The organism is Paracoccaceae bacterium Fryx2 (assembly GCA_032334235.1).
Classification (GTDB): domain Bacteria; phylum Pseudomonadota; class Alphaproteobacteria; order Rhodobacterales; family Rhodobacteraceae; genus JAVSGI01.
Genome location: JAVSGI010000003.1, coordinates 1,232,888 through 1,288,287 on the forward strand (window position 1 = coordinate 1,232,888; position 55,400 = coordinate 1,288,287).

The window sequence follows — 55,400 nt, forward strand, 5'->3', positions numbered from 1 at the left end:
ACGCTTCATCCTGCCTGCACTGGGCCGTCTGGCGGTGCCGGAAATCACCCGCGCCGATGTGGCGAAGTTCCATCACGATTTGCGGCACATCCCCTATCAGGCAAACCGCTGCCTTGAGGTCGTGTCCAAGATGTTCGTTCTGGCCGAGATGTGGGGACTGCGACCCGACGGATCGAACCCGCGCAAGCACATCCGGAAGTACCTTGAAGAAAAGCGCGAACGGTTTCTCAGTGCTGCCGAACTGCGCCGGATCGGTGAAGTCCTGCGGGAGATGGAAAGTGAGCGCATCGAGTCGCCCTCCGCCATTCTTGCAGCGCGGCTGCTGATCCTGACTGGATGTCGACTTGGCGAAATCATGACGCTGAAATGGGACTACGTCGATTTTGACGAGTGTGCCCTTCGCCTGCCAGATTCCAAGACTGGCAAGAAAGTCGTGCATGTCGGCGCTCCGGCTGTCGAATACCTGCACTCTGCCCATCACATCGACGGCAACCCTTGGGTCATCACAGGCACCCTGCCCGGCAAGCCGCTCAGCGATTTGCAGCCCTTCTGGCAACGCGTTCGCGCCCGCGCAGGGGTCAAAGATGTCCGCATCCATGACCTGCGCCACACCTTTGCGTCGACAGCCGTCGCATCCGGCCAGGGACTTCCCATGATCGGCAAGTTGCTTGGCCATACGCAGGTGCAGACCACGGCGCGCTACGCCCACCTCGCAGCAGAGCCGGTACGTATGGCGGCGGACGCTGTGTCGCAGAACCTCCGGCAATCCTTGGGATAATTGCTCACGGGCACTCCCCTTTTCGATTGCGCCCTCATTAGCTCGAGGCTACGATAGAAATAGGCCCAATTATTGGGCGCGCATAGTAATAGTGCGCATCGACCGGGCCGGGAGAGCGTAGTGGAAAACGACAGGTCGGAACTTCGTTGGGGGGTCGAGCAGCGGCTCGAATTCATCGAGTTCCGTCTGTTCTGGGAGGGGCATGTGAACCGAAGCGATGTGATGGAGCAGTTCGGGCTGTCGGTGAACCAGGCTTCATCCGACCTGAACCGCTATATCGGCTTTGCACCGGACAACATGGTATATGACAGGAGTGCCCGGACTTATGTTCGCGGGCTAGGATTCAAACCCGTTTTCAACAAGCTCGATGCCGGCCGTTATTTGGCTCAGCTGCGTTTGTTGGCCGATGATATCCTCGATCGAGAGGATTGCTGGATTACCGAACTGCCCTGCTACGATTCCGCGCCAACCCCAGCCCGCGGGGTGAATCCTGCCACTCTGCGATCTGTCGTCGGTGCCATCCGCCGATCCGAGGCCATTGAGGTGAAGTACCAGTCCCTCTCTCGCCCTGAACCGACGTGGCGCTGGATCGCGCCTCACGCCATCGGATTCGATGGCTTTAGGGCACCTCTATAAATTGCCCCATCCCCCGCACTTCGGTATGGTGAGACAGTGAACTGGCATTGGGGATGCAACGATGGCGCAGATGGGTTTTTTCGATCTTTCGGACCGTTACGCGAGCCTCGATGCCAAAAGGGATCCGCTGGTCGAAATTGATGCCGTCGTGCCGTGGGAGGAGTTTCGTCCGGCTCTTGAGCGGGTCTGGCGCAAGCCTGTTGCGGATCGCAAGTCCCGCGCGGGGCGCAAGCCGATAGATGCGGTGCTGATGTTCAAGACGCTGGTTCTGAGCGCGCTTTACAACCTGTCGGATGATCAGATCGAATATCAGGTCCGCGACCGGCTTTCCTTTATGCGCTTCCTGGGGTTGGGCCTTGGTGACCGGGTGCCCGACGCCAAGACGGTGTGGCTGTATCGCGATGCGCTGGCGCAGGCCGGCAAGGTGGAGGAGTTGTTCGGGTTGTTTGACGGTCATTTGGCGCGGCGGGGCTACATTGCGCGCGGCGGTCAGATCCTGGACGCCTCCATCGTGCCGGTGCCGCGCAATCACAACACGCGCGATGAAAACGCAACGATCAAGAAGGGCGAGGTCCCCGAGGATTGGGCTGATAAGCCAGCGAAACGGGTGCAAAAGGATGTGGACGCACGTTGGACGAAAAAGCACGGCAAGAGCCACTACGGCTACAAGAACCATGTGAATGTGGACCGCACGCATAAGCTGGTCCGGCGCTACCACGTCACCGACGCCGCTGTGCATGACAGCCAGGCAGTGGATCATCTGCTGATGCAGGGCAACACCGGGTCTGGCGTGTGGGCGGATGCTGCTTATCGGTCCGAGGAGATGGAGGCCAAACTCCGCGCCTTAAAACTGAAAAGCCACATCCACCGCAAGGGCAATCGGGGCAAGCCGCTGACCGACCAGGCCAAGGGCAGCAACCGCACCAAATCCACCGTGCGGGTCCGGGTTGAGCACATCTTCGGCGCGCAGGCCAACGACATGGGCGGCACCCTGGTGCGCACCATCGGCTTGGTGCGGGCGAAGGCCAAAGTCGGCATGAAGAATCTCGCCTACAACATGCGCCGCCTCGGCCAACTGGGTCGCATCAACCCGCACCCAGCCTGAAAACGGTCGGCCAAGGACGCAGATCGCCCCGCGCATCGCTAAAAACGGCCCTGAACCGAAGGTCCGCGAGGCGAAATGGGCGGCAGATCATAAAAACCAAGGCAACAATCGGTCAGCTGAAGGTCGCTGCCGCGCTTCGGGCAGAACCTGCTATGCCGTTGCCGCGAAAACAGTCAAAAATCGAGGTGCCCTTTAGATGGCACACACGGGCATTCTGCAAGACCAACGAAGTCTTCAAGGACTTCCTTCTCTCGCGAATCCTCCAGACGCGTGGTGTGGAGGCCAGCGAAGTCACGGATGCCGCCGATGTGGACTGGCAACAGCACGTCATACTTGAGATCGGCCCCCATCCTGAACTCTCCGAAAACCAGAAGAAGGTGATCGCGCTGGATTATGGGATGCAAGGTGGTCAGGTGAAGATCAAGGTTCGGCGCGCCCTAATTTACTACGCGCTCAAACGGCTCGGGCTCGACACAGATCCAGCTGCGCGGCAACCAAAGGATCAGCAGGTTGTTCTACTCAACCCCGGCGTGATCGGCCCTCGCAATGAATAACGGATCAGAATTGCAAAAAGAGAACGCAAACCTCCTGCGTTTGGGTTTTAGTGGTGAAACGGGCGGGGCACATGCCTCACGCACAATCATGGTGGATGAACTCGGCAAATTGTTGGACGCGGTTCAGGATTCTCTCGCTAAACGTGATAAATATCGCTTGGCAATTATTGAGGAAAATACCCTTGGAAAGAGGTCTGCAAAAACGCGCACGCTGACATTCCGGCACCTTGCTGACCTCTACGGACTCGATCCGGACCTACTGGTATTTCGAGGCTTGAGGTTTTTCTGGGACCGGGATCCGGGCGGACGAGCGCTTCTAGCCCTTCAATGCGCCTTCGCACGGGACGCACTTTTGAGATCATCTACCCCCTTCATTTCTTCGAAGACAGAGGGCGTAACAGTGTCACGCGAGTCAATGGAAGCCCATATTGAAGCACTCTTTCCAAATCGATTCAGCGCGGCAACGCTCAAGTCAACAGCTCAAAACCTGAACTCATCTTGGACAAAAGCAGGGCACCTGTCCGGTCGTGCCGTGAAAATCCGCTGTCAGGCCAATCCAACACCCGGAAACGCGGCGTATGCTGTCTTCTTAGGGCACTTGGCAGGGCTCAGAGGGCTTTCGCTCTTTAGTAGCCCATTCGCAAAACTCCTAGACTGCGGCCCGGACCGATCCCTCGAATTGGCACAGCAGGCGGGTCAAAAAGGGTGGCTGAGTATCAACCATATTGGCGACGTGTTTGAAGTTTCATTTCCAAATCTACTGCCGCGGACCGACCGGGAGTGGTTGCAATGAGCCGAGCCAAACGCCTCGTGAAATCCTACGCTCAGTTCATCTCGATACCCTGGCGAGATGACGCAGCTGCGGCGCAGCGAGTGGTCTTTTGCGTCTATCATGAGACCGAGGAGCGGGCACTTAGAACCAAAATAGATGAGTTTGAATTGGCATCCAGACAAGCTGGACACGATTGGCACCTCCACGACCTGACAAACACATTCGCAGAGTGGTTGACGTCACAGCGATATGCGAAATCATACTTCGAAAAGCCAAGCCTGTTGGCGACAATATATCCAAGGTACTTGGAGCATCTGGCCCTGAATTTTGAGCGACGCATCTCCGAGATGGAGTCGCCCCACAATAGTGTTGTTGCTGTTTCCGGCGTTGGCAGTTTGTTTGGGTTTCTCAAAGTCAAAGACGTGGTGGATCGCCTGGCCCCAATGGTTTCGGGCAGACTCGTGATATTCTTCCCAGGCAGTTACGAAGACAATAACTACCGGCTTCTCGACGGCTATGATGGCTGGAACTACCTGGCCGTTCCGATAACCGCTGACAAAATCTTCTGAGAAAGAGACCCCGAATGCAACTTCGCTCGCTATACCGGCAAGACCCAACCGCCCGCAAACTCGTCAACGAAGGCGTCGCAAACGTGAATGATGGTACCTCGTCACTTGCGAGGGACGTACTGCGGTATGAGCTCGAGACTTTTGTATGTGACGGACAGTATGGCTCCGGCATGGCGCATATCCTTGACACCTATCTGAAAAATATTGACCAGGCGCAGCAGCCTGCTGTTTGGGTCAGCGGCTTCTTCGGGTCTGGTAAATCCCACATGGTGAAGATGCTTCGCGCACTTTGGTTAGACACCACTTTTGACGACGGTGCGACAGCGCGAGGCATAGCAGAACTGCCGCAAGACGTTCGCGATCACCTAAAGGAACTGACGGTTCAATCTCGTCGGTATGGTGGCCTTCACGCAGCCTCGGGAACGCTCGGTGCTGGCGCCAGCGGTAGCGTTCGCCTAGCCCTCCTTGGAATTGTGTTTAGATCGGTCGGGTTGCCAGAACAATATCCTCTCGCTCGGTTCGTAATGTGGTTGAGGAAGGAAGGAATAGAGGAAGAGGTTCGCGTTCACGTAGAAGCACATGGGTATGACTGGGATGAAGAACTGGCCAATTTCTACGTGGCGGAAGGACTCCATGCGGCTCTAATCGAAGCAAAACCGCAGCTTTTTGCCTCGTCCAATTCTATGGTTGATGCTCTTCAAAACACTTATCCGAATGTTCAGGACGTCTCCAATCAGGAAATGATTTCCGCTATTCGGACAGCCATTTCCCGCGAAAACAGACTCCCTCTTACCTTGATCGTGCTCGACGAAGTTCAACAGTTTATAGGCACCAGTGGCGATCGAGCTATCGAAGTCCAAGAAATGGTCGAAGCGGTCGTAAAAGACGAAAGCCTCGGCGGCAAGCTCACATTTGTCGGAACCGGTCAAACGGCGGTCACCGGAACGCCCACCCTTGCAAAGCTTCAGGGTCGCTTCACTATCCGCATCGAACTTTCCGATACAGACGTAGATGCAGTGGTGAGGCAAGTTATACTCGCCAAGAACGCAGAGTCCAAACCCAATATCGAAGCCATGATGCAAGAAAATATTGGTGAGATATCACGGCATTTGAGTGGAACCAACATCGGCCACCGGCTCTGTTGCACAAATCCCGTGAGGGATTCATCTTGTGAATCCAGCGTGGTAGCTGGACGGCATGAGCAGACCCATACCCCCCGCCTACAAGACCAGGAACTGGCCCGCCTATAACGAAGCGCTGAAGCGCCGCGGCTCGCTGACGATCTGGTTTGATACCGCCATGATCTGGGAGGCTGCGCCGACAGGTAAGCGCGGCCGACAGCCTGACTATAGCGATGCCGCGATCCAGACCTGCCTGACCATCAAGGTGTTGTTTGGCATGGCGCTCAGACAGACGACTGGCTTCGTCGAAAGCCTGCTGGGGCTCATCGATTTGGATTGGGCTGTGCCCAATTTCAGCACGCTGAGCCGTCGCCAGAAGACCCTGAAGGTCAACATCCCCCACCGCGGCTCGCAAGGCCCGCTGCATCTTCTGATCGATAGCACCGGGATCAAGGTTGAAGGCGAAGGTGAATGGAATGCGCGCAAGCACGGCGGCACCAAACGTCGGGTCTGGCGCAAGATTCACATCGGGATAGACGAGAAAACACTGGAAATCCGCGCAGCCGAGTTCACCACCAGCGATGTCGGTGACGCGCCGATGCTGCCCGAACTGCTCGACCAGATCCCGCCCGATCAGGAGATCGCCAGCGTCACCGCTGATGGCGCCTTCGACACACGCAAGTGTCACGACGCCATCGCCGCCCGCGGTGCGGCCGCCATCATTCCGCCCCGCAAGAACGCCAAGCCATGGAAGCCCGACACCCCCGGGGCAATCGCCCGCAACGAAGCCCTACGCGCGTCGAAACGCTTCGGCCGAACCATCTGGCGACGATGGAGCGGTTATCACCGCCGAAGCCGCGTCGAGACGAAGATGCACTGCGTCAAATTGCTGGGTCAGCGCCTCATGGCGCGGGACTTTGACCGTCAGGTCGCCGAGTTTCAGGTCCGTGTAGCCGTGCTGAACGGCTTCACGGCGCTCGGTATACCCGTCACTGAAGCCGTGGGATGAGTCTGTCCAGGGAAAGGGGAGATCTGTCTGTCACCCGATTTGTGCAACAGAGCCTCGGCCACCGGCAAAACGACGTCGCTTTCTTCACACAGGACTACCCTATCCTTCCAGTTCGTCGGCGTTTCTGGGAAGCCGCCAATCGAGTTTTGGATGCGTCGGGTACCGATAGTCAGCTTCGCAACCAGCTTAGCCTGATTCATAAGGCGATAAGAGAAAGTGCCGGTCAAAATATTGGGTTCGCGGTCCCGGCAGATTTCCTCTTTTTTGACGGTGCAGATAAACTTTTGCAGGCCAGAATCCTGCCGCGAAAGCTGCACGAAAAGACGATGTCTTGGATACATGGAAGTGAAGAGCAAAAATTAACCGCTCGCGCCTGTGGTATCGTCTTTCTCATCAACAAAATCGGAAACAGCAACTCTGAAATCGGCATCAAGGCGACGATTGACACAATTGCGGATCTGTTAGTCGATGACCTATCAACAGGATCATCGGCGCTTCGTAGCAAGCTACCTAAGCTTCTCGACGCATGCGATCTCATTATGCGCGTTGGCGATGAGTATCGAATACAGACAGAAGAAAGCTCGGCTTGGAACGACGAGTTCCTCAGTCAGAAAGCTACGCTGGCGAACCAATCGCATCGTATCGAAGCAGAACGGGATGACCTTATTCGAAAGAAATTTGGTGCGCTTGTCGGGCGTGTATCGCTGTTTCACGGCCTCTCCAAAGTGACCCGTGATGTTAGCGCAATTTTCGATCCGACGCTTCCGACTGATGCAATTAAGCGGATTTACGTATGGATCCGTGACGGCTGGGCAACTTGTTGCGCGACAACCATCTTGGCCGGTGCCGACAACCACCTTGGCCGGTGGGGCTGAACGGAAGACGGGCATGCCCGTCTGGAGGGCAGCCCCACCGGCCTGATTGATTTCGGGGAAGGTGCTGGTCGCTGCGGGTTGGTAAGCCGGGTTCCTCTGCCGTCAAACGGAGGATCCGGGTTGGCCTACAAACCCATCAACGACCAGCAATTGAGATTATACATGTCCGACCTCCGATATCACAGTCAGCGCACGTCGGCCGCCCGCGCCGGGTTCAGCGAGCGCACGGCCCGACGGTTCGATGCCAACCCGACGCTGCCCTCGAACCGCAAGATCGTTCACGGGCGCACGGTGGCCGATCCCCTCGAGGGTTATTGGGAGGGCGACATCCTTCCCTTGCTGGAGAGGGACAGCGCCTTGCAGGCCGTCACCCTGCTGCGCCACCTTCAGGGCCTGCACCCGCTGGCCTTCCCCGATGACCGGATCCGGCGCACCCTGGAACGGCGGGTGCGGCAGTGGCGGGCGCTGAACGGACCCGAGCGCGACATCATCTTCCGCCAGACGCCGGAGCCGGGCCGCATGGCCCAGTCCGACTTCACTCATGCCGAGGAGCTGGAGGTGACGATCGCGGGCCAGCTATTCCCGCATCTGCTCTACCACTTCGTCATGGTCTACAGCCGGTGGGAGCATGTCGGGGTGGTCCTGGGCGGGGAGAGCTTCACGGCCTTGGCCGAGAACCTGCAGCAGGCGCTCTGGTCGCTCGGCGGGGCACCACAGGAGCATCGCACCGACAGCCTCTCGGCCGCTTTCCGCAACCTGACGGCTGACCAGCGCCAGGATATCACCACGCGCTACAATGCCTTCGTCGGCCATTACGGCATGGAGGCCAGTCGCAACAACCGCGGGGAAGCTCATGAGAACGGCGCGGTGGAATCCCAGAACCGGCACCTGAAGAAGGCCATCGAACAGGCGCTGATCCTGCGCGGCAGCCGCGACTTCGCCAGCATTGAGGACTACCGCCGCTTCATCGACATTCTGGTGGCACGGCGCAACCGGCAGCGGGCGATCGCGGTTCAGGCGGAACAGGCGCATCTGAAGCCCCTGCCGTCCCGGCGCACCACCGACTTTACAGAGACCGTGGTTCCGGTCACCCGCACCAGCGGCTTTCTGGTCAAGAGCATCTTCTACAGCGCCCCGTCGCAGCTGATCGGGCAGCGCTTGCGGGTCCACCTTTACGACGATCGCCTTGAGGCCTTTCTCGGCAGCACCCTGGTCGTCAGCCATACAAGGGCGCGTGGTCGCGGCGACGGCCATCGCGTGCATGTCATCAACTACCATCACGTCATCCACGCGCTGCGGCGCAAACCGCAAGCCCTGTGGAGTTCGATCTACCGCGACAGCCTGTTCCCGCGAACCGAATACGCTGCAGCCTGGCAGGTGCTGCAGCGTGATCTGCCCCGCCGCGACGCCTGCCGCCGCATGGTCGACCTGCTGTTCATCGCCCACGACCGGGCCTGCGAGGCGGAACTGGCACATCTGCTGGCAGCAGAATTGGACGCGGGCCGGGTGCCCGATCCCGGACCTCTGGCATCCTGCCTGAACCCGCGGCAAACGGCGCTGCCGAGAGATGTTGCCGTCGCCCATCCCTCGCTCGACAGCTTCGATGCCCTTCTGGGAGCCTGCGCATGACCTCCCGCGAGATCGACATCCACACGCTGCCAGGCATGCTGACCGCGCTGCGCCTGCCCAGCTTCCACAAGCTTTGGGCCGACATCGCCACCCGTGCCGACACCGAAGGCTGGCCCGCTGCCCGCTTTCTGGCTGTCCTCGCGGAATACGAACTGGCCGAGCGCGACATGCGCCGCATTCAGCGCCACATGAACGAGGCACAGCTACCGGCTGGCAAGACGCTGGCGACCTTCGACTTCAAGGCGCTGCCAACCCTGCCGCGCGCCCGGATCGAGGCCTTGGCGGCCGGCGACTGGCTGGAGGGTGGCGGCAATCTGATCGCCATCGGCAATTCCGGCACGGGCAAAACGCACATTCTCTGCGCGATAGGCCATGCCCTGATCGAGCGGGGACACCGCGTGTTCTATACCCGCACCAGCGATCTGGTGCAGCGACTTCAGGCCGCCCGCCGCGATCTGGTGCTCGAAGCCGCGCTCGCCAAGCTCGACAAGTTCGACCTGATCATCCTCGACGACATCACCTACGCCCACAAGGATCAGGCCGAGACAGGCGTGCTCTTCGAGCTGATCGCCCGGCGCTACGAATGCCGCAGCATCGCCATCGCCGCCAACCAGCCCTTCAGCGGCTGGGACCAGATCTTCCCGGACAAGGCGATGACCGTCGCCGCCATCGACCGGCTGGTTCATCACGCAGCGATCCTGGAGATGAATGCCGAAAGCTTCCGCCAGCGCGCGGCCGCCTCCAACAAAGAGGCGCTGAGCAGACCGCCAACGACAACCATCGCCGACAACAAGGACAAAGGAGAAGGCTGAGCGAAAAACAATTCCAGATACGCCAACCCAGCGGCCTAAAACCGGCCAACGTGGTTGACGGTCACGGACATGCTGGTTGACGCGCTACAGCAACTGACGAAAATTCCGTTCGCGCAGACGCTCGTCAAGCTGGCAATCAATCCCCTACAGTATTTGTCTTTATTCCCCGACGCTCTGCTGATGATCTGCGAAACAATATCCTCGAGTTTAAGGCAGCTAGTGCCACTCTCGATAAGCGTGGCGCTCCCGATACCCCTGAAGGTAAGGAGGCACGCGGTGCGATGGAGACTATTCGTCAGGTTGCTGATGCAAAAATCAACGAGTTGATCTTGGAAGCCATGTCCGGCGCGCGCGTATTTCAGGGAGGGGGCAACGAACTGACCGGGAATAGCCTACAGGTCACCGTTACTGATGGGGCTGAGAACTCGCTCACTAGGCTTTACCCGCAGTTTGCGGTCGCGGACAACATAGGCTGGTCGAAAGTATATGATAATGCTCACAAGGGAGCGCCGGACGCTTTGAAAGCGATCGGCCATGAAGGGGAACCCGAAAAGAACGCAGTTTGCAAAGCCGTTTTATCTTTCATCGCCGGTGGAAAGAAAGGAACGGACATCCGTGATCATTTTGAGGGTCCGCCGTTTGGCTGGTCGCGCGATGCGGTCGATGGCGCACTTCTAGCACTTCTTGTGTCCGGATTGATCCGAGCAGAGGACGAACAGCACCGCGCTTGTGATGCGAAGACGTTGGAACGCAAATCGATTGGTAAGTCGACATTCATTGTCGAGGCCACGACCATCTCGACTCCGCAGCGCATTCAAATTCGAAAGGTTCTTCAGAAGGTCGGACTTGCCGCAAAACAAGGTGAGGAGCTTTCGTCGATTCCGCGGTTTGTTCAAAATATCACGGATCTGGCCAGACGCGCGGGGGGTGAGGCTCCAAAGCCGAAGGCCCCCGACCTGTCATTGGTCGATGATATTAGACGAGCCTCCGGCAACGAACAGCTCTTGTCCATGTACAACAGCAGGGACGAACTCACATCCTTTATTGATGCCTGGACCCTACAGGCAAAAGAAATCGACGCTCGCTGGCAGAGCTGGGAGACCCTGCGACGCCTTGCGGAAAGGGTCAACGGCCTGACTGACGCTGAAGTGTTGAAGACGCAGGTCCAAGCAATCGAGGATCAGCGTCAATTACTGGCCGACCCAGATCCAATGAAGCCGCTCGTCGCGAGTTTCACGCAGATGCTTCGTGACGAACTCAATCGGCTCGTAGAGGCTTACAAACAGCAGCATGAGGCCGGAATGGCCAAGCTAAAGGCTGACGATAGCTGGCAGAAGCTTCAGCCCGATCAGCGGAACCGCCTTCTCGCCGAACAGAAACTGACCAACAGTGACATGCCGGAAGTGAAGGTCGGCAGCGCCACGGACGTCCTTCAGACGCTGCAGACTCTGACTTTGTCGGCGTTCGAAGACCGCGTGAAGTCACTCTCATCCCGCTTCAATGAGGTTCAGACCCAAGCGGCCGAGATGATGGAGCCAACGGCCAAGACCATCCAACTGCCCAGCCGCACTCTAAAGTCTGAGGCCGACCTCGAAGCCTGGCTCGCGGAAACTCGCAAAGACCTTGCGGCAGCGCTCGCTCACGGCCCCGTGATTATTCGATAGGACACCTCTATGCAGCCGCTTGAAAAGACCCTTAGAAACCAACTTGAGCGCACGGTAAAAGCGGCGCGGACAGTGGCTGAAGACGCTGCGAGAGCGGCGCTGCAACAACTGGGCGTTGGCGAAGCAACCGCTTTCCCTCATATGTCGGATGAAGAAAGCGACCTGAGGCGACGTTTGCGTATTCACGGACGACAGCTTGGCGACAAGCGCCATTCCGAAAAGAAAACGCAGGAGCTTGACCGGCTGATAGAGGAAGTCGGCTATGAGCATTGGCACCGCATGCTCTTCGCCCGCTTTCTGGCCGAGAACAACCTTCTCATGTACCCCGACCCCAGCGGGCCGGTCCCGGTGTCCCTCGAGGAATGCGGAGACCTTGCGGCCGATGAAGGCGCGGCCAACGGATGGGAACTGGCGGCCCAATACGCGGCAAGGATGCTGCCGCAGATCTTCCGGCTGGACTCCCCTGTGTTCCAGCTGTCCTTGCCGCCGGAATATCAGCAGCGGCTGGAAAAGCATGTCGAAAGCCTGCCCATCGAAGTCTTCACGGCGTCGGACTCGCTCGGCTGGGTGTACCAGTTCTGGCAGGCGGACAACAAAGAGCGGATCAACAAATCCGAGGTAAAGATCGGCGCGCGGGAACTGCCCGCCGTCACGCAGCTGTTTACCGAACCCTATATGGGGCACCTCTATAAATTGCCCCATCCCCCGCACTTCGGTATGGTGAGACAGTGAACTGGCATTGGGGATGCAACGATGGCGCAGATGGGTTTTTTCGATCTTTCGGACCGTTACGCGAGCCTCGATGCCAAAAGGGATCCGCTGGTCGAAATTGATGCCGTCGTGCCGTGGGAGGAGTTTCGTCCGGCTCTTGAGCGGGTCTGGCGCAAGCCTGTTGCGGATCGCAAGTCCCGCGCGGGGCGCAAGCCGATAGATGCGGTGCTGATGTTCAAGACGCTGGTTCTGAGCGCGCTTTACAACCTGTCGGATGATCAGATCGAATATCAGGTCCGCGACCGGCTTTCCTTTATGCGCTTCCTGGGGTTGGGCCTTGGTGACCGGGTGCCCGACGCCAAGACGGTGTGGCTGTATCGCGATGCGCTGGCGCAGGCCGGCAAGGTGGAGGAGTTGTTCGGGTTGTTTGACGGTCATTTGGCGCGGCGGGGCTACATTGCGCGCGGCGGTCAGATCCTGGACGCCTCCATCGTGCCGGTGCCGCGCAATCACAACACGCGCGATGAAAACGCAACGATCAAGAAGGGCGAGGTCCCCGAGGATTGGGCTGATAAGCCAGCGAAACGGGTGCAAAAGGATGTGGATGCGGATTTCGCGGAGAATGGGCGCTGATTTCGCGCGATCGTGGGCACGCGTTTCGCGCCATTCTGGGCAGTCATTTCACGGGATCGTGGGCAGGCTGGCCGACGCTTTCATGGAGTCAGGCTTGAACGATTTGGTCAAGCTTTTTTGTGACGGCGGAGCGCCTGCGCAGGCTTTCACCTGAGAGGGTGAGGCGGTGTGCGTTGTGAACGAGGCGGTCGAGGATGGCATCTGCGAGCGTTGGGTCGCCGATGGCTTCGTGCCACTGGTCAACGGGGAGTTGGCTTGTGACGATGGTGGAAGCGCGGCCGTGGCGGTCTTCGAGGATTTCCAGCAGGTCACGGCGCTCCGGGGCGGTGAGGACGGCGAGGCCCCAATCGTCAATGATCAGCACATCCATGCGGGCGATGGTTTTGAGGATGCGTTCATGGCGGCCATCGCCACGGGCCAGAGCAAGGGCCTCGAACATGCGCGGCGCACGTTGATAGAGGACGGGCCGCCCATCCCGGCACGCCTTGTGGCCAAGGGCGCAGGCGATCCAGCTTTTGCCCAAACCGGTCGGCCCGGTTATCAGCAGGTTCTCGTGCCGGGCGATCCAGCCGCCATCGGCAAGATGCGCCATGACACTGCGGTCAAGACCACGTGGGCTGCGCAGGTCCAGATCCTCGACGCTGGCATCTTGGCGCAGAGCCGCAAACTTGAGCCGGGAGGCCAGTTTCTTGGTGTCGCGCTCTGCAGCCTCGCGGTCGACCAGCAGGCCGAGACGCTCTTCGAACGAGAGGGCGTCGAAGGCGGTTGACCTGCGTTGTTCTTCGAGCGCCGATGCAATGCCGGTCAGGCCGAGCGCCAACAGTCGGTCGTGGGTGGGATGGGTCAGCATTTTAGTCCTTTCTCAATGGTAATAGCTGCCGCCACGAATGTTGGCGTGCTGGAGGGGGGCGACCTCTTCGGAGCCTTCCAGGAAGGCGCGATCGAGGCCGGTCTTGAGGATCGAACGAATGGAGGTGACGGTGCGGGCCCGGATGGTCACACCCCGCTGGCAGGCCGCATCAACGCGCTCCGGCCCATAGGTTTTGACCAAGGCCAGCACACCCAGGCAGGTGCGGAACCCCTGTTCAGGATGGGGGCGGTCAGCCATCACCATCTCGCAAAAGGCGGCGACGGCGGGGCCGGTCTTGGTTGCCTGCGCCAGCATTCTGGCCGGGGTCCATTCGGCAAAGCGACGATGGGCCGATGGCATATGGTCGGCCACGGTGACATGGCTGCGCCGCCCCGGGGTGCGCACGTGGCTCGCAACCCTCTGACCACGATGGAATATCTCGACCGTCTGGCCGCTTGTGCGAACATCGACCTCTTGTTTGATCAGCGCGAAGGGCACGGAATACCATGAGCTGTCGACCTCAACGTGATAGTCGGGTGCCACGCGGGCGCGCTTCCAGCGGGCGAAGACATAAGGTTCGGGCGGTAGGGGCTGAAGATTGGGCCGATCCAAAGTGGCAAACAGATCGGCGCGGCTGGCGCCATAGCCGCGCATCACGCGCATGTTCAACTCGTCCAGCAGCCGCCGGATCGCCACGTTCAACTCGGCCAATGAGAAGAACCGGTGGTTCCGCAGCCGCGCCAGAATCCAGCGTTGTGCCACTTGGACAGCCACTTCCACCTTCGCCTTGTCCCGGGGTTTGCGCGGCCGGGCGGGCAGAACGGCGGTGCCATAATGCGCCGCCATCTCGGCATAGGTCCGGTTCAGCCCCGGATCAAACCGGTCTGCCTTGATCACGGCGGACTTCAGATTGTCCGGAACCACCGCCTTTGGCACGCCGCCCAGAAAGGCGAACATCCGGATATGCGCGAGGATCCAATCTTCCAACCCCTCCGATGCCACCGCCTCGGCATAGGTGTGATTCGATGCCCCCATTGCCGCCACGAACAGCTTCATGGCCCGCGCTTCGCCGGTCGTGGGGTCGATCACGTCGATGGTGTCGCCGGCAAAGTCGACGAACACCTTCTCGCCGCCCACATGTGTCTGGCGCATCGTCGGGCGCACCCGACCCTTCCAAGCCTCGTAATGCGTGCAAAACCAAGTATAGGCAAAACCCCCGGGGTGCGCGGCACGGTATTCTTCCCAGAGCAGCATCCGCGTCACCCCAGGGCGGCGCAACTCGCGGTCAATCTCCGCCCAGTCGGGCACAAGCCGCTCCGCGTCCGGCACCGTGGGCGGGGCTGGAAACAAAAGAAGTTCAAGGCTGTCGTCATCGATCCCCTCCGGCAAGGGCCACGTGAGCCCGGCATGACGCGCCCGTTGGGTGTAGCTTCCGACGCTCCCCTTGCTCAGACCGAGGGAAGCGGCAATGGACCGCTCGCTCAGGCCTTGCCCAAGCTTCAATCGCAAAACATCTCGTATCCGGCGCATGTTCAATCGTCCTGTCGGCATCAAGCCACCCCTTCATTCCTGAAGGCGCAACTATCCTCAATTTGCCGACCAGACCTGCCCGCGATCCCGCGAAATCAGTGCCCAGCTTCACGCGAAATGACTGCCCATGATCCCGTGAAATCGATGCCCACCATCAAGCGAAACACGCATGTGGACGCACGTTGGACGAAAAAGCACGGCAAGAGCCACTACGGCTACAAGAACCATGTGAATGTGGACCGCACGCATAAGCTGGTCCGGCGCTACCACGTCACCGACGCCGCTGTGCATGACAGCCAGGCAGTGGATCATCTGCTGATGCAGGGCAACACCGGGTCTGGCGTGTGGGCGGATGCTGCTTATCGGTCCGAGGAGATGGAGGCCAAACTCCGCGCCTTAAAACTGAAAAGCCACATCCACCGCAAGGGCAATCGGGGCAAGCCGCTGACCGACCAGGCCAAGGGCAGCAACCGCACCAAATCCACCGTGCGGGTCCGGGTTGAGCACATCTTCGGCGCGCAGGCCAACGACATGGGCGGCACCCTGGTGCGCACCATCGGCTTGGTGCGGGCGAAGGCCAAAGTCGGCATGAAGAATCTCGCCTACAACATGCGCCGCCTCGGCCAACTGGGTCGCATCAACCCGCACCCAGCCTGAAAACGGTCGGCCAAGGACGCAGATCGCCCCGCGCATCGCTAAAAACGGCCCTGAACCGAAGGTCCGCGAGGCGAAATGGGCGGCAGATCATAAAAACCAAGGCAACAATCGGTCAGCTGAAGGTCGCTGCCGCGCTTCGGGCAGAACCTGCTATGCCGTTGCCGCGAAAACAGTCAAAAATCGAGGTGCCCTATGGTCAGCTTCCTGCTGGACAACGCGTTGGGGGCATGGTGGGCCGCCCGCCGGTTGACAGAGCAAGACCTGAAAACCGCGACCAGCGAAGACGAACTGCGCCGCAAGGCGTCTATCCCCGGTGTGCCGCTCGATTACCTGCGCTTTGTCCAGGACGATTACGGCACCTGGGCCCCGGCGGCCGGAACCTTTGATGGGTGGCCGGAACAGCTGAAAGACCTCACCACGCTCGACCCCTGTTGCGGATCGGGGCACTTCCTTGTGTCGATCTTCCTGATGCTGGTGCCGATGCGGATGGAGCGCGATGGCCTGAGCGCACAGGACGCAGTGGACGCCGTGCTGCGCCAGAACATCCATGGGCTGGAGATCGATCAGCGCTGTGTGGAGCTGGCAGCATTTGCGCTGGCGCTGACGGCATGGAAATACCCCGGTGCGGGCGGCTACCGTGCGTTGCCGGAATTAAACCTCGCATGCTCCGGTCTGTCTGTGAGCGTGGCCAAGGAGGAGTGGAAGCAGCTTGGCCTTGGCAAGCGCAACCTGACCATCGCACTGGATTGGATGCATGACACGTTTCGTGACGCGCCGGTGCTTGGTAGCTTGTTGAACCCTGCAAAATCGGCTGCAGCCAAGATTGTTGACTGGGAAGAACTTTCGGGCTCGCTTGATCAAGCATTAAGGCAGGAGCAGACACCAGAACAGCTAGAAATAGCCGTCGTCGCACAGGGCTTATCAAAGGCGGCTCTACAGCTCGCCGCTAAATACACATGGGTCGTTACCAATGTTCCTTATTTAGGGCGCGGCAAGCAGACTCAAAAACTCATGGACTATTGCGATCAAAAGTATCCCGATGCGAAGAATGATCTCGCCACAGTATTCCTCGACAGGTGTATAGGGCACCTCGATTTTTGACTGTTTTCGCGGCAACGGCATAGCAGGTTCTGCCCGAAGCGCGGCAGCGACCTTCAGCTGACCGATTGTTGCCTTGGTTTTTATGATCTGCCGCCCATTTCGCCTCGCGGACCTTCGGTTCAGGGCCGTTTTTAGCGATGCGCGGGGCGATCTGCGTCCTTGGCCGACCGTTTTCAGGCTGGGTGCGGGTTGATGCGACCCAGTTGGCCGAGGCGGCGCATGTTGTAGGCGAGATTCTTCATGCCGACTTTGGCCTTCGCCCGCACCAAGCCGATGGTGCGCACCAGGGTGCCGCCCATGTCGTTGGCCTGCGCGCCGAAGATGTGCTCAACCCGGACCCGCACGGTGGATTTGGTGCGGTTGCTGCCCTTGGCCTGGTCGGTCAGCGGCTTGCCCCGATTGCCCTTGCGGTGGATGTGGCTTTTCAGTTTTAAGGCGCGGAGTTTGGCCTCCATCTCCTCGGACCGATAAGCAGCATCCGCCCACACGCCAGACCCGGTGTTGCCCTGCATCAGCAGATGATCCACTGCCTGGCTGTCATGCACAGCGGCGTCGGTGACGTGGTAGCGCCGGACCAGCTTATGCGTGCGGTCCACATTCACATGGTTCTTGTAGCCGTAGTGGCTCTTGCCGTGCTTTTTCGTCCAACGTGCGTCCACATCCTTTTGCACCCGTTTCGCTGGCTTATCAGCCCAATCCTCGGGGACCTCGCCCTTCTTGATCGTTGCGTTTTCATCGCGCGTGTTGTGATTGCGCGGCACCGGCACGATGGAGGCGTCCAGGATCTGACCGCCGCGCGCAATGTAGCCCCGCCGCGCCAAATGACCGTCAAACAACCCGAACAACTCCTCCACCTTGCCGGCCTGCGCCAGCGCATCGCGATACAGCCACACCGTCTTGGCGTCGGGCACCCGGTCACCAAGGCCCAACCCCAGGAAGCGCATAAAGGAAAGCCGGTCGCGGACCTGATATTCGATCTGATCATCCGACAGGTTGTAAAGCGCGCTCAGAACCAGCGTCTTGAACATCAGCACCGCATCTATCGGCTTGCGCCCCGCGCGGGACTTGCGATCCGCAACAGGCTTGCGCCAGACCCGCTCAAGAGCCGGACGAAACTCCTCCCACGGCACGACGGCATCAATTTCGACCAGCGGATCCCTTTTGGCATCGAGGCTCGCGTAACGGTCCGAAAGATCGAAAAAACCCATCTGCGCCATCGTTGCATCCCCAATGCCAGTTCACTGTCTCACCATACCGAAGTGCGGGGGATGGGGCAATTTATAGAGGTGCCCTATAGAGTATTCGGCAAGTGGCGGAAATGTAAGCGTAGTGATGCCACAAAACTGGCTTTTTCTTCCTAGGTATCGTGTATTTCGAGAAAAGAAACTGAGGGCAGAACAATGGAATCTTTTGGCCCGCCTTGGTGCCGGAGCCTTTGAAACAATTAGCGGTGAGGTTGTAAAAGCAATCTTATTAACTCTCAGTCATAATAATTACAATCGACGAGATAATTTTGGAGAAGTTCCTGTGGACAACGTTATCCACGGGGTTGACGTTTCACTGCCAAAGACGGTTGCGAACAAGGCTATCGCTTTGATGGAAAGTGAAGTTCGCTCTGTTTCCCAAAATAATCAACTATTGAATCCAGATGCTCGAGTAACGCTGGAAGATACAGACGATTTACCTCTATTGGCAGATCGCAGCTCAAGTATCGAGGGTTTGTCTACGGGCGACAACCCACGGTTTATTCAAAACTTCTGGGAAACCCCAAAGCGAAATGAGGATTGGGAGCACTTCATTCAGAACGCAAAAAAGACGGATTACTATACTGGTCGATCTGACCTTCTGAGATGGTCGAAAGGGAAACTCAAAGAGTACCCTAGCGCACACAATTTTCCTTCTGAAATTATGAATGGCAAGCCAATACTTGGTCAACTTGGGCTTCGCGTAACGCAGATGTCAGACCTTCCAGCTACAATATACTCAGGTGAAATATTTGGGAAGAGTGCGGCCGCAGTCGTCCCCCATGATCCAGCTGAACTAGCCGCCTTGTGGTGCTTCGTTTCTGACAACAACTATAGGGCACCTCTATTAATGCACAATTCCAGAAGGCGCATCGCATTAAATCAATGGGTTACGCCATAGGAAAGCCGAGAATGTCGTATTAATAGAGGTGCCCTATAGGAATGAAGTTCGTCGCATCGACCAAAAGGTGTATGTGTCTTGCGGAACCATGGTAAAAGTTCCCTTTGATCGCGAACACTGGACTAGAGTCGCTGAAGATCGATATCCTGATGGCCTTCCGAAGCCCCATACAAACGATACCAACCAATGGATTTTCCACGGACATCCGTGCGGTGCAACGATCTGGGACGAGGACAACAAATGGACTGCAGAAGGCCCGCTCCGCACTGACGAGACAGTACTCCAAGTCGCGGTCGCCCGCCTGCTCGGCTATCGCTGGCCAGCGGAACTCGATCCGGACATGGAATTGGCAGATGAGCAACGCGCCTGGTTGACGCATTGCGACGCCCTGCTGCCCCATGCGGATGACGACGGCATTGTCTGCATCCCGCCAATCCGTGGCGAAGCCAAAGCCGAAGACCGTTTGCTGAACCTGCTCGCCGCCGCCTACGGCGACGCCTGGACGACAAGCACGCTGCCTCAGCTGCTGGCAAGCGCCGACCACGCGGGCAAATCGCTCGACACTTGGTTGCGCGACAAGTTCTTCACGCAGCATTGCAAGCTGTTCCAACATCGCCCCTTTATCTGGCACGTATGGGACGGCCTGAAAGACGGTTTTGCCGCGCTGGTCAATTACCACAAACTGGACCGCAAGACGCTCGAGACGCTGATCTACACCTATCTCGGCGACTGGATGAAAACCCAACGCGACGACATCGCGCGCGGGGCAGACGGCGCACAGGAAAAGCTCGCCGCCGCTGAAGCGCTGAAAAAAAAGCTGGAGCTGATCCTGGAGGGCGAGTCGCCGCATGACATCTTTGTTCGATGGAAGCCGCTGGAGGAGCAGCCCATCGGCTGGGAGCCCGATCTGAACGACGGTGTGCGCCTGAACATCCGTCCCTTCATGACGGTCGGCGATGTGTCCAAACGAGATGCGGGCGTCCTGCGCGACAAGCCAAACGTCCAATGGACCAAGGACCGTGGCAAGGATGTCTCCCTTGCCCCGTGGTTCGATACGTTCGATGGGGATCGCATCAACGATCATCACTTGAGCCTGGCCGAGAAAAAAGCCGCGCGGGAGGCTGCCAAGTGAAGGTGATCGACCGGCTGCAGAACGCTGTCCGTGGTGCGGCAGCCCATAATCCGGAGGTGCAGGTCAAACCCGCCTGCATCCTCTGGCCTGATCCGGACCGGCACTGGGAAGCGGTTGTCCCGCAACTTCAGGACGCCCTGCCGGAAATGGTGGTGCTTGGCGATTACGCCCCGGAACGGCGCACGGGCCCCGCCATCTGGTTGCGCTGTGCCATCGCGGGGACCCTGGACAACATCGACTTTCCGGTTGGCAGTATTCCGATCCTGTACCTGCCAGGTGTCGCGCGAACCGACCTGCGCGCTGTCAACGAGTGCCCCGACGTCCTCAAACCCCTCGCCGAACTGCAATATCGCGGCACGATATGGTCACAGGTCAGCGCCAAGGACTGGACTGTCCTCGCCTTTCTGAAATCCGCGCAGGGAGGCCTTGGCCTAGAGGTGACTGCCGACGGCGATACCCGCACCGCAATGATCACCGCGCTGAATGAAGTTCTGGAGCAGGATGTGTCCGCGCTTGAGGGAAAGAGGCTTGACCGGGATTTCTTCAATGGCTTGTTGACCAGTGGGGACCTGACGCGCGATGTGCTGACGTGGATCGATCAAGGCGACGCCTACGCCGAGCGCATCGGTCCGGCCGCCTGGGGGGCGTTCAGCAACATCTGCACGTCCCAACTAGGCATCGACCCCAAAACCGCTGGCGTTCTGACAGGTGCTGAAAAGCTTGCGGGCCGGCAAGGACCGTGGGGCGCTGTCTGGGAGCGGTTCTGCGAAGCCCCACAGCGATATCCAAACATCCCCGATACGCTTCGTAAATGCAAAATGCCGTCCTTTGATCTATTGAGCGACATTTCAACAAAGGGCTCGTGGCCGCAATGGAACGATTCCGAAGAAGATGCCCTGCGTCAAAACCTCTTGGCACTCGGGACATCGACCGATGCGCAAGCGCGAACGTCCTTGAAAGAGCTGGAAAAAGCAAATTCGGCTAGGCGAACTCTGGTCTGGGCTGAAATGGGGCAAGCACCGCTTGCCAAGTCGCTCAAGCATCTTGCTGTTCTGGCTGAAATCACAAGGCAATCCCTAGCTGGCGGGACGCTGGATGACGTTGAAAGCAGCTACACCAAAGAAGGCTGGAAGGCAGACGATGCGGTACTGTCCGCTTTGCAGGAGGCCAGTACGGACACCAACGCTGCGTCAGTGATTGCCGCGCTACGATCGATCTACTTGCCTTGGGCAGAAGCGTCCGCTCGCCATGTTCAAAAGCTGGTTGAAGTTCACGGCTATCCAGGTGGGTCAATTGCGTCAAAGCCTAAGACCAGCAAGACGAACTCCGAATGCATACTGTTCGTTGATGGATTGCGGTTTGACCTAGGGAAACGGCTATCAACCAAACTAGAAAACGCCGGACTGGAAGTGATTGAGACCTCAGCGTGGTCAGCTTTGCCAAGCGTTACCTCGACGGCGAAACCTGCAGTGTCACCGGTGTTTCATGAGATCGTAGGACAGGACCAAAGCGAAGAATTTGCCCCCTCAGTCGCCGCATCTGGGCAGTCTCTCAGGGGCGGTTATCATTTCAAGAAACTGATAACAGATGCGGGATATCAAATACTGCATCGAAGTGAAGTTGGCGATCCGTCTGGAACAGCATGGACGGAATTGGGTGACATTGACCACGAAGGCCACGAACGCGGTTGGAAACTAGCTCGCCACCTCGACGCATTGCTTGCGGAGGTGAAAAACCGCATCGTCCAGCTCCTAGAAGGCGGGTGGAAGAGCGTACGAATTGTCACCGACCACGGATGGCTCATAATGCCAGGAGGTTTACCCAAAACCGAATTGCAAACGGCATTGTCAGTAAACAAATGGGGTCGTTGCGCGGCAATAAAGCCAGGAGCGCAGACAGATATACCCCTGTTCCCTTGGTTTTGGAATCCCTCCCATCACTTTGCCCTAGCCAACGGAATTTCCTGTTTCCGCTTTGGGCAGGAATATACTCACGGAGGATTGAGCCTCCAGGAATGCCTAACCCTACACCTGCAAGTGAAGCCCTCATCGAGCGTTCCGGCGACAACTGTGGAAATCTCAGATATCGTTTGGAAGGGTCTGCGGTGCACAGCTGTACTCGCTGTTCCCAATGAGATTCTAAGGCTTGATATTCGGCGACAGCCGGCTGATCCGGGCAGCACCGTCGTCGTGAAGCCAAAGCCCTTCTCAGCCTCCGGGTCAGCATCCGTCGTAGTCGACAACGAGGACCTAGAAGGGACCGGGGCGACACTGGTCATTATCAACGAATTTGGTGCAACTGTTGGGCAGGTAACGATAAGTATTGGCGGAGAAGGTACATGATCGAACTCGACGGCATTGACCGAAAGGCGGCAGCCAGCCTCGACGGGTACCTCGTTCGAAAAGACTTGGTCCGAACCTTCAGCCGACAGTACCCAGTTCCGACTTATGTGGTGGAGTTTTTGCTGGGCAGATACTGCGCCAGCATTGATCCAGTAGAGATCGAAGAAGGCTTGGAAATTGTCGAGCGGCAGTTGAAATCTCGAACGGTTCGCGCGGGTGAAGAGGAACTCTTTAAGGCTCGGGCCCGTGAAGAAGGCAATGTGAAGATCATTGATATCATAACTGCGAGGCTAGATGCCAAAACAGATTCTTATGTTGCCTCCCTACCAAGCTTGAGGCTGACAGATGTCCGGATCAATCCTGAGCAAATTCAGGAACATGAGCGAATGTTGACAGGAGGGTTTTACGCTGAGATCACACTGAACTACGACGCATCGATCGCTCAAGAAAGTAAGGGACGTCCCTTCGGGGTTTCGGCGTTGCGGGAAATTCAGCTATCTAAGCGTGACGTTCTTGGCGATCTAGCGCGAGCGCGTCAGGCATTTAGTGCATCGGAGTGGAAAGACTTCTTGTTGCGTTCAATCGGGATCGAACCGGTCGATCTTACAATTCGACAGAAAGACGCAATTATGTTGCGCATGGTTCCATTCGTTGAACGTAATTATAATTTGGTTGAATTAGGCCCTAGAGGCACTGGCAAGAGCCATCTGTTCCAGCAGGTCTCACCATATTCACATCTTATTTCTGGTGGAAAAGCCACCGTTGCAAAGATGTTTGTAAACAATTCCAATGGACAACGTGGTCTTGTTTGCCAATACGATGTCGTTTGTTTTGATGAAGTCTCAGGGATTTCATTCGATCAAAAAGACGGCGTTAATATTATGAAGGGTTATATGGAGTCTGGCGAATTCAGCAGAGGCAAAGAAAGCATTCGCGCCGACGGAAGCATAGTGCTGGTCGGGAACTTCGAGGTTGATGTCGAGCATCAACAGCGAGTCGGCCACCTCTTTGGTCCGATGCCGCCGGAGATGAAAGACGACACGGCCTTCATGGATCGAATTCATGCCTTTCTACCCGGCTGGGACGTGCCCAAGATCAACAAGGCCCTACTGACTTCTCATTTCGGACTGGTGAGCGACTTCCTGTCTGAATGCTGGAGCCAGCTCCGAGACGAAAGTCGCGTTAATTTACTTCAGGGAAAGGTCTATTTTGGCGGGGCCCTATCGGGGCGGGATACCAATGCCGTCAACAAAACGGCGAGTGGACTCCTGAAACTTCTTTACCCGACCGCTGATCATGTAAGGGACGAGGATATTGAATGGGCGGTTCGAATTGGACTTGAGGCGCGCCGCCGCGTGAAAGAACAGCAGAAGCGCATTGGTGCAGCCGAATTCCGAAATACCCATTTCAGTTATACAATGGGTGACGGCGGTGTGGAAAAATTCGTCTCAACGCCTGAGTTGCATAATGACAATAGTATTGCTGGTGATCCGCTTGAGCCCGGCCAAGTTTGGACAATTGGACCTGGCGGCGAAGGAGAACATCCAGGGCTGTTCCGAATAGAAGTCAATGAGGGCCCAGGCTCTGGAGTGCGAATTCTGAACAAGCCAGTCCCTGCTGCTTTCAAGGAGAGCATAGGTTATGCTGAACAAAACCTCTATGCGAGAGCGGCTCAGCTAGTTGGAGACAAAGACCCACGTCACCACGAGTTCTCGGTTCAGCTAAGGGCATTTGACTCGGCAAAATCTGGGTCAAAAACTGGCGTTGCTGCTCTTGTGGCTCTATGCACGGCGCTGTTGAAAAAAACCATTCGTGGCGGGCTCGTGATAATCGGTGAGGTTAACCTTGGCGGTTCTATAGAGGTACTACACAACCCTGTGGCGATGGTGGAGATTGCAGTTGAAAAGGGTGCAACCGCAATCCTCATGCCGGTAGCTTGTAGACGTCAACTTATTGACCTGTCCGATGACATGGCGATTAAGGTCGACATTCAGTTCTATTCTGACGCTCGTGATGCGCTTCTTAAGGCCATTTCTGACTCGCCATGACTACATAGCTCAAACGAAAAGTGTATCCGATTGAAAGACCGTGTTTATCTTGGAGTAATTTCTTGACCAAGCCTCGCTCGATCAACATCTTCCTCCTCGACGGCGATCCGAACGGTATCCGGGTTGCCCAGATCATGATGTCGACAATCCAAGCCATCGCCTTCCGCCGCAACAAATTGGGGGAGGTGCGCAAAACATTTCCTGAGGTCGAGCGACCAGGAGTCTATATTCTCATCGGCGAGGATGAAAGCGAGCCTGACCGGCAAATCGCATATATTGGCGAGTCAGAAGCGATAGGCGATAGGCTGTCCACACACAACTCAAACAAGGCAGGACGCGACAGCAAGGAGTTTTGGACCGATACTGTTGTTCTCATCAGCAAGGACGAAAACCTGACCAAGAGCCATGCGCGTTACGTTGAAGCCTGCCTGATGTGCGTGTTTCGCTTGATGGTGGGCATCGATTTCACGGGATCATGGGCAGTCATTTCGCGTGAAGCTGGGCACTGATTTCGCGGGATCGCGGGCAGGTCTGGTCGGCAAATTGAGGATAGTTGCGCCTTCAGGAATGAAGGGGTGGCTTGATGCCGACAGGACGATTGAACATGCGCCGGATACGAGATGTTTTGCGATTGAAGCTTGGGCAAGGCCTGAGCGAGCGGTCCATTGCCGCTTCCCTCGGTCTGAGCAAGGGGAGCGTCGGAAGCTACACCCAACGGGCGCGTCATGCCGGGCTCACGTGGCCCTTGCCGGAGGGGATCGATGACGACAGCCTTGAACTTCTTTTGTTTCCAGCCCCGCCCACGGTGCCGGACGCGGAGCGGCTTGTGCCCGACTGGGCGGAGATTGACCGCGAGTTGCGCCGCCCTGGGGTGACGCGGATGCTGCTCTGGGAAGAATACCGTGCCGCGCACCCCGGGGGTTTTGCCTATACTTGGTTTTGCACGCATTACGAGGCTTGGAAGGGTCGGGTGCGCCCGACGATGCGCCAGACACATGTGGGCGGCGAGAAGGTGTTCGTTGACTTTGCCGGCGACACCATCGACGTGATCGACCCCACGACCGGCGAAGCGCGGGCCATGAAGCTGTTCGTGGCGGCAATGGGGGCATCGAATCACACCTATGCCGAGGCGGTGGCATCGGAGGGGTTGGAAGATTGGATCCTCGCGCATATCCGGATGTTCGCCTTTCTGGGCGGCGTGCCAAAGGCGGTGGTTCCGGACAATCTGAAGTCCGCCGTGATCAAGGCAGACCGGTTTGATCCGGGGCTGAACCGGACCTATGCCGAGATGGCGGCGCATTATGGCACCGCCGTTCTGCCCGCCCGGCCGCGCAAACCCCGGGACAAGGCGAAGGTGGAAGTGGCTGTCCAAGTGGCACAACGCTGGATTCTGGCGCGGCTGCGGAACCACCGGTTCTTCTCATTGGCCGAGTTGAACGTGGCGATCCGGCGGCTGCTGGACGAGTTGAACATGCGCGTGATGCGCGGCTATGGCGCCAGCCGCGCCGATCTGTTTGCCACTTTGGATCGGCCCAATCTTCAGCCCCTACCGCCCGAACCTTATGTCTTCGCCCGCTGGAAGCGCGCCCGCGTGGCACCCGACTATCACGTTGAGGTCGACAGCTCATGGTATTCCGTGCCCTTCGCGCTGATCAAACAAGAGGTCGATGTTCGCACAAGCGGCCAGACGGTCGAGATATTCCATCGTGGTCAGAGGGTTGCGAGCCACGTGCGCACCCCGGGGCGGCGCAGCCATGTCACCGTGGCCGACCATATGCCATCGGCCCATCGTCGCTTTGCCGAATGGACCCCGGCCAGAATGCTGGCGCAGGCAACCAAGACCGGCCCCGCCGTCGCCGCCTTTTGCGAGATGGTGATGGCTGACCGCCCCCATCCTGAACAGGGGTTCCGCACCTGCCTGGGTGTGCTGGCCTTGGTCAAAACCTATGGGCCGGAGCGCGTTGATGCGGCCTGCCAGCGGGGTGTGACCATCCGGGCCCGCACCGTCACCTCCATTCGTTCGATCCTCAAGACCGGCCTCGATCGCGCCTTCCTGGAAGGCTCCGAAGAGGTCGCCCCCCTCCAGCACGCCAACATTCGTGGCGGCAGCTATTACCATTGAGAAAGGACTAAAATGCTGACCCATCCCACCCACGACCGACTGTTGGCGCTCGGCCTGACCGGCATTGCATCGGCGCTCGAAGAACAACGCAGGTCAACCGCCTTCGACGCCCTCTCGTTCGAAGAGCGTCTCGGCCTGCTGGTCGACCGCGAGGCTGCAGAGCGCGACACCAAGAAACTGGCCTCCCGGCTCAAGTTTGCGGCTCTGCGCCAAGATGCCAGCGTCGAGGATCTGGACCTGCGCAGCCCACGTGGTCTTGACCGCAGTGTCATGGCGCATCTTGCCGATGGCGGCTGGATCGCCCGGCACGAGAACCTGCTGATAACCGGGCCGACCGGTTTGGGCAAAAGCTGGATCGCCTGCGCCCTTGGCCACAAGGCGTGCCGGGATGGGCGGCCCGTCCTCTATCAACGTGCGCCGCGCATGTTCGAGGCCCTTGCTCTGGCCCGTGGCGATGGCCGCCATGAACGCATCCTCAAAACCATCGCCCGCATGGATGTGCTGATCATTGACGATTGGGGCCTCGCCGTCCTCACCGCCCCGGAGCGCCGTGACCTGCTGGAAATCCTCGAAGACCGCCACGGCCGCGCTTCCACCATCGTCACAAGCCAACTCCCCGTTGACCAGTGGCACGAAGCCATCGGCGACCCAACGCTCGCAGATGCCATCCTCGACCGCCTCGTTCACAACGCACACCGCCTCACCCTCTCAGGTGAAAGCCTGCGCAGGCGCTCCGCCGTCACAAAAAAGCTTGACCAAATCGTTCAAGCCTGACTCCATGAAAGCGTCGGCCAGCCTGCCCACGATCCCGTGAAATGACTGCCCAGAATGGCGCGAAACGCGTGCCCACGATCGCGCGAAATCAGCGCCCATTCTCCGCGAAATCCGCACCTGATGCGTAGCACGGGGAACAACCCACGCTGGTCGCTTCCAAACAGCAACATGCCCTCCGGAAATGCTGGCAAGCTGCCCCTGCCTGATCGCGCAGCAATGGACGAGTTTGTTGATCAAACCAAGACGCTGGTCGGCGCGCTAGGTTGGGACCTATTTCGCGAAATGCGAGGGCGAGTGACGGAACCGGCGCAGGCAGTTCGAGACATTCCGGAGGCTCCTTCTGTCGACAGCCCGCGCTTCCAATTTCGCGGCGAGGGGTTTTCCGCCGAAATGGAACTCGGGCCGTCCGGCGAGTTCATGGTCAAGCATGGATCCAAAGCACGTCTAAGGACGACGACGACGATCCCAAAGGGCACGACTACATTGCGCGATACGCTGATCGACAAAGGGGTACTTCGACAGGATGGTAACTTCTTGTTATTTACCAGCGACTACAGCTTCTCTTCCGCCTCGGCCGCAGCCGCAACAGTAATTGGAGCAAGCGCTAACGGTCGTATTCTTTGGAAAACGGCTGACGGTAGAAACTACGGAGATTGGGAAGCGGGCCAAGGTGAGTCGCTCAATAGGACTGATGGTGCGGATGCACAGGGGGAAGCAGCGCTTCCTCAATAGTCGGTCTCGACGTAAACGCCCGAGCAGTCGTAGGCGACCGCCGCTGCGGTCGCGCCGTTGTTCATGTAGTTGCGCGGGCTCAGCAGCTGGGTCGCGGCGGGCATGTCGGTGGTGATGGTGAATTCAACTGCCGCGCCGCTGACTTCCTCTACCACCCTCACGCCAATGTCCGAGCCGTTCGGGGCGGCGGCAATGTAGAGCGTCAGCACGTTGGTGAGGCTATTCACCGGGAAACTGGCACCGAGATCGGTCAGCGTCGGCGCGCCGCTGGCATCGTTGGTCACCAATTGCCAATTGGAATGGGTGCCGCGCTGGAAGCCGATGCCAATGCAGTTCACCACGGTCGCTAGCGTCAATGTTGTCGCCAGTGCCGCGACAGACCCGTAAAGCCCGAAGAAGGCCATGCCGGTGGCCTGCAGCGTCGTCATCGACAGCCGGTTGACGTAGCTCCAGCCCCCAAGCCCATCGGCATTGCCACGCCAGCAGACCCAGCCAGCCGAGCGTTCCTCGGCCACCGCATCCGCCGTGGCGGCGCTGGTCACCCGCCAGCGGCGCATGCTGGTCGAGAGGTTGGTGGTCGCGAGCGTTGGCGTGGCCACGGTGCCGACGGCGGTGCGCGGCATGCCATTGGTATTCACGGTAGCGCCGGATGATGGCGCCCATGTCGCAATCCGGTTCACCCCAAAGTGGGGTTGCAGCGGAAAGAACCGGCCCGAGGGGCGCTGCACATCGAGCCATCCAGCCCCGGCGCGGTCGCGGGCATAGACGGCCAGTTTCCCTGCTGGCGGCGGATCGGGGGCTGTAGCAAGGGCGGGCATCACCAGCGGTTCGGGCAGTTCGACCCGGCCTGAAGTGCGGTCCACCACGATGGCATCAAAGAACGTCGATCCGTTCGGGCTGACCTTGAAGCTGAAATCATCGCTGCCCAACAGGCCGATCAGCGCCCTGGCAGAGAAGCCGGTCTTGAAGGCGAAGGCCGCATCGTTTCCGGCTGCCGCCTTGTTGACGGTGGCCTCGATCCCGGCTCCGGCGTTGTTGAACAAGAGCGCCGGGGTGTTGACCGACAACCGATTGTAGCCGTCCGCCGTCGCGCCCCCGAGGCCCAGAAGCTGAGCCGTCAGGTTGGCCTGGGGCATGCCGACCTGCGTCACCGCATTAGCGAAGGTGACCGTCGGCGTGTTCACAACCGTGGTGCCTCCAGCGCCTGCGGTGGCCGAGCCGATGTTGACGACCGTTGTCGATCCGGACGCGCCGCCGGTGCCGAAGTTCACGGTCTTGGTTACGCCGGTGGTCGTGGCCCCGATGCCCATTCCGTAGGTGGCGGTTGTCGTCGCCGTGCCGATGCTGGCCGAGGCCGCCGAGACGGTGACGGTGCCCGAGGCCGTCAGCATGCCGGAAAAGGTCTTGTTGCCGCTGAAGGTCTGTGTGCCTGCGAGGATCGCCAACTCGCTGGAGGTGTTGGGCAGGCTGAAGGTCCGGGTTGTGCCGGTGGTGATCCCCGACAGCGAAAACAACGCCTTCTTCGTCGGATCGGCGTCGTTGACGAGGCTGAAGATCGCGTCCGAGATATCCTGCGGCACGCCGACCGGATCCCAGGCGGTGCCATTCCAGACCACGAAAGCCTGTTCCGCCGCGATCCAGACCAGCCAGCCTTGCCGCGGCACTAGCCGCATCCAGACGCCATCGACCCAGAAGGCGACGTTCAGATCCCACCCCGCCCAGAGCCCCGTCGCGCCGGAGGCCACAAGGTGGCGGTCGCCATCGGCAGGGCTGGCGGGCGGCGTGGTGCGCGTGCGGTCGAGGACCGACAGCTGAACCATGGCGTCGAGCAGGCGTAGGGCCTCGTTGTGGGTGAGATGTTTTTGGGCCTGCGATGCCAAGATGTAGGGTAGCAGGAGGTGTGTGGTTATATCGGACATGACTGCTTTCAGAACGTGAGGGTGACAGATCGCCCAGCGCCCCGGCCGATGAGGGCCGAAAGCTGGAAGATGCGGAGTGACAGGGTTTGGCCCGGGCCGAGGGGAGCGCCCCAATCGGCGGTCTGCTGGGCAGCGGTGTAAAGGACGCTGGTCGTGGTGGTCGTCAGCGTGCGTTTGATTGTCCCACCATCGCGGATTTCGACCTCATAGGTCTCGCTGTCTTCCGCCAAGGGCACATCGCCCATGCCCCAATTGTCAGCCGCCAACGACCGAGACCGGCGTGTCCAGCGGATCGTCAAATCGCCCGGGCTGCGCGCTGTCCGCCACGGCTGCTCAACATGGGCGACCGAGAATGGCCGCAGCCCAGCGCCATTTGGAGTGAAGGCTGTGGCGACAAAGGTCTCATCGCTGACCGGCCGCGCCGCGGGGCCGATGCGCCAGTTCCATGGCAGACCGAGGTCGGCCTCGGCGATCGGCAGCGAGGTGAGGGCAGAATCCAGCACCACCACCCTTGCCCCTGCCGGGGTGGGATTGCCCATCGCGGCTTCTGTTCCCCGCTGCCCGCGAAGGAGGCGGGTCAGGCGATAGCGGCCGGGCGCGATCAGTTCGGCGGCACCCCCCTGCACGATCTCCCAGATGCCCGGCGCGGATTCCACAGCCAGCGCATTGGCGCCGCCGAACAGGGTCAGATCGGTGACGCTCTCCAGCGTGCCGGACGCCAGATCGACAACCAGCGCGTTGCCGAGATCGAAGCGCGAGGTCGGGCCCGGATAGAAGTCCGACACCAGCATGCCGATCCGCGCGCGGCTGCCAAAGGTGGTCAGCAGGTTGAACCCATCGGTTGAGGGGCTGCGGAACACCGCCATCTCGCCCGGCCAGGGAACCGCATGGGCCGCGACCATCGGCCGGTGCGCGGGCTGGTCCTCGAAAAGCTGCGGCAGGTCGAGGAGAACGACGTCCGGCGCGCCGAATACTACCGACCGGGTGAGCGATGCCGGGCGCGGATCGCCGGGTGGCAGGTCATAGGCGGCGCGATCCTGGCGGACGGCCTCGATGCCCCGGCCATCGGAATCGGCGATGGACACCAGCCGCAACTCGATCTCGCGGCCGTCATGCATAAGCCGGATGACGTCGGCGGGGTCAAGCGCCAGCCGCGACGGCGGCAGACGGAAGGTGGCGCTCTCGCGACCGATCCAGGCCTCCATCAGCGCGCGGCGGCAGCGGCGTTCGGCCTCCTCGGGCGGAATTGCCAACGGGAAGCTTTCCGATGCTATGCGGGTGGTGTCGACGGTGATGCGGCGGGCTTCGACGAGGGCCGCGTCATAATCCTCGTCTGCGCGGGCGACCTGCCACTTCAGCGCCTGCGGCAGTTCGGTTTCCTGCGCGCGGACGAGTTCCAGCGCCTCGCCTTCGCGCGATGCCACGAGGTCGTCATGGGTCAGCGTGATGCTGGACGCCCGGCCGCGCATGACGAAGCGGATCATGCCTTCGGTCTCGATGGCATCGAACCCGAAATGCCGGGCCAGCGTGCTGATCGAGGATCGCGGGGCTTCCAGAGCTGTGATGGCATAGCCCTCGACCGCGCCCCAAAGGCCGGACACGTCGATCAGGGTTTCTGGCATTCCCGCGCGCAGGCAGAGGTGACGCACCAATGCCGCCAGCGACACCGCCCCCAGCCGTCCGGTCAGCCAGTGGCCCAGCCGCCAGTTCGGTCCATCGGTCCAGACGTCCGTCAGTTCGGGGAAAAAGGGGTATGGCCGCGCATCCCAAGTCCAGGCGGCACATTCCGGCACATGCACCATGCGGCCGCCATAGATGGTGGAGATCGGGTTATTGGCCGGGTCGCCCCAATGCAGGTAGCTCGCCTCGAGATAGGCGCGCTGAATCGCATCATCGCGCCAGCCGCGCGAAAAGTATGGCGTGAAACTCTCCGACGATTTCGGGTCGAAGAAGACGTTGGGCTGGTTGGTGCCCCGGTCGATGGCGGGGCAGCCGAGTTCGGTGAAGCGGATGGGTTTCGATTGCGGCACCCATGCCGTTGCCGTACCGCTCTCCACGGTGCCAGGCCGGTTGAAATGCGGGTTCGTCCACCATGCGTGCAAGTCCTTGGGTCGAAACACCCACGGCTTGGCTGCAGCACCATCGGTAATCGCTGTCCGGATCTGCGCAGAGCGGTCGGCGGCGCTGGCATAGTACCAGTCGAAGCCTTCGCCACCCGCGATATTGGATTGCAGATAGGCACGGGCGTAGATCGCGGGCCAGCCTTCGAGAGCGTCGGCATGATCGAAGCCATCGCGCCAGTCGGACAGTGGCAGGTAATTATCGATGCCGACGAAGTCGATATTGGCATCCGACCAGAGCGGGTCGAGGTGAAAATACACGTCGCCGCTGCCATCCTGCGGATGATGGCCGAAGTATTCCGACCAGTCGGCGGCATAGCCGATCTTCGTGCCCGCGCCGAGGATGCTGCGGACGTCGGCCGTGAGCGTCTTGAAGGCGGTGACCGCCGGATAAGTGCTGGCCCCCGAGCGGATGGTGGTGAGCCCCGGCATCTCGGTGCCGATCAGGAAGGCATCGACCCCGCCCGCCGCAGCACAGAGGTGCGCGTAGTGCAGCACCATGCGGCGCAAGCCCCAGTCGCTGGGCGAGCCGGTAAAGCTGACGGTCTCGCCCGACACGCTGAAATTGCCCTGCGTCGCCGCGCCGAACAGTGCCGACACTTGCGTCGCCGCCGTACCGGTCTTGTCCACCGAGCCGACAAAGCCCGCAGCCGGGGAACAGGTGATCCGTCCCCGCCAGGGGAATGACGGCTGGCCCGGCGTGGCGGCGTTGGCACTGTAGGGGTTCGGCAGGGTGTTGCCGGGCGGGACGTCCATCAGCAGGAAGGGATATAGCGTGACGCGGAGCCCGCGCGCCTTCATCTCCTGGATCGCCTGCACCACCGCGAAATCCGCAGGCGTTCCGCCATAGACCGGGCGGTCCTCGGCATCGCGGCTGACCAGATGCGCGCTGGCCCGACTGACCCCGTTCACCGACCAGTTGGCGGGCGTGGTGGCTTTGGATGCAACCTCGACACCCGGCTTCACCTTGCAGGAGCCCGCGCGCAGATCATTGCCGAACCAGGCCACGACGAGGCTGACGCTTTCGACCGCCGGGGCCATGGCTTGCAGCCGGTCCAGCGCCACAACGATGTCGGGCTGATCGGGCAGCGCGTTGAGGTTTTCTGCGACCGTCGCGCCACCGCTGCCCTTGCGGATAGCCTCGGTCGCATAGGTGAACTCTCCCGAGGCCGGGATCAGGGTAACCGCGCGGGTCAGACCCTCGGCGGTGTCGGGGTCGGCCAGCGGACGGAACACCTCGAACGACAGCTGCGGCAGGCGGTTGCCGAATGTGGCCAGCGCCAGATCCTCGAACAGGACATAGGCCGTGCCGCGATAGGCGGGCGTGTTCGCGGCCCCCATCTTGGCCGCAATGAACCCGTCTGCCGCCTGTGCCTCGTTGCCGGGATACCAGCGCCAGGTCACGCCCGTCATGTCCATCGCCTTGCCGTCGGCCCAGACGCGGCCGATGCCGGTGATCGGACCCTCGCAGAGCGCCACGGTGAAGCTCGCATAGTAGAGGTATTCCGTCGTCTTGACCTTACCGCCGCCACCACCCTTGCCGCCGCCCTGCGTGGTGGTCTTGGTCTCCTCGCGGAAATCGGTGGCCCAGATGATGTTGCCGCCGATCCGCATCCGGCCGTAGAGGCGCGGGATCACAGCCCCTTCGGTGGCTGAGGTGATGCGAAGCGTGTCGAGCCGCGCGCCCTCGATGCGTTGTGCCGGGGCCAGCGAAGACACGATCCAGCTGTCGACCACTGAGCCGATGGTCGAACCGATGAAGCCGCCGATGGCCGCCCCAGAAAATCCGAGGATCGCGCCACCAAAGGCCCCGCCGATAGCAGTGCCGACAGCGCCGAGGACAAGCGTGGCCATGTAATACTCTCAGCGTTGGGGAAAGAGGAAGGCGAAGGCGATGCGCCGCCGCCAGGTGGGGGTGAGTGGTTCCTCGATCACGCCGAGCCGCTCATAGGCGTGGAGGAAGGTGTCTGGTCCGGTCAGGATGCCCACATGCTTGGCGATGGCGCGGGGCATCATGCGGAACAGGATCAGCGCGCTTGGCGGGGCGTCGTTGGGCGCGATTTCCGGCATCATGCGGCGCGCGCCCTCGGCCAACACTTCGCGCGGGCCGCTCTCGCCCCAGTCCCGGCTGTAAGGCGGGATCGGGAACGGCTCGGGCCCCACCACCTCGCGCCAGACGCCACGGGCCAGCCCGAGGCAGTCGCAGCCGACGCACTTGAGGCTGGCCTGGTCGTGGTACGGCGTGCCGAGCCAGGACCGCGCGATGGCGATGACCCTATCGGGATCGGCCGCTGTCACAGCACCGCCCCTTCGTGGCCGCCATCCTTGGTGGCATAGCGCAAGACGGCGTCCTGACCGGGAATATTAGGAAAGCCCCGAAAGTTGGCGACATTGGCGAACTTCGTGCCGCAGGTCGCGATCCGCTTGTCGCACCCGGCGCGGATGGTGAATGTGTCGGTCGCGGCGATGGCGCGCACCGGGGCTTCCAGCAGGGTCAGCACCGCCACGCCGTCGACGAGATCATGCGCCAGCACCTCTGCACGCCGCCCGGCATTGGCGCCGCTGGTCCAGTCGAGGGTGCCGAAGGTGAACCAGCCAGAGGTGAAACTGGCAAGGCCAGAGGCGGTGAAGGCACGGTCGCGCAGCAGGTCGATGATAATGCCGGTTCCCTTGAGCGCCAGAGCATCGAGATTGACCCCGCACCGCGCATCGCCAAGGGCGGCATCGCACGTTGCCTGAAACGTCCGCCCGACCGTCTGGCCCAGCAAATGAGCCAGGGATCGTACCTCGGCGACGAACGCCAGCCGTCCCCGCCGGATCTGGCCGATGGCCCCGCGCCGCATCAGCAGGCGCTGGGAGGTCGCGGCCCAGTTCACCCGCCAGACCTCGACGGCCGCGTTGTCCCAGCGTCCGTCGAGAATGTCGGTCTCGGTGATCCGGTCAGACGACAGCACGCCTTGGGCGTCCTGCGCATCGACGGAAAGGTCCGATCCCGAGCGCACCTCGGAGGCGGCAAAGCCACTCTCCGGCTCGAAATCGGTGCCGTCGAAAGTCAGGGCCCGATCATGATCAGTAAAGCCAAGCGTCACCCCATCGGCGCGCACGATCCGCCAGCACCAGGCCAGCGTCGTCGTGCCTTCGTCGAGATGGGCCTGAAGCGCGGGCGGGAGCGCCTTCATGGCCTGTCTCCCTTCGACGCAGCCGCACAGAGGGCGGCTATGAGCACGCCCATCGCCCCGCCCACAATCATGCCCGCCAGAAACTCAAGCATCGCCGCGGAACCCGCGTTCGATGCGGTCGCGCAGACCGATGAGGCCAAGACCGAGCGTGATCAGGGTCATCGGCGAAGGATCACCCGCCCCGGCAAGGATCGCGACCAGTCGGGCCAGTTCAGCAAGCTGGCCTTGGTCGGGCAGGAACAGCGCACCGCTGCCGGTCAGCACGGCGAGCAGTCCCGCCCACCAGGTGAGCGAGGTTGGTTGATAATAGCGCATGGGTCAGACCCTCCGGGTGAAGTTGGAAAAGAAGGTTGCGAGGCGTGCGAGCCAGCCGGTCGGCGGCGCGGAGGCAGGTTGCGATGTCGGTGCAGCGACGATTGCGGTGACCACCGGCAGGTTTGCCGGGCGCAGCAATGCCAGCGCTTCGGCAGTGGTCAGTCGCCGGACCGGCCGCGAGAAATCCACCCGCCCGTTGCGGTCGACCGCCCAGACCAGGATGGTGCCGGTCGCATAGCGGCCATCACGGAACAGATCGCGCTCGGCTTCTCGGCGCGACCGGATCGCGGCGGGCCGAAGCCAGCCCATGAACCCCTGTGCTGCGGCGGCGCGATTGCCCGCGTTCAGATGGCGGGTCAGCGAGGCCTTGGCGATGCCGCCGGTATTGTAGTGAAACGACACCAGCGCATCGAACTCGTGCGGCTCCAGCGGCACCTTCACTGCGCGCAGCACCTCCGCCTCGTAGGCCACGATGTCGGTGCCGAAGAGCCGGAACGCCTCGCGGATCCCCGCATCCAGATCCGCAGGCATGCCGCGCGGCATCCGTACGGGATCGGGCGGCCCCGCCGCAGCGGTGTGGCCGATGCCGAAGGTCCAGATGTTTTTGACATCGAGATAGGGTCCGGGCACGAGTCCTTCGTGCCGGACGAGGGCCAGAAGCCCCCGGTCAGTCATGTGCATGGGATTAGCCAATAAGTGAGAGGAGCAGAATCAAGGCGGCGAGGAGGAGGCCGATGCGCAAGCGATGGCTGAAGATCAGCGCCGGATCCGCTGCGTCGCAGCGGAGGGAGCGCGCAAGGCGGAGAAGTTCATCCATCGCTGTCGTCCCCCTTGCCGCTGCGCAACCGGGCGAGGACGACCTCGATGAAGGCGGGCCCAAAGACACCTACGAGATAGGCGGCCGACCCAGCAGCACCCCCGGCCGGGATGGCCTCAGGTGGCAAGCCGAGCCAGCGAGTGACAATTGCCATGGAAAGGCTGCCCATCCCGGCTGCGATCAGCCCACCCAGAAGAATGTGCCGCACTGCATCGCGGAGGCGCATTCGTGTGGTCAGGGCATTGGTCGCACCACCCAGCGCGCCCCAGGCCGCCAGAATGACGGCGGTGGAGGTCGCCAGATCGCGCAGGGCGGCGGCGACAAAGCCGGTTTCTTCGTTCATCGCCGGATCTCCATGAGTGGGATGGATGTGATCGACCCCAACCGCTCGAGGTCGAGGGTGACGTCGAGCATGTCGGTGTCGAAGCGAACGGGGACGTCGAATTCGCAGCCCGTCGTGATTGCGACGCCCGCGCCCGGGGCGGTGGTGAAGGTGACGCTGCCGGTGGTGGAGTCGACGCTCCAGCCCGACATCTGCTCGACCCCGTTCAGGGCGACGCGGACGGTCCCCGCGACTGGCTTGGCGATGGCGCGGGTCCAGCTTTGGGCACCGGAAGTGTAGCGCTTCAGCAGGGCGAAGATCGTGACGGCACCATTGCCAGTGCCGATGGGCTGGTCGCTGGGGGCGACGGCCTGCGACGGCAGGCAGGATTTGTAATCGGCCCAATCCTTGTAGCGAAACCCGTGCAGGCGACCGTTGCGGGCCTCGAAGAAGGCGACCACTGCGGCCAGATCGTCGGCGCGGCGGATGCCGTAGGCGACATCATAGCGGCGGCGGGAATTGGCCCAGCTGGCATTGCGCTCTTCATCCCCAGAGGCCAACTCGACCACTTGCGTGCGCCGTTCCGGTCCGCCACGCGCCCCGCGGCTGATGTTGTCGGGGAACCTGACCTCATGGAATGCCATCACATGCCCCTCCGGCCCAGCGACACGGCACGGGCAATGTCGGCCGCCACCTGCGCGCGCGATTGCCGGAAACTCTCGGCATCGCGCGCCATGATGGTGACATTGACGGCGCGCGCGCTGGGCTGGCCATAACCAGCCGCTTCCCGGCGCGAGAGGACGCGTTCACCCCGTTGCAGGATCGCGGGAACCTCGTCTGGTTTGATCCCAGCCCAGCCGCCCGCGTGCATGCGCGGGGCACCGGCGAAGGCCAGCGCTGGAACCATGCGGCCCGGGCCTGACGCTCCGACGACACCGCCCGCATGCAGGATGTTGGCGAACAGCCCGCCCGCGCCGCCGAGGGCTCCGGACAGCGCATTGGCGATCGGGCCGAGGATAAAGCGCCGCGCTGCCAGCTTGGCCAGATCGGCGATAATCGATGTCACCAGATCGCGGAAGTCGAGCTTGCCGGTCTTGACGAAGTCGCCCACCGCGTTCTCGGCCGAGGTGAAGGCACCGACCAATGCGCTGCCGATATCACCGCCGATGTCGCGCGCCTTGGCGGCATAGTCAGCAAGCGCGGCGGTCACTGCGCGCCAGCCAGTGACGGCCTGGTCGGCTCCCTCAGCGGCGGCAGTCCCGGCGTCGCGCGCGGCAGCACCGGCGCTTCCAGCAGCGTCGGCGGTGTCGTCAAGTTCGGTGTTCAGCGCATCGGCCGACGTGGCAGCGCCTGCCAGCGCGGCTTCAGCCTCCGTCCCGGTACCAGTCACGGCATCGCGCAAGGCCTGCCAACTGGCCAGCGGACGGCCTGCGGCATCGGCCAGCATACCTGCCGCCTCACGATAGCCATCGGCCCGGCCACGCGCTTCGTCTGCCATCGCGCCAAGTCCGAGGTCGGGCGGCTCGAGGTAGGTGCTCGACAGGGCCGCCGAGAAGGCATCCGCTGCCGCAGCACCAGCTGCGGTTGCGGCACCCTCGAACGGGTTTCCAATCCGGCCCAATTGGACTGAATCCAGCGTGCCGATCCGGACGCCACCTTCGCCGACGGCCCAGTCCGGCAGCAGGGCCAGCGCGGCGTTCAAGCCATTGATGAAGTTGTTGATCCGGGTGACTACGCCGTTCAGCATGGCCTCAACACCAGAGATCAGCCCGTTTGCGGCCTGAAAGGCGAAGTCGCCAATGGCGCCGGGCAGACTGCCCCAGATTGCGACGGCCGCATCATAAGCCCCTTGGAAGATGGCGGCGGTCCGGTCTCCAAAGCTGACCACGCCCCCGATGGTGCCTTCGAGCGCCGAGATCCCGGCCGCCTTCAGCCCCTCCCAACCAGCGGCCATGTTGGCGAAGGCGGCGTCGAGCGCCAGGCCGATGCGCGACCAGACTTCCTTGGCGAGATCGCCCAGCAGGCGAAACGCTTCGCCCACGCCGCCGACCCGAGCGACCAGTTGGGAGAACTGATAGACCAACTCGCCCGCACCCACGATCAAGGCCCCGATGCCGGTGCGGATCAGCGCCCCGCGCAGGAAGACCAGTGCTGTGGCCAGCCCGCGCACGGACAAGGCAGCCGACGCCATGCCCGCCACCCAGCGGCCCGCCATGATGCCAGCGAAAGTCGCGGCATAGGTGGTCAGCCGCCCGAGGTTGTCGAACAGCGACGTGATCGCACGCCCGATGGGCCCGGTGCCGCGCGCCATGTCGGCCAGTGAGTTCGCCACCGTCTCCAGCGCCGGTGCGACGGCGACGGTGAGGCGGTTGGTCAGGCCGATCCAGATCAGGCTCAGGCGCGCGATGGCGTCACCCGAGCGTTCGATCTGGGCGGAGTCACTTGCGCTGACCGCCACCCCGAAGTCGCGCACATCCTGTGCCGCTTCGCGCAGGGTCGCAGAGTCGATGCGCAAGAAGGCAAGCGCTGCGCGGTCGCCAAAAAGATCAGAGGCGACCGCCGCGCGTTCGGCTTCGGGGACAAACTGGTTCAGCGCCTCCTGAATGGCCACAATGCGCTGATCCAATGGCATCGCCTGCAACTCTGCGGCCGTCAGGTTCAGGCGCTGCAACGCGCCCACGGCCGCGCCCGAACCGGTGGCTGCTTCTGACAGCCGCGTGGTCAGCTTCTTCGTGGCCTGCTCGATCTCGCCTATCGACACACCGGCCAGTTCCCCGGCCCATGTCAGCGTTTGCACGCTCTCGACCGTCGTCTGCATCGATTGTGCGAGCTTCGCCTGCGCATCGACGTTCGAGAGTCCCGAGCGGATCATCGCCACGCCAGCCGCCGCCGCAGCGACGGTCACCGCCGCAAGCGCAATCCCGGCCTTGCGGGCAAAACTGCCAAGCCGGGCATTCGCCAGCTCCATCTCGGAGGACAGACGGCCAAAGCCGCGCGCACCGGCGTCGCCGATACCTTCCAGCTCAGCGCGCACCTGACGGCCGCCCTCGGCCACCAAACGAACACTGACCCTTTTCTCAGCCATGGTCGTCTCCGATCTGTTCGTTCAGTTTGCGCACCATCACCGCCTCGATCTCGGGCAGCAGTTCGGCGGCGATCAGGGCATCAATGCCCAGCGCTGCTGCGAGGCAGAGCGCCGCGCCCATGTCCCAGCCGAGCACCGCGCCGGGGATCACCCGCAATTGCCCGCCGAGGCGGCCGACCAGGTCCCAGATCTGCCAGCCCTCCTGCGTCTTTGGTCGGTTCAGTCGTTCGGGGCAGTCCGGGCAGCGCCCCGTGCAGGCCGCGCAGTAGCGGTCGCCCCCGCCGAAGGACCATTCGGCAAGGGCGCGGAGACGTTTTTTTCCGCGTCCAGGATCAGACCCTTTGCGACGTATTGGGTCTGGAACGCCTCGAAGACCGGCCAGATTTCCAGCAGCGCGTCGATGCCCTCGGGGGTGACGGGCACAACATTGCCAGCGTCATCGCCCACGCCCTCCCAATCCAGAACCGCACGCCGGGCCACCGCCTTGGCCATGGTCAGCGCCAGTTCCTCTTGGGTGGCCGTGGCCGGCAGAGCTTCGATGGCAGGATCGGCGCGGGCCGAGACCATCAGGGCGGTAGTCAGCGGTGCGACCTGCAGGCGCAGGCCGGGGGCCAGGGTCAGCCACGCGGGCGCGGCGGTCAGGTTCAGTCTGATCATGTTCAGTATCCCAATACGGTGTTGATGAGGACGGCGGTGCACATACGGGCGGGGCTGACGGCTTTGGCCGCCTGCCAGTCGAAGGTGGCCTGGATGCCTTGCGGGCCGGGGATCTCGATCCGGGGGCGCGGCAGATAAACGGCATGGGCGGTGAAGGTGAAACTTGCGTTAGCGCCAAGGCTCCAGGCGAAGACCAACTCGCAAGGGCTGCCGTCGATGGCTTGCGTGATCAGCGTGCTGTCGGCGAAGCGCACCTCCACCCGGCCGGTCAGCGCGGCCATACCCGGATCGGCCCCTTCGATCCGCCCGTCCGAGCGGATGGTCTCGATCCGGTCGAGGTTGTTGGAATAGGTCACCTCAGCCGAGACGACGTTGCCGAGCGGCGTGCCGTTCCGCGTGATCGCCCCGTTGAAATGGCCGAACCGTTGCAAGGCCAGCGATGTGAGCGTGCCAGCAGCTGTGGTCGCTGCGACGGTTTCCCCCTGTGCCACCAGCCGCGCTGTCGCCGTCAGCAAGCCCGAGCGCGCCATCTGCCACGAAAGCTGATCGACGACGCAGCCGGTGTACATCGCAAAGCGCGGCACCTCGGGCATGGCCGCCTCGATGGCGAGGCTCGGCAGCGTCCAGTTGCCCGATTGGAAGGTGTGGGTTTTGGGCGTGGTGCCGGTGGTGGCAGGCTGACCGAAGGCGGCCTTCAGCCAGAGGCCGAGGTTCTCGACATCGATCGGTACGACAACATCGCCGTCAGCGGTGACCGCATCCTTGATCGGCGCCAGCGGGTCGCGCCCCTGGCCCAGTAATTCCGAGGCGATCAGCGGCTGCTCGGACCCAAGCGTGGTGCTGGCAAAGGGCACCGTGCGAAATCCCGTGGCGGGCGCGGTGCCATAGACGGTTTCGAACGCAAGCGCCATTTGCGCCCGCGCCCCATGGGCTCGTGCCATCGTGTTCTCCTGTGGTGAATGGGGTCAGGCCAGCGGATCGGCCGTGGAATAGTGCAGGATGACCGGAATCACCGCCGCCTTCAGGTTGGCGGCGCCCTCGACCGGCAGATCAACCGGGCGCGGCGCTTCCGCCTCGACCCAGTCGCAGAGCCCGCCCAGCGTGCGGTCGGCAGCGATCGCCACGCCGATGCTGGCGCAGAGCGTGTCGAAGGCCGCGTCGCGGGCGGCACCCTGAACGACGGCCTCGATCTCGGCCCGTTGCTGGTAGTGGTAACGCAGCGGCGACAGCGTGACCTCCGGCTCTCCAGGCTCGCCATCCCGCAGGATCAGAAGGCCCGCAGTGGGTACGCGCTCGGGCAGCACACCGCCACGCAGGGCCGTGGCCGGCAGCGCCGAAAGCCGCGCGTGCAACGCGGTGAGGATGGTTTCGCGGGGAGTGGGCATATGCTATTCCGGCGAACTTATGAAGCTCAAAGAGGCAGCAGCAGTTAGCTGGGCGGCTGCCAAGCAAGACTGGCACAAAACAAACACAAAGCGGCTGATCATGACTCCATCAACTCCACTTCCGATTGTTGACACTTTCACCAAGCCGTACAAGGCGTGGAGAACTAGGGCTCCCACGGCTGAGGAAGTCGTTGAAAATCAAAGTGCTGCCCAAATCAAGGAAGAGCTCATTGCCTGTGTTTCTAACGCGCATTCAGCTGCCGACTATATGCTCAAAGTCCAAGTCGACAATGCTCTTGGCAATTATGTCGAAACCGCCTTGCAGACCAGTGGCGAATACAGATGTTGGCAAAAAGCGATGCCTTCGAAGACCCCAAATGCGATCTCAAAATATCAGAAGGATCTCACGGGTAGCAATCTAGCTGAGGTGTCGAACGAGATAGGTCAGCATGGCTCTTTTCTTGCACATGGCCAATCTATGTTTCACGGTGGATTATGGACAGGCGGGTCGGTTGTAGTAACTTCGCGTCCGCTTTCGACTTCGCTTTGCCCCCAAGTGGCCTTGAGGAACGCAGAATTCAATGCCAAGGCTTATGATGCTGGTCGACTGGACTTGCTCGTTCTGCGAGTGGCTGGGCTGGAAGTCAAAGCTTTTGTGTTCAAACGAAATGGCACAAAACTTGGCCATGAAAGCGAGATATTGCTTTCATCAGGTGTGACCTTGAAATTGATAGCCGAAACGCTCGTTCGTTCTGACTATCCAGCCACAAAATCCAATCACCCCCCGAAGGCGATCTCAGTTTATGTCTTGGACGTCGACGTTTCGTGATTGGCCGGAAAGATAGCGACCTTCGTCTGAAAACGCTGGCTTAGAAGTTTGCAACCGTTCCAGTCAATCCTCCACCCAGTTCGCCACGATCAGCCCCGGCACACCGTCTGCCGCCCGCTCCGCATCTCGCGCCAGATCCAGCCGCTTCGGCAGCTTGACCTGCGGCACCAACAGGAAGATCGGCGCAGTCACCAAGCCCCTGCCGGTCTTTGACTTTGGAGCCACGGCCCGACCCTTGGTGTTCAGCCGCCCCTCGGCCACCAACAAGCTCGGCCCTCTCCGGCGGTAGATGAACCGCAGCCGCAAGCCGGATCGGCGTTCCCATTCGCCGGGGGTGATCCGGCCGCCGCGCGTGGATTTTCCTGCCGCTGGCGTGGGGATCGCCAGCCAGAACCCGTTCTTCGAGCGGATCAGCGGGCCGGTGTCATGCGCGCCGATGATCACCGGCGCATTCGACCAGACCAGCGCCGCCGCGTTTAGGCTTTCGCCGGACTTCGGGAAGCTGGCGGAGCGGATCGAGTTGGCGAGGCGTGTGCCCAGCCCCGCGCCAGTGATCTGGCCACGCCAAGCGGATTTCAGGCCGGTCCCAGCCTCGCGCATCGCGGCGGTGACGGCGCGTTCACCAGCCGCGACCTCGGCCGCCATCAGGGCGACGATGTCAGGATCGATGGTGAGCTTCAGTTTCACGCTGGGCTCAGATCAACGGTCCAGACCAGCCGCTCGCGGTCGCGGACCGGCTCGCCTTGTATAATGAAGGCGTCCCAGCCAATCTCGATCCGGTCGCCGGGGCGCGGATTCGGCACCTCGGCCACGCGCAGGTCGATCCGGGTGGTTTCGGACCAGAGCCGGGCATCGCCAAAGTTTGTCACCTCGTCTGGACGCCGAACAACGGCGCGCACCAGAACTGGCGTGCCGCCATCGGATGTGTAGATCGCCGCCGCGCCGATGTTCGGATCGGCGAAGAGCACCGCGAGCGCATTTTCAAAGGCGAGCGACATCTTTTCCCTTTCTTATGGAAGTTTCATGCACTATATTTCCCCCAGACAGGAGGATGCAATGACCCACCCCCGCAATCTTGCTCCCGCTCCAGATCGCAATGCCGTCCTCACCAAGGCCATGCTTCGTGCCGCCGAGCGGCTGGGCCTTTCCGGACGTCAGCTTGCAGAAATCGTTGGCGTGTCTGAAGCAACCGTGTCGCGACTCAAGCGCGGCGAGGCCACGCTCGAGGCCGGGTCGAAACCTTTTGAACTCGCGGCACTTCTCGTTCGCGCGTTCCGCTCGCTCGACGCCATCACGGGCGGCGACGAAGCGGTTGCCCGGGTGTGGATGGCGGCGGCCAACTCGGCCCTTGCCGCACCACCACTTGAACGGATGGCGACTGTGCAGGGACTTGTCGATGTCACGACCTATCTTGACGCCCGCCGCGCTCCGGTCTGAAGCGCGGCCCTTCCGGGGTCAGGCGTGGCGGTTTGTCGAGGCCCAGCATCGGGTCTCGACCCTGAAGCTCGTCGACAGCCTCGCCGAACAGGCGGCGCTGGAGGACATTCTGGAAGAGACAAAGCCGCCGGTGCCGGATGCGTGTCGGCACCTCGACTACCTGCTTTCCACGCCCTTCCGCTATCGTCCTTATCCCAGCGGCTCACGGTTTCGTCGCGCCGGTTTGACGCCCGGCGTCTGGTACGGCGCCGAACAGCCCGAGACAGCGGCGGCCGAGATGGTGTTCTATCGGTTCCTGTTTTACGCCGAGAGCCCCGCGACGCCGTTCCCCGACGATGCGGCGGACTACACCGCCTTTTGCGCCGATCTGGCGACGCCGGTTTCTCTGGACCTGACAACCGGTACGCTTGCCGCCGAGCATGCCCTCTGGGCCCATCTGACCGACTATGCCCCCTGCCAACTGCTTGCCGAGGCCGCCCGCGAGATCGGGGCCGAGGTCATAAGGTACGCCTCGGTCCGCGACCCCGAAGGCGGCGCAAACCTTGCCGTGCTGACCTGTCCGGCATTTGCAGCACCTCAGCCGGTGGACCGCCAGACCTGGCGCATCCGCATCGGCCAGAGCGGCGCGCAGGCAATCCGTGAGCACCCCAACCTCGGCCTTGAGTTCGGGCGCGACAGCTTCGGCACTGATCCGCGCCTGGCCGGCATGAACTGGGACCGCCCGCGCGCCAAGTAACTCACGCTGGTTACGTCCGCCGCGCGGACCGCAGAACCTGCGGGCGGGTGCAGATCGGCAGCGGATTGCTTTCGATCTCCAACCGCACCCATTCGTCGCGATCCCGGTCGGGGATCATCCGGGCGTAGAGCGGCTGGCCCAGCGTGTTGACCGTCTCGAACGTGTCGGCGGGGGCGTGGTAAATCTCGAACAGCCCGTCGACGGCTTCGGGGTAGAACACTGCCTTGTCCGTCGCCACGCCAAAGCCCGCCCCGCCCCGATAGCGGCGGAAGGTGATGCCGCCGAAGCTGACCTCGTCGGCGATACGCGACCGCAGATCAGCGGCAGCGGCCGTGTTGAGATAGGTTTCGCGCACCTCCTTGTGGGCCACAAGATCGGCGAAGAAGGCCGAGCCGCACTCGGCGCGGAGCGCGATGGCACCCGTGGCAAGGCCACCCATCACATCCTCAACACTTTCGATCAGCGCCTGGCAGCGCTTGCGCAAGGCACCCGAGGCCGGGGTGGCGTTGTCGAGGTCGAAGTCCACTTCCGCCGCCGGGGCGATGCCGAACTCGGTGAAGTAGTTGATCACAGTGGCCCCATCACGCGGGTCCTTTACCAGCCCTTGGATGCCGTTGAAGAGGTGATACTCAAACGTGGTCTCGGCGTCGTTGCGCAGCCGGCCGAGTTTGCGGGCGACTTCCGCCTGCACCTGCTGGGTGGCGCTTTCGGAACCGAAGTCGCGCACCTGCTGGATTTCCGAGGCCCAGATCACGTCCTGCTTCTTGAACTGGCGGCAGACAAAGGCGCGCACATCGCGGCGTTCGGGGCTCTGCTGGTCATAAGCCGAGCCGCGTTCCGAGAATGGGATCAGCGATAGCGTGCCGTCCCGGCTCTCGATGACAACGGTGCGCGAGCGGACGCCGCGTGGCCCGAACAGGTTTGAGCCCGACAGGGTAGCGGGCTTGTAGGGGATGTTTTCCAGCGCACGCGTGAGTTCGATGATCGAGAAGGCATCGCCTTCGAAGATGTCCATGGTGGCCATGGGGTGCCTCCTGATTTTTGGGGGTTAGCGGACGAGGATGCCGAGCGTCAGCAGGGCGGCATGGGCAGCGGCGATCTGCGGTGTTGTCGGCGTGCCGGGAATGCTGATCTCATACTGGTTGACGATGGCGGGGCCGCGGATCAGCACGACGGCATTCTTGTCACCGCCGGTGGCATCGACACTGTCCCACAGGATGGCAGCGGCCGTCTGTGTGCCGTTCGAGGCCGCAGGATCGTGGGCCGCGTATTTGCCCGAGGCGGTGATCTTGCCCAGAATGGTGCCGGGCTGGAGGTCGCCCGAGGCGAGGATGACCGTGCTGCGGCAATAGTCGCGGAGCGCTTCCCAGACGAGGAAGCCGCCCGCATGGCGGGTTTCGGTGAGGGTTGGCATGGGTCTATCCTTTCAGACGGAAGGTACGGGCGATGACGTCGCCCCAAGGGCGCGCGCCTGACGGGCGGCCGGGTTGCGGATGGGCGGCGGAGATGTCGGGTTCCGTCTCGGCGCGGTGGGTCAGGAGGGCGGCGCGCACCTCGTCGAGACGGGCGTCGCGCTCAAGGAACCGGCCCGCCATCTGCGGCTGCCGGGCGAGACGGCAGAGATCGACGACAGCGCGGGCATGGGCGAGGACGTCGGCACGGAGGCGGACGGCATCGACTGCACTGTTGGAAATGCCAGCAGTGCCATCCGCATCGGCCGGCGGATTGGGATCGGCTGAAGGGACGGGATCGGCGTTGAAAGTCTCGGGGGCTCCGAGAGTTTCGGGTTCGGGCGCCACTTCAACTGCAGTCGCATCGACACCATCACCGCTTGCGTCGGCGTCACAAGCGTCTGCCTCTTTAACGACCTCTGAATGCAGCTCGCCGGTCTCGGCCCCTGCATCCACCAGCACCGGCGGTGCATTGCGGAAACGCCCAACATCGAACCGCGCAGCGATGCGGACCGGCTCAGCGATGCGATCGGCAAAGCCGAGATCCAGCGCATCCTTGGCATCGAGCCAGGTTTCCGCCGCCATCAAGGGGGCGATTTCCTCCTGCGACCGTCCGGACTTGGCCGCATATCCCTGCAGCAGGCTGCCCTTGATCTTGTCCAGCGCCTCGGCCATCGCGCGCATGTCGATGGCAGTGCCCATGACCACCCCGGCTGGATCGTGGATCATCAGGAAGGCGTTTTCCGGCATGACGATCTCGTCGCCCGCCATCGCGATGTAGGAGGCAGCCGAGGCGGCAATGCCGTCGATCCAGACCGTGACCGTGCCAGTGTGGCGCTTGATCGCGTTGTAGATCGCGACAGCATCAAAGACCGACCCGCCCGGGCTGTTCAGCCGCAAGGCCAGCGGCGTGGCATCTGGCAGTGCGCCCAGTTCTGCCAGAAGCCCCTTGGCCGAGACGCCGTAGGCCCCGATCTCGTCATAGATCACCACCTCCGCGCCAGTGCTTTGGGCGCGGATCGTGTACCAGCTGTTCATGCTGTCACTCCTGTTCTGTCTCGGTTTCCGGCTTGCGGGTTGGTGTGGCCCGCGCCCCCTGCGTCTCGCCGGGGCTGGTGCGATAGGTGAGACCCATGTCCCCGGCGCGTTTCGCGTCAGCAGCATTCTCGCGGTCGATTTCCTCGACGTCGTAGCCTGTGGCCTCGACCACCTTGCGCCGCGAGATGATCCCCGCTTCCATCGCCAGCACCTGTGCCTGGATGTCCTTCAAGGGATCGACCCAATCCCAGCGCGGCGGGATCCAGTTCACCGGGCGATAGCGCGCGGGGGACCGGGCGAAATCCGGCAAGTCCAGCGCCCCCGACAACACCGCCGTTTCCAGCCAGCGCGCCCAGACTGGGCGGCACAGTTGATGCGCGATCACCCCGTGCTGCAACTGCTCGACGCGGCGGCGAAACTCGACCAGTTCGGCGCGCAAGGACGAATAGTTGGCCTGCCGGACATCGCCCGTCACCAGATGGTAAGGCAGCCCCAGCGAGGCCGAGACCGACAGAAGCGTCCGGTACTGGAACGCCTCGTAGCCGCCACCAACATCGGCGGGGCTGGAGAACTTGACGTCTTCACCCGGCAGCAGCACCTGCAAGGTCCCGGGCTCAAGACTGACGGTCGCACCACTGTCGTCGGTGGCCTCGATCTCGCCCATCAGCTGTTCTTCGGGCGCGGTCTTGGTGATGAAGCCCGCGAACATCGCCGCGGTCTTCTTCCGGTCAAGTTCGGCGTCATCGTATTGGTCGAGCAGAAACAGCCGCACCATGGCGGGCGCCACATGCGGCAGGCCCCGGATTTGCCCCGCGTCGATGGGCCGGTAGATGTGCAGAACGTCCCCGGCCGGAACGCGGACTGTTTCCGGCGTGACCATCCCCTGATCGGTGCTGTCGCCGGGATGGCGGCGGCGGAAGTGATAGGCGACGCGACGCCCGATGGCATTGAATTCGATACCACAGCGGATGCGATTGCCGTTGGCTGCCGCCTCGGTCTTCTCGAAGGGCAGCATTTCCGATTGCAGCAGTTGTAACTGGATCGGCACCAGCAGACCATCCTCGGCCCGGCGCGGACGCAACCGCACGAAGCATTCCCCCGCGACGAACATCTCGCGCGCCACCATGGCCTGCAGGCCGTAGAAATCGGTCAACCCATCGGCATCGGCCTCATCGGTCCAGGCCAGCCAAAGCCGCTGGACCTGATCGCGCAAGTCCGGATCCTCGATCAACGATGACGGCTTTATCCCGTCGCCCACCAGGTTCGACGCGAACGCCTCGCAGGCATTGGCGGCATAGCCATTGGTCACCACCAACTCGCGCGACCGCGCGAGCAGGCGTGGACCACCCGAGGCGATCAGCGAGTTGATGTTCTCCAGCGGCGGCTGCCAGCCCCGCAACCGCCGCTGCGACATCGCCCCTTCCAGCCGCGCTCGCACAGCGACAGGGCCGCCGGTGCCCCGGCGGCGAAAGGCGTCAAGCCAGCCCATGCGTCACAACCCCTTGGTGGTGATCACGCGCACCTGCCGGATGATCTTGCGGCCCTCGGCTGTCGCGATGTCACGGTCCAGCACCTCGATGGCCCGGTCGATCTCGGCGATGCTGCGGTAATCGACGGTCTTGCCGTCGTAGCTCACGCGGGCCACACCGCTGGAGCGCTGCACTGACAAGGCATCGCGGCGAGTCTTCAGCTCTGCAGTTGTCGGCATGGGGTTTTATCCGTTAGGTTTGGGGTGCCGCCGCATGAAAATAACACCAGTCATGAACGAACCCGTTGTCCGCATCCGCATCGAACTTGAAGGGACCGACCCGCAGGTCTGGCGCTCGGTCGACGTGCCTCTGTCTTCCACCCTGACAGCGCTGCACGACATCATTCAGGTCACGATGCGCTGGCAGGGCGCGCATATGTTCGAATTTGTCGTCGGCGACCAAGTCTACGGCGAGCCCTATCCCGACGACAGCGCCTGGGACCGCAAGGTGTTGCAAGCGAAGAGCATCCGCCTCAAGACGCTGGTCGAACGCAGGGTTGATCGCTTCCTTTACGTCTACGATTTCGGCGACAACTGGCGGCATCACATCATCCTGGACAGCGTCCGGCAGGGTGAAGACCACACTGACTACCCGGCCTTCGTCGGCGGAGCCCGCCGCGCACCACCCGACGATGTCGGCGGTATCAGCGGATTCGAGGCGTTTCTGGAAGCCGTGACCGATCCCCGGCATGAGGATCACGACCAGATGCTCGAATGGTGTGACGGATCCTTCGATCCCGAAGATATCGATGAGCGCGATATTCGCATGATCATCGGAAACTTCGCTGCTCGACGGCGTGGCCCGCTGATGAGCCATCGTCGCTCAGGCCGTTCAAAGCAACAATGATCGGGTTCGTCTATGTCCTCGGCTGTGATGCCCCGGATGGCTATCGCACTTATGTCGGCTGGACCCTCGATCTCGACCGCCGCCTCGCCCAGCACAATTCGGGCACCGGTGCAAAGTCGACACGCGGCCGAGCTTGGTACCTGATCTATGCCGAGCGCCTGCCGTCGCGAACGGATGCCATGAGCCGCGAATGGTACCTTAAGCGCGACCGACCCTTGCGCCGACAATTGGCCCTGTCGGCGCAAGGCCATGCTTCTGATCACCGCATGTAATTCGACGCCACAGACCTGCGCCGTGCCGGACTGCGCACCGCACGGATGGATCCTGCGGCGGCCCTTTCGTGGCTCCCCTCAGCCTTGGAATCCCCCGCCACCTGCGCCTCCAGATCAGCCCAGCGCGCCTCGGACCAGCGGTCGGCCCCGACAATCCAGGCAGCGGCGCGGGCGTAGACCCGGCAATCCAGCGCTTCGTTGCGCTCGCGCAGTTTCTGCCATTCAAGACGGGCGAAACCGCGCTTGGTGCGGACGGTGACCAGCTCCTCGGCCACCAGCTGTTTCAGCCATTCGCTGTCCACCCAATCGGGCAGATGCACCGTGCCGGGCGGATACTTCACCCCCTCGGCCAGCTCCTCCTTGGTCGGGCGCGGCAGGCCGAGATGGCGGTAGGTCTCGGCCTTGAAGGTGGAAACCGCGACGGTCCAGAGCCGCGCGCCCCGACGCAGGCGTTTGCCCGCGTCGGTCACATCGACGTAAGTTGGCCCCTAGACCGGGCTTGAACGGTTGAACCCTTCGACGCCCTTGACTGGGGCAACCTGCGCCACCCCTTGCCGCCGCGACCAGGCATAGACGGCCGGAGCCTCATAGCCAGTGTCGACGGCGAGTTTGGCCAGCCGCAGATGCGCGCCGTTCTGATGCGTCCATGTCCGGTCCAGCAGCTTGGTCAGTTCCGCCCATGCGCCATGATGATCTGGGCCCCCTTCGATGACGATGTGATCGACCAGCCAGCTTGTCCCGCCCCTGCCCCAGGCCCAGACATCCACCTCGATCCGGTCCTTCTGCACGTCGGCCCCCGCAGTCAGGAACAGCCCGCCTGCCGGAACGATGCCCGGCTTCCACGCTTCACGCCGGTCATACAGTCGCGACCAGTCTGGTGCTTCCCCGGTTTCCACCCATGTTTCGCCAAGGATGGTGTTCTTGAACGCACGGATCGCCTCGTCCGAACCTTGCGCTGCCTCCCAAGCTCGCACGATCCGCTCCCAGCTGAGCCAGCCGATCGGCGAATAGAGCGCCGAGAGGTGATAGCCGACTGTGCCGGGATCCGCGGCTATGGCGGTCGCGCGCCATTCGCCTGCCTCCAGCATCGCCGTCTTGTGGTGTTCCGCGATGGGCTTGTCGCAACCCTCGCAGTGATATTCGGCCGCCTCGGGCCGTGCCTTTTCCCAGCGCAGCCGCTCGAACTTCAGCCATTGAAACTGGTGGCAATGCGGGCATGGCACGAAGAACCGGCGCTGATCGCTGGCTTCGTACTCCCGCTCGATCCGGCTCAGCCCCCGGATCGTCGGGGTCGAGACCAGAAACACCTTGCGCCGATGGGCGAAGGTCAGCGACCGCGCCTCGGCAAGGCTGACCGGATCGCCCTCCTCATCTGCCGACGCCGGATAGGCATCGACTTCGTCGAGAAAGATGTAACGTGCCGGTGTGGACCGCAGCCCCACCGCCGAGTTTGCCCCGGTCATGATCAGGATGCCGCCTGCAAACTCCTTCGACAGCATGGTGTTGCCCGCGTCGCGGGAGCGCGCCGGTTTGACCCGTTCGCGCAGGGCAGCGCTTTCTTCGATCAGCGGGTCGATCCGCTGGCGCGAATTGCGCTTGGCCAGTTCCACGGTCGGCTGCACCGCAAGCATCGGGCCCGGCGCCTGATGGATCGCAAAGCCGATCCAGTTGTTCCCGGCTTCGGTCGCGCCGACCTGTGCCGCCTTCATGAACACGACGCGTTGGACGGCAGAACTCGGCGACAGCGCATCCATGATCTCGCGCATGTAGGGCGTGCGCGACGTGCGGTAGCGTCCCGGCTCGGCGCTGGCGCGCGACCCCAGCATCCGGTGCGCATCAGCCCATTGCGACACCGTCAGATCGGCATCGGGTCGGATGCCTCGGCCCCAAGACCGCAGTAGGTCTTCGGCACCGTCGAAGGCCGAAAGTCCGTCCACGCCGTCACCGAAGGTCGATGCGGACCTCGGCGAGGCTTTCGAGTTGGGCGCGGACATGGGCTTCCAGAACCTTCTGCATCATGGCGGGCTCCAGACTTCCGTGATCCGCGATCATTACCCCCAGTTCCGACGCCATCAGCGCCGCTGCCCGCGCGGGCCAGGTCACCCAGCCATCGCGCTCCTCCCGCGCCAGTCGGAACACCAGCCCCACCGCGCGATTGCGGTCGATCAACTCGCCCTTAAACTGGGCGAGCTTCAGCTTGCGCTCCTGCGCCTTCAGCACTTCGTTTGCGGTCCTGGCCTGCAGGAAGGTCGTGCCGCCATTAGTGACGGGGGCGGGCAACCCTTCGTCGCGCAGCGTCTCAACCACGACCGACAGGGCCGTATCCGGCACAGGCTTCAGCTTCGGCGTGGCTGACGCAGCCACGGCCTTTGACCCTCGCTGCTTTGCGGGGTCGGTCATCGCAGCCCGGCGCGCGTCCGATGCGAGGACATCAATCGAGCCATCAGCGTGCTGAACCAGCCGCCCGGTGTCCTTGGCTTTCTGGATCGCGCCGCGCGACAGGCCGACATGCGCGGCGTACTGCCGCTCGCTCATGCCCTGCATCACGCGCTCCGATTATCATTCCAAAACATAGGCTTATTCGGTTGATAAGCATCGTGCACAGAGCGAACGTGATCTTGCACCAACACACCCAACCGGAGCAAACGCCATGACCACCAGGACCAAACCCGCCCCAGACGCCCTCCTGCTGGAGATTGCGCGGAAGAATTTTCCCAACATCGAGACGCTGGAAACCCGCAACAGCGACGGCCTCGATTTCCACGATGTCGCTGTCTGGGCAATCCGCGCCGCGCTGGAAGCTGCTTACACCGCTGGCTTCGCCGCCACGACCAAGCGCTGAAGGAGGGCCGCGACATGACCATGGCCACCACAACCATCCGCATCGACGTCGACACGCTGCCCGACCATCTCGACCACTCGCGCCCGACTGTCGTGGCCGAGGTCATCGAGGCTGCGCTCCGCGACGCAGGGATCAAGGCCGACTGCTCGGACCTCTTCTCGCACCTCAAGATCGAACTGCCAACAGCACAGCTGGCTGCCGCCAGCGTCGTGCTGGCCGACCTGCAACTGATCTGACGCAGGGCCACTTGAGCACGCGCGCGCAGATCGCCATCGAGATCGGGCCCGGAGAATGGGCGCAGGTCTACGTTCACTACGACGGCTATCCCAGCCACATGCTGCCTGCGCTGGAGCGCTGGAAGCCGGAAGATATCCTCGCCGCCCGCGAAATCCGGCAGGTCCGCGCCGACGAGATCGAGGCCTTCGAGAGCCCCCGCGCCCCGCCAATCCTGCCGCGCCCGACGCGCCAGTTCTGCCACCTTTATGGATGGCAGGACGGGGCTTGGGCTGAACTCGATCCCGAGACACATGCACCCGAAGGCCCCCCCGAATGACCGATCTGTCCCTCAACTGCCTGCCTGAAGGCGAAACCCTCGCCGATCTTGCCCGCCGCGAATGCGCCATCGGGTTCGATCTGCGCTTTTGTCGCAGCCTTGCCGTGTCCGAACATGACCGCGACACCGTCACCTGCGACCCGTCCGAGGCTGAATTCGCCACGCTTTACACCCTGACCGATCTGGGGGAAGCCATCGCCATCCATGATGCGAACCTGACCAGCTCCGGTGCCGACGAGGTCGCCGCCGTCGCCCGTGCGCTATTCGTGGCCATGGTCAACGCCCGCCGCGATCCGCCCGACGCCGCCCAGCGCCACGAGGCCGAACAGGCGGCGCTGATCGACCACCACCGGATCGGGTGATCCGAAAGCAATCATATGGCTCTGATTTACCTACACTTTCGGGCAGATCAGAGCGAATCTGATTGCATGTTGACGATGCAACCCGACCAAGGAGCCACCACCATGACCACCCGCCGCGCCACCAACAACACCAAAGCCCTCGATGCCTTCATGACCACCAAGTCCGAGATCGACGCGATGCTTGAGCGCCTGAAGGCCCTGAGCGACAACCACTTTGCGACCCATCCCGACGAGATCCACTGGGGGAACGTCGGCACCCTAAACCATTATGCCAGCCTGCTGCGCCGGATCACCGACAGCGCGTTTCGCGAGGGCGAACACGCCGAGTGAGGACACCCTTTCCGGGACACGCCCGCCGCTTGGCGGGCTTGGCCTCATAGAAGGGCAGCGATTGTCGCGCCCCGATAAGGAGACGACGATGACCCAGATCCAGCTGACTGATACCCAATCCATCATCCTTTCAACCGCCTGCGGACGCGCCGACGGGATGGTGTTTCCCATCACGGCCAAGCTGAAGGGCGGAGCCGTGGGCAATGTGTGCAAGAGCCTCCTGAAACACGCGCTCCTTGAAGAAGTTGCTGCAACCGACCTGAACACGGTCTGGCGGCATGACGAAGAACGCGGATCGATCACCCTGCGTGCGACGCCGCTGGCTTATTCGACCCTTGGGATCACCGACGATCCGACACCCGCAAGTTCCACCCAGATCATGACCGAACCGCCGCACCGTCGCACCGGCACCAAGCAGGACACCCTGATCGCAATGCTGCGCGCACCTGAGGGAGCCACCATCGAGGATATTGTCGCAGCGACGGGCTGGCTCAGCCACACCGTGAGGGGATCGATGTCCGGGGCTCTGAAGAAGAAGCTCGGCATGACCATCACCTCAGAAAAGGTGGAAGGTCGAGGACGGGTTTACAAGCTTTTGGCTGCGTAAGATCAAACGACCCTAAGCCCCGCCGCCCCACTCGGGGGCGGCGTTTCTTCTTGAAATGACGCTGCGGCGTCGATGTTAGTCTATACCCTTGGCACCGACGCCCCAAATTGAGCCGCAAGCCATCGGCCCGCAGCCATGCGCTGCTGCACATGCGCGCGATGCGCTTCGGGCGACAGTGGCCGTTTGCGCCGGTGGCGCGAGTTGTTGCAGAACAGGCAAGCGGCAACGATGTTGTCAGCGGAGTTCGCCCCTCCCTCGGAACGAGGATGGAGGTGCTCGGCCGTGCATCGGAGGATTTTCGGCAAACCAGCCGCCCTCCAGGATACCGGCAGACAAGGATCCAAGGCTTCATCCCACATGGGCAGGCTGCAGTAGAAGCAGAGGCCCCCCTGTGCGACCATTTTCTTACGACGCAGATTCTTCAGTGCTTTCATGGCACGGGTTCTCCATTCGACTTCATGAGAAGCG

At 61.9% G+C, this 55,400-nt stretch carries 58 protein-coding genes and 3 pseudogenes (1 of these 61 cut by a window edge); 35 read left to right on the plus strand and 26 right to left on the minus strand.

What is annotated here, in order from left to right; genetic code table 11:
• The 14 genes and pseudogenes from RNZ50_07045 to RNZ50_07110 all read left to right on the plus strand — a co-directional run.
• On the plus strand, positions 1-778 hold the 3' portion of the coding sequence (locus RNZ50_07045) for a tyrosine-type recombinase/integrase (GenBank protein ID MDT8854778.1). Its footprint begins 377 nt before the window's first position; the window shows 778 of its 1,155 coding nt (coding positions 378-1,155); its start codon lies beyond the left edge, outside the window; the stop codon is at positions 776-778.
• A gap of 120 nt (positions 779-898) precedes the next feature.
• Positions 899-1,402 (plus strand): annotated as a pseudogene (locus RNZ50_07050) (WYL domain-containing protein).
• Positions 1,403-1,475: 73 nt separating this feature from the next.
• Positions 1,476-2,519, plus strand: a complete 1,044-nt coding sequence (locus tag RNZ50_07055) for an IS5 family transposase (GenBank protein ID MDT8854779.1) — start codon at positions 1,476-1,478, stop codon at positions 2,517-2,519.
• 152 nt (positions 2,520-2,671) lie between these two features.
• On the plus strand, positions 2,672-3,073 hold the full coding sequence (locus RNZ50_07060) for a hypothetical protein (GenBank protein ID MDT8854780.1): 402 nt from the start codon (positions 2,672-2,674) through the stop codon (positions 3,071-3,073).
• Positions 3,066-3,866 (plus strand): hypothetical protein, encoded by an 801-nt coding sequence (locus RNZ50_07065; protein MDT8854781.1) that lies wholly within the window; start codon positions 3,066-3,068, stop codon positions 3,864-3,866. The genes RNZ50_07060 and RNZ50_07065 overlap by 8 nt, the downstream gene beginning before the upstream one ends.
• Positions 3,863-4,414 (plus strand): DUF1788 domain-containing protein, encoded by a 552-nt coding sequence (locus tag RNZ50_07070; GenBank protein MDT8854782.1) that lies wholly within the window; start codon positions 3,863-3,865, stop codon positions 4,412-4,414. The genes RNZ50_07065 and RNZ50_07070 overlap by 4 nt, the downstream gene beginning before the upstream one ends.
• A 14-nt stretch (positions 4,415-4,428) precedes the next feature.
• On the plus strand, positions 4,429-5,664 hold the full coding sequence (locus tag RNZ50_07075; GenBank protein MDT8854783.1) for a hypothetical protein: 1,236 nt from the start codon (positions 4,429-4,431) through the stop codon (positions 5,662-5,664).
• The gene (locus tag RNZ50_07080; protein ID MDT8854784.1) at positions 5,612-6,544 is read left to right on the plus strand and encodes an IS5 family transposase; all 933 of its coding nucleotides are present in this window, start codon (positions 5,612-5,614) and stop codon (positions 6,542-6,544) included. Before RNZ50_07075 ends, RNZ50_07080 begins: the two co-directional genes overlap by 53 nt.
• Positions 6,541-7,419, plus strand: a complete 879-nt coding sequence (locus RNZ50_07085; GenBank protein ID MDT8854785.1) for a hypothetical protein — start codon at positions 6,541-6,543, stop codon at positions 7,417-7,419. Before RNZ50_07080 ends, RNZ50_07085 begins: the two co-directional genes overlap by 4 nt.
• Before the next feature lie 120 nt (positions 7,420-7,539).
• Positions 7,540-9,048, plus strand: coding sequence for an IS21 family transposase (gene istA, locus RNZ50_07090; GenBank protein MDT8854786.1), 1,509 nt, complete (start codon positions 7,540-7,542; stop codon positions 9,046-9,048).
• Positions 9,045-9,860, plus strand: coding sequence for an IS21-like element helper ATPase IstB (gene istB / locus RNZ50_07095; protein ID MDT8854787.1), 816 nt, complete (start codon positions 9,045-9,047; stop codon positions 9,858-9,860). The genes istA (RNZ50_07090) and istB (RNZ50_07095) overlap by 4 nt, the downstream gene beginning before the upstream one ends.
• A gap of 281 nt (positions 9,861-10,141) precedes the next feature.
• Positions 10,142-11,524 (plus strand): hypothetical protein, encoded by a 1,383-nt coding sequence (locus tag RNZ50_07100; GenBank protein ID MDT8854788.1) that lies wholly within the window; start codon positions 10,142-10,144, stop codon positions 11,522-11,524.
• 9 nt (positions 11,525-11,533) lie between these two features.
• Entirely contained in the window at positions 11,534-12,256 is a 723-nt protein-coding gene (locus RNZ50_07105) for a hypothetical protein (GenBank protein ID MDT8854789.1), read from the plus strand.
• Between the two features lie 21 nt (positions 12,257-12,277).
• Positions 12,278-12,844, plus strand: a pseudogene (locus RNZ50_07110) (transposase).
• Between the two features lie 112 nt (positions 12,845-12,956).
• Here the strand turns inward: RNZ50_07110 and istB (RNZ50_07115) are convergent.
• Together istB (RNZ50_07115) and istA (RNZ50_07120) are read right to left on the minus strand one after the other, a co-directional pair.
• Positions 12,957-13,718 carry an IS21-like element helper ATPase IstB gene (gene istB / locus RNZ50_07115; protein ID MDT8854790.1) on the minus strand — a complete coding sequence of 254 codons (762 nt, stop codon included), beginning with the start codon at positions 13,716-13,718 and terminating at the stop codon, positions 12,957-12,959.
• A gap of 12 nt (positions 13,719-13,730) precedes the next feature.
• A complete protein-coding gene (gene istA, locus RNZ50_07120) occupies positions 13,731-15,269 on the minus strand; it encodes an IS21 family transposase (protein ID MDT8854791.1) in 1,539 nt (512 codons plus the stop codon).
• Positions 15,270-15,365: 96 nt separating this feature from the next.
• Between istA (RNZ50_07120) and RNZ50_07125 the strand changes: the two genes are divergently transcribed.
• Entirely contained in the window at positions 15,366-15,905 is a 540-nt protein-coding gene (locus RNZ50_07125; GenBank protein MDT8854792.1) for an IS5 family transposase, read from the plus strand.
• A gap of 192 nt (positions 15,906-16,097) precedes the next feature.
• Entirely contained in the window at positions 16,098-17,006 is a 909-nt protein-coding gene (locus RNZ50_07130; protein MDT8854793.1) for a DNA methyltransferase, read from the plus strand.
• Positions 17,007-17,179: 173 nt separating this feature from the next.
• Here RNZ50_07130 and RNZ50_07135 read toward each other — a convergent pair whose 3' ends face one another.
• On the minus strand, positions 17,180-18,223 hold the full coding sequence (locus RNZ50_07135; protein MDT8854794.1) for an IS5 family transposase: 1,044 nt from the start codon (positions 18,221-18,223) through the stop codon (positions 17,180-17,182).
• 115 nt (positions 18,224-18,338) lie between these two features.
• Between RNZ50_07135 and RNZ50_07140 the strand changes: the two genes are divergently transcribed.
• The 8 genes from RNZ50_07140 (at position 18,339) to RNZ50_07175 (ending at position 28,301) form a co-directional block, all read left to right on the plus strand.
• Positions 18,339-19,151 (plus strand): hypothetical protein, encoded by an 813-nt coding sequence (locus RNZ50_07140; GenBank protein ID MDT8854795.1) that lies wholly within the window; start codon positions 18,339-18,341, stop codon positions 19,149-19,151.
• Between the two features lie 88 nt (positions 19,152-19,239).
• On the plus strand, positions 19,240-20,283 hold the full coding sequence (locus RNZ50_07145) for a hypothetical protein (protein ID MDT8854796.1): 1,044 nt from the start codon (positions 19,240-19,242) through the stop codon (positions 20,281-20,283).
• Positions 20,280-22,625, plus strand: coding sequence for a BREX-1 system phosphatase PglZ type B (gene pglZ, locus RNZ50_07150; GenBank protein ID MDT8854797.1), 2,346 nt, complete (start codon positions 20,280-20,282; stop codon positions 22,623-22,625). The genes RNZ50_07145 and pglZ overlap by 4 nt, the downstream gene beginning before the upstream one ends.
• On the plus strand, positions 22,622-24,673 hold the full coding sequence (gene brxL, locus RNZ50_07155) for a BREX system Lon protease-like protein BrxL (protein MDT8854798.1): 2,052 nt from the start codon (positions 22,622-22,624) through the stop codon (positions 24,671-24,673). The genes pglZ and brxL overlap by 4 nt, the downstream gene beginning before the upstream one ends.
• 62 nt (positions 24,674-24,735) lie before the next feature.
• Positions 24,736-25,182, plus strand: a complete 447-nt coding sequence (locus tag RNZ50_07160) for a GIY-YIG nuclease family protein (protein MDT8854799.1) — start codon at positions 24,736-24,738, stop codon at positions 25,180-25,182.
• Between the two features lie 74 nt (positions 25,183-25,256).
• On the plus strand, positions 25,257-26,795 hold the full coding sequence (istA, locus tag RNZ50_07165) for an IS21 family transposase (protein ID MDT8854800.1): 1,539 nt from the start codon (positions 25,257-25,259) through the stop codon (positions 26,793-26,795).
• A 12-nt stretch (positions 26,796-26,807) separates the two neighbouring features.
• On the plus strand, positions 26,808-27,569 hold the full coding sequence (istB, locus tag RNZ50_07170) for an IS21-like element helper ATPase IstB (GenBank protein ID MDT8854801.1): 762 nt from the start codon (positions 26,808-26,810) through the stop codon (positions 27,567-27,569).
• Positions 27,570-27,785: 216 nt separating this feature from the next.
• Positions 27,786-28,301 (plus strand): DUF4357 domain-containing protein, encoded by a 516-nt coding sequence (locus tag RNZ50_07175; protein MDT8854802.1) that lies wholly within the window; start codon positions 27,786-27,788, stop codon positions 28,299-28,301.
• Here RNZ50_07175 and RNZ50_07180 read toward each other — a convergent pair.
• From RNZ50_07180 to RNZ50_07245, 14 genes are all read right to left on the minus strand, one after another.
• A complete protein-coding gene (locus RNZ50_07180; protein MDT8854803.1) occupies positions 28,295-30,220 on the minus strand; it encodes a DUF2793 domain-containing protein in 1,926 nt (641 codons plus the stop codon). The two genes, RNZ50_07175 and RNZ50_07180, sit on opposite strands and share 7 nt — an antisense overlap.
• 8 nt (positions 30,221-30,228) lie before the next feature.
• Complete coding sequence (locus RNZ50_07185; GenBank protein MDT8854804.1) at positions 30,229-34,194, minus strand: glycoside hydrolase TIM-barrel-like domain-containing protein; 3,966 nt, start codon at positions 34,192-34,194, stop codon at positions 30,229-30,231.
• 9 nt (positions 34,195-34,203) lie between these two features.
• Positions 34,204-34,638: a peptidase gene (locus RNZ50_07190; GenBank protein MDT8854805.1), complete on the minus strand. Its 435-nt coding sequence runs from the start codon at positions 34,636-34,638 to the stop codon at positions 34,204-34,206.
• Entirely contained in the window at positions 34,635-35,519 is an 885-nt protein-coding gene (locus RNZ50_07195; protein MDT8854806.1) for a DUF2163 domain-containing protein, read from the minus strand. Before RNZ50_07195 ends, RNZ50_07190 begins: the two co-directional genes overlap by 4 nt.
• 84 nt (positions 35,520-35,603) lie before the next feature.
• A complete protein-coding gene (locus RNZ50_07200) occupies positions 35,604-35,834 on the minus strand; it encodes a hypothetical protein (protein MDT8854807.1) in 231 nt (76 codons plus the stop codon).
• 3 nt (positions 35,835-35,837) lie between these two features.
• The gene (locus RNZ50_07205) at positions 35,838-36,515 is read right to left on the minus strand and encodes a lysozyme (GenBank protein ID MDT8854808.1); all 678 of its coding nucleotides are present in this window, start codon (positions 36,513-36,515) and stop codon (positions 35,838-35,840) included.
• A gap of 4 nt (positions 36,516-36,519) precedes the next feature.
• The gene (locus RNZ50_07210) at positions 36,520-36,651 is read right to left on the minus strand and encodes a hypothetical protein (GenBank protein MDT8854809.1); all 132 of its coding nucleotides are present in this window, start codon (positions 36,649-36,651) and stop codon (positions 36,520-36,522) included.
• Positions 36,644-36,994: a hypothetical protein gene (locus RNZ50_07215; GenBank protein ID MDT8854810.1), complete on the minus strand. Its 351-nt coding sequence runs from the start codon at positions 36,992-36,994 to the stop codon at positions 36,644-36,646. The genes RNZ50_07210 and RNZ50_07215 overlap by 8 nt, the downstream gene beginning before the upstream one ends.
• Positions 36,991-37,617 (minus strand): DUF2460 domain-containing protein, encoded by a 627-nt coding sequence (locus tag RNZ50_07220; protein MDT8854811.1) that lies wholly within the window; start codon positions 37,615-37,617, stop codon positions 36,991-36,993. Before RNZ50_07220 ends, RNZ50_07215 begins: the two co-directional genes overlap by 4 nt.
• Positions 37,617-40,058, minus strand: a complete 2,442-nt coding sequence (locus RNZ50_07225; GenBank protein MDT8854812.1) for a phage tail tape measure C-terminal domain-containing protein — start codon at positions 40,056-40,058, stop codon at positions 37,617-37,619. The genes RNZ50_07220 and RNZ50_07225 overlap by 1 nt, the downstream gene beginning before the upstream one ends.
• Positions 40,051-40,215 carry a hypothetical protein gene (locus tag RNZ50_07230; protein MDT8854813.1) on the minus strand — a complete coding sequence of 55 codons (165 nt, stop codon included), beginning with the start codon at positions 40,213-40,215 and terminating at the stop codon, positions 40,051-40,053. The genes RNZ50_07225 and RNZ50_07230 overlap by 8 nt, the downstream gene beginning before the upstream one ends.
• 62 nt (positions 40,216-40,277) lie before the next feature.
• Entirely contained in the window at positions 40,278-40,715 is a 438-nt protein-coding gene (locus RNZ50_07235; GenBank protein ID MDT8854814.1) for a hypothetical protein, read from the minus strand.
• A gap of 2 nt (positions 40,716-40,717) precedes the next feature.
• Positions 40,718-41,656, minus strand: a complete 939-nt coding sequence (locus RNZ50_07240; protein ID MDT8854815.1) for a phage tail tube protein — start codon at positions 41,654-41,656, stop codon at positions 40,718-40,720.
• A gap of 24 nt (positions 41,657-41,680) precedes the next feature.
• Positions 41,681-42,100 carry an acyl-CoA transferase gene (locus tag RNZ50_07245; GenBank protein ID MDT8854816.1) on the minus strand — a complete coding sequence of 140 codons (420 nt, stop codon included), beginning with the start codon at positions 42,098-42,100 and terminating at the stop codon, positions 41,681-41,683.
• A gap of 19 nt (positions 42,101-42,119) precedes the next feature.
• Between RNZ50_07245 and RNZ50_07250 the strand changes: the two genes are divergently transcribed.
• Complete coding sequence (locus RNZ50_07250) at positions 42,120-42,929, plus strand: hypothetical protein (GenBank protein ID MDT8854817.1); 810 nt, start codon at positions 42,120-42,122, stop codon at positions 42,927-42,929.
• 63 nt (positions 42,930-42,992) lie between these two features.
• Here RNZ50_07250 and RNZ50_07255 read toward each other — a convergent pair whose 3' ends face one another.
• Together RNZ50_07255 and RNZ50_07260 are read right to left on the minus strand one after the other, a co-directional pair.
• Entirely contained in the window at positions 42,993-43,616 is a 624-nt protein-coding gene (locus RNZ50_07255; GenBank protein MDT8854818.1) for a DUF6441 family protein, read from the minus strand.
• Positions 43,613-43,927: a hypothetical protein gene (locus RNZ50_07260; protein ID MDT8854819.1), complete on the minus strand. Its 315-nt coding sequence runs from the start codon at positions 43,925-43,927 to the stop codon at positions 43,613-43,615. The genes RNZ50_07255 and RNZ50_07260 overlap by 4 nt, the downstream gene beginning before the upstream one ends.
• 58 nt (positions 43,928-43,985) lie before the next feature.
• On the opposite strand from RNZ50_07260, the gene RNZ50_07265 reads away from it, so the two are divergent.
• On the plus strand, positions 43,986-44,366 hold the full coding sequence (locus tag RNZ50_07265) for an antitoxin Xre-like helix-turn-helix domain-containing protein (GenBank protein MDT8854820.1): 381 nt from the start codon (positions 43,986-43,988) through the stop codon (positions 44,364-44,366).
• Positions 44,341-45,102 carry an RES family NAD+ phosphorylase gene (locus tag RNZ50_07270; GenBank protein ID MDT8854821.1) on the plus strand — a complete coding sequence of 254 codons (762 nt, stop codon included), beginning with the start codon at positions 44,341-44,343 and terminating at the stop codon, positions 45,100-45,102. Before RNZ50_07265 ends, RNZ50_07270 begins: the two co-directional genes overlap by 26 nt.
• Positions 45,103-45,112: 10 nt before the next feature.
• On the opposite strand, the gene RNZ50_07275 is transcribed toward RNZ50_07270, so the two are convergent.
• Genes RNZ50_07275 through RNZ50_07295 form a run of 5 tightly spaced genes read right to left on the minus strand, consistent with a single transcriptional unit; the run spans position 45,113 to position 49,299 of the window.
• The gene (locus RNZ50_07275; GenBank protein MDT8854822.1) at positions 45,113-46,126 is read right to left on the minus strand and encodes a major capsid protein; all 1,014 of its coding nucleotides are present in this window, start codon (positions 46,124-46,126) and stop codon (positions 45,113-45,115) included.
• Positions 46,127-46,150: 24 nt separating this feature from the next.
• Positions 46,151-46,516: a head decoration protein gene (locus RNZ50_07280; protein ID MDT8854823.1), complete on the minus strand. Its 366-nt coding sequence runs from the start codon at positions 46,514-46,516 to the stop codon at positions 46,151-46,153.
• 4 nt (positions 46,517-46,520) lie between these two features.
• Positions 46,521-47,591 (minus strand): Clp protease ClpP, encoded by a 1,071-nt coding sequence (locus RNZ50_07285; GenBank protein MDT8854824.1) that lies wholly within the window; start codon positions 47,589-47,591, stop codon positions 46,521-46,523.
• A gap of 4 nt (positions 47,592-47,595) precedes the next feature.
• Positions 47,596-49,080 carry a phage portal protein gene (locus RNZ50_07290; GenBank protein ID MDT8854825.1) on the minus strand — a complete coding sequence of 495 codons (1,485 nt, stop codon included), beginning with the start codon at positions 49,078-49,080 and terminating at the stop codon, positions 47,596-47,598.
• A gap of 3 nt (positions 49,081-49,083) precedes the next feature.
• Positions 49,084-49,299, minus strand: coding sequence for a hypothetical protein (locus RNZ50_07295; GenBank protein ID MDT8854826.1), 216 nt, complete (start codon positions 49,297-49,299; stop codon positions 49,084-49,086).
• A 52-nt stretch (positions 49,300-49,351) separates the two neighbouring features.
• Between RNZ50_07295 and RNZ50_07300 the strand changes: the two genes are divergently transcribed.
• Together RNZ50_07300 and RNZ50_07305 are read left to right on the plus strand one after the other, a co-directional pair.
• Positions 49,352-49,966, plus strand: coding sequence for a plasmid pRiA4b ORF-3 family protein (locus RNZ50_07300; GenBank protein MDT8854827.1), 615 nt, complete (start codon positions 49,352-49,354; stop codon positions 49,964-49,966).
• Complete coding sequence (locus tag RNZ50_07305) at positions 49,963-50,238, plus strand: GIY-YIG nuclease family protein (protein MDT8854828.1); 276 nt, start codon at positions 49,963-49,965, stop codon at positions 50,236-50,238. Before RNZ50_07300 ends, RNZ50_07305 begins: the two co-directional genes overlap by 4 nt.
• On the opposite strand, the pseudogene RNZ50_07310 reads toward RNZ50_07305, so the two are convergent.
• Positions 50,226-52,232: pseudogene (locus tag RNZ50_07310) on the minus strand (phage terminase large subunit family protein). The gene RNZ50_07305 and the pseudogene RNZ50_07310 overlap by 13 nt on opposite strands.
• Complete coding sequence (locus tag RNZ50_07315; protein MDT8854829.1) at positions 52,180-52,782, minus strand: hypothetical protein; 603 nt, start codon at positions 52,780-52,782, stop codon at positions 52,180-52,182. The pseudogene RNZ50_07310 and the gene RNZ50_07315 overlap by 53 nt, the downstream one beginning before the upstream one ends.
• Before the next feature lie 106 nt (positions 52,783-52,888).
• Between RNZ50_07315 and RNZ50_07320 the strand changes: the two genes are divergently transcribed.
• The 6 genes from RNZ50_07320 (at position 52,889) to RNZ50_07345 (ending at position 54,932) form a co-directional block, all read left to right on the plus strand.
• Complete coding sequence (locus RNZ50_07320; protein ID MDT8854830.1) at positions 52,889-53,080, plus strand: hypothetical protein; 192 nt, start codon at positions 52,889-52,891, stop codon at positions 53,078-53,080.
• A gap of 14 nt (positions 53,081-53,094) precedes the next feature.
• Positions 53,095-53,316, plus strand: a complete 222-nt coding sequence (locus RNZ50_07325) for a hypothetical protein (GenBank protein ID MDT8854831.1) — start codon at positions 53,095-53,097, stop codon at positions 53,314-53,316.
• Between the two features lie 11 nt (positions 53,317-53,327).
• Positions 53,328-53,633: a hypothetical protein gene (locus RNZ50_07330; protein MDT8854832.1), complete on the plus strand. Its 306-nt coding sequence runs from the start codon at positions 53,328-53,330 to the stop codon at positions 53,631-53,633.
• The gene (locus RNZ50_07335; GenBank protein MDT8854833.1) at positions 53,630-53,995 is read left to right on the plus strand and encodes a hypothetical protein; all 366 of its coding nucleotides are present in this window, start codon (positions 53,630-53,632) and stop codon (positions 53,993-53,995) included. Before RNZ50_07330 ends, RNZ50_07335 begins: the two co-directional genes overlap by 4 nt.
• Positions 53,996-54,097: 102 nt before the next feature.
• A complete protein-coding gene (locus tag RNZ50_07340; protein ID MDT8854834.1) occupies positions 54,098-54,325 on the plus strand; it encodes a hypothetical protein in 228 nt (75 codons plus the stop codon).
• Positions 54,326-54,413: 88 nt separating this feature from the next.
• Positions 54,414-54,932, plus strand: a complete 519-nt coding sequence (locus RNZ50_07345) for a DUF3489 domain-containing protein (protein MDT8854835.1) — start codon at positions 54,414-54,416, stop codon at positions 54,930-54,932.
• Positions 54,933-55,400: the final 468 nt, after the last annotated feature.

What these genes read in the sequence shown, in the direction of transcription:
- RNZ50_07055 (MDT8854779.1), top strand. Translation starts at nt 1,476, where the DNA reads ATGGCGCAGATGGGTTTTTTCGATCTTTCGGACCGTTACGCGAGCCTC.
- RNZ50_07060 (MDT8854780.1), top strand. Translation starts at nt 2,672, where the DNA reads ATGCCGTTGCCGCGAAAACAGTCAAAAATCGAGGTGCCCTTTAGATGG.
- RNZ50_07065 (MDT8854781.1), top strand. Translation starts at nt 3,066, where the DNA reads ATGAATAACGGATCAGAATTGCAAAAAGAGAACGCAAACCTCCTGCGT.
- RNZ50_07070 (MDT8854782.1), top strand. Translation starts at nt 3,863, where the DNA reads ATGAGCCGAGCCAAACGCCTCGTGAAATCCTACGCTCAGTTCATCTCG.
- RNZ50_07075 (MDT8854783.1), top strand. Translation starts at nt 4,429, where the DNA reads ATGCAACTTCGCTCGCTATACCGGCAAGACCCAACCGCCCGCAAACTC.
- RNZ50_07080 (MDT8854784.1), top strand. Translation starts at nt 5,612, where the DNA reads ATGAGCAGACCCATACCCCCCGCCTACAAGACCAGGAACTGGCCCGCC.
- RNZ50_07085 (MDT8854785.1), top strand. Translation starts at nt 6,541, where the DNA reads ATGAGTCTGTCCAGGGAAAGGGGAGATCTGTCTGTCACCCGATTTGTG.
- istB (MDT8854787.1), top strand. Translation starts at nt 9,045, where the DNA reads ATGACCTCCCGCGAGATCGACATCCACACGCTGCCAGGCATGCTGACC.
- RNZ50_07100 (MDT8854788.1), top strand. Translation starts at nt 10,142, where the DNA reads ATGGAGACTATTCGTCAGGTTGCTGATGCAAAAATCAACGAGTTGATC.
- RNZ50_07105 (MDT8854789.1), top strand. Translation starts at nt 11,534, where the DNA reads ATGCAGCCGCTTGAAAAGACCCTTAGAAACCAACTTGAGCGCACGGTA.
- istB (MDT8854790.1), bottom strand. Translation starts at nt 13,718, where the DNA reads ATGCTGACCCATCCCACCCACGACCGACTGTTGGCGCTCGGCCTGACC.
- istA (MDT8854791.1), bottom strand. Translation starts at nt 15,269, where the DNA reads ATGCCGACAGGACGATTGAACATGCGCCGGATACGAGATGTTTTGCGA.
- RNZ50_07125 (MDT8854792.1), top strand. Translation starts at nt 15,366, where the DNA reads ATGACTGCCCATGATCCCGTGAAATCGATGCCCACCATCAAGCGAAAC.
- RNZ50_07130 (MDT8854793.1), top strand. Translation starts at nt 16,098, where the DNA reads ATGGTCAGCTTCCTGCTGGACAACGCGTTGGGGGCATGGTGGGCCGCC.
- RNZ50_07135 (MDT8854794.1), bottom strand. Translation starts at nt 18,223, where the DNA reads ATGGCGCAGATGGGTTTTTTCGATCTTTCGGACCGTTACGCGAGCCTC.
- RNZ50_07140 (MDT8854795.1), top strand. Translation starts at nt 18,339, where the DNA reads ATGCCACAAAACTGGCTTTTTCTTCCTAGGTATCGTGTATTTCGAGAA.
- RNZ50_07145 (MDT8854796.1), top strand. Translation starts at nt 19,240, where the DNA reads ATGGTAAAAGTTCCCTTTGATCGCGAACACTGGACTAGAGTCGCTGAA.
- brxL (MDT8854798.1), top strand. Translation starts at nt 22,622, where the DNA reads ATGATCGAACTCGACGGCATTGACCGAAAGGCGGCAGCCAGCCTCGAC.
- istA (MDT8854800.1), top strand. Translation starts at nt 25,257, where the DNA reads ATGCCGACAGGACGATTGAACATGCGCCGGATACGAGATGTTTTGCGA.
- istB (MDT8854801.1), top strand. Translation starts at nt 26,808, where the DNA reads ATGCTGACCCATCCCACCCACGACCGACTGTTGGCGCTCGGCCTGACC.
- RNZ50_07175 (MDT8854802.1), top strand. Translation starts at nt 27,786, where the DNA reads ATGGACGAGTTTGTTGATCAAACCAAGACGCTGGTCGGCGCGCTAGGT.
- RNZ50_07180 (MDT8854803.1), bottom strand. Translation starts at nt 30,220, where the DNA reads ATGTCCGATATAACCACACACCTCCTGCTACCCTACATCTTGGCATCG.
- RNZ50_07185 (MDT8854804.1), bottom strand. Translation starts at nt 34,194, where the DNA reads ATGGCCACGCTTGTCCTCGGCGCTGTCGGCACTGCTATCGGCGGGGCC.
- RNZ50_07195 (MDT8854806.1), bottom strand. Translation starts at nt 35,519, where the DNA reads ATGAAGGCGCTCCCGCCCGCGCTTCAGGCCCATCTCGACGAAGGCACG.
- RNZ50_07200 (MDT8854807.1), bottom strand. Translation starts at nt 35,834, where the DNA reads ATGCGCTATTATCAACCAACCTCGCTCACCTGGTGGGCGGGACTGCTC.
- RNZ50_07205 (MDT8854808.1), bottom strand. Translation starts at nt 36,515, where the DNA reads ATGCACATGACTGACCGGGGGCTTCTGGCCCTCGTCCGGCACGAAGGA.
- RNZ50_07210 (MDT8854809.1), bottom strand. Translation starts at nt 36,651, where the DNA reads ATGGATGAACTTCTCCGCCTTGCGCGCTCCCTCCGCTGCGACGCAGCG.
- RNZ50_07215 (MDT8854810.1), bottom strand. Translation starts at nt 36,994, where the DNA reads ATGAACGAAGAAACCGGCTTTGTCGCCGCCGCCCTGCGCGATCTGGCG.
- RNZ50_07220 (MDT8854811.1), bottom strand. Translation starts at nt 37,617, where the DNA reads ATGGCATTCCATGAGGTCAGGTTCCCCGACAACATCAGCCGCGGGGCG.
- RNZ50_07225 (MDT8854812.1), bottom strand. Translation starts at nt 40,058, where the DNA reads ATGGCTGAGAAAAGGGTCAGTGTTCGTTTGGTGGCCGAGGGCGGCCGT.
- RNZ50_07235 (MDT8854814.1), bottom strand. Translation starts at nt 40,715, where the DNA reads ATGATCAGACTGAACCTGACCGCCGCGCCCGCGTGGCTGACCCTGGCC.
- RNZ50_07240 (MDT8854815.1), bottom strand. Translation starts at nt 41,656, where the DNA reads ATGGCACGAGCCCATGGGGCGCGGGCGCAAATGGCGCTTGCGTTCGAA.
- RNZ50_07245 (MDT8854816.1), bottom strand. Translation starts at nt 42,100, where the DNA reads ATGCCCACTCCCCGCGAAACCATCCTCACCGCGTTGCACGCGCGGCTT.
- RNZ50_07250 (MDT8854817.1), top strand. Translation starts at nt 42,120, where the DNA reads ATGAAGCTCAAAGAGGCAGCAGCAGTTAGCTGGGCGGCTGCCAAGCAA.
- RNZ50_07260 (MDT8854819.1), bottom strand. Translation starts at nt 43,927, where the DNA reads ATGTCGCTCGCCTTTGAAAATGCGCTCGCGGTGCTCTTCGCCGATCCG.
- RNZ50_07265 (MDT8854820.1), top strand. Translation starts at nt 43,986, where the DNA reads ATGACCCACCCCCGCAATCTTGCTCCCGCTCCAGATCGCAATGCCGTC.
- RNZ50_07275 (MDT8854822.1), bottom strand. Translation starts at nt 46,126, where the DNA reads ATGGCCACCATGGACATCTTCGAAGGCGATGCCTTCTCGATCATCGAA.
- RNZ50_07280 (MDT8854823.1), bottom strand. Translation starts at nt 46,516, where the DNA reads ATGCCAACCCTCACCGAAACCCGCCATGCGGGCGGCTTCCTCGTCTGG.
- RNZ50_07285 (MDT8854824.1), bottom strand. Translation starts at nt 47,591, where the DNA reads ATGAACAGCTGGTACACGATCCGCGCCCAAAGCACTGGCGCGGAGGTG.
- RNZ50_07290 (MDT8854825.1), bottom strand. Translation starts at nt 49,080, where the DNA reads ATGGGCTGGCTTGACGCCTTTCGCCGCCGGGGCACCGGCGGCCCTGTC.
- RNZ50_07295 (MDT8854826.1), bottom strand. Translation starts at nt 49,299, where the DNA reads ATGCCGACAACTGCAGAGCTGAAGACTCGCCGCGATGCCTTGTCAGTG.
- RNZ50_07300 (MDT8854827.1), top strand. Translation starts at nt 49,352, where the DNA reads ATGAACGAACCCGTTGTCCGCATCCGCATCGAACTTGAAGGGACCGAC.
- RNZ50_07305 (MDT8854828.1), top strand. Translation starts at nt 49,963, where the DNA reads ATGATCGGGTTCGTCTATGTCCTCGGCTGTGATGCCCCGGATGGCTAT.
- RNZ50_07315 (MDT8854829.1), bottom strand. Translation starts at nt 52,782, where the DNA reads ATGCAGGGCATGAGCGAGCGGCAGTACGCCGCGCATGTCGGCCTGTCG.
- RNZ50_07320 (MDT8854830.1), top strand. Translation starts at nt 52,889, where the DNA reads ATGACCACCAGGACCAAACCCGCCCCAGACGCCCTCCTGCTGGAGATT.
- RNZ50_07325 (MDT8854831.1), top strand. Translation starts at nt 53,095, where the DNA reads ATGACCATGGCCACCACAACCATCCGCATCGACGTCGACACGCTGCCC.
- RNZ50_07335 (MDT8854833.1), top strand. Translation starts at nt 53,630, where the DNA reads ATGACCGATCTGTCCCTCAACTGCCTGCCTGAAGGCGAAACCCTCGCC.
- RNZ50_07340 (MDT8854834.1), top strand. Translation starts at nt 54,098, where the DNA reads ATGACCACCCGCCGCGCCACCAACAACACCAAAGCCCTCGATGCCTTC.
- RNZ50_07345 (MDT8854835.1), top strand. Translation starts at nt 54,414, where the DNA reads ATGACCCAGATCCAGCTGACTGATACCCAATCCATCATCCTTTCAACC.